53 protein-coding genes and 1 tRNA gene (2 of these 54 running past the window's edge) are annotated in these 57671 nt (G+C 38.3%); 28 read left to right on the top strand and 26 right to left on the bottom strand.

The features are described from left to right. The 4 genes from GJU39_RS04025 to GJU39_RS04010 form a co-directional block, all read left to right on the top strand. Nucleotides 1–134 carry the final stretch of a KdsC family phosphatase gene (locus GJU39_RS04025; RefSeq protein ID WP_154279408.1) on the top strand. The gene continues 394 nt to the left of window position 1, outside the view, so the window shows 134 of its 528 coding nt (coding positions 395–528); its start codon lies off the left edge, out of view; the stop codon is at nt 132–134. A gap of 225 nt (nt 135–359) precedes the next feature. After that, nucleotides 360–746, top strand: coding sequence for a hypothetical protein (locus tag GJU39_RS04020; protein ID WP_154279407.1), 387 nt, complete (start codon nt 360–362; stop codon nt 744–746). A gap of 68 nt (nt 747–814) precedes the next feature. Beyond that, on the top strand, nt 815–1387 hold the full coding sequence (locus tag GJU39_RS04015; protein ID WP_154279406.1) for a Maf family protein: 573 nt from the start codon (nt 815–817) through the stop codon (nt 1385–1387). 72 nt (nt 1388–1459) lie between these two features. After that, a complete protein-coding gene (locus GJU39_RS04010; protein WP_154279405.1) occupies nt 1460–2134 on the top strand; it encodes a carboxypeptidase-like regulatory domain-containing protein in 675 nt (224 codons plus the stop codon). Here the strand turns inward: GJU39_RS04010 and GJU39_RS04005 are convergent. From GJU39_RS04005 to GJU39_RS03980, 6 genes are all read right to left on the bottom strand, one after another. Further along, nucleotides 2131–3054 (bottom strand): Ppx/GppA phosphatase family protein, encoded by a 924-nt coding sequence (locus GJU39_RS04005; RefSeq protein ID WP_154279404.1) that lies wholly within the window; start codon nt 3052–3054, stop codon nt 2131–2133. The two genes, GJU39_RS04010 and GJU39_RS04005, sit on opposite strands and share 4 nt — an antisense overlap. Nucleotides 3055–3251: 197 nt before the next feature. After that, entirely contained in the window at nt 3252–3782 is a 531-nt protein-coding gene (locus GJU39_RS04000; protein ID WP_154279403.1) for a hypothetical protein, read from the bottom strand. After that, the gene (locus tag GJU39_RS03995; protein ID WP_154279402.1) at nt 3779–6076 is read right to left on the bottom strand and encodes a patatin-like phospholipase family protein; all 2298 of its coding nucleotides are present in this window, start codon (nt 6074–6076) and stop codon (nt 3779–3781) included. Before GJU39_RS03995 ends, GJU39_RS04000 begins: the two co-directional genes overlap by 4 nt. Before the next feature lie 49 nt (nt 6077–6125). Further along, complete coding sequence (locus tag GJU39_RS03990; protein ID WP_154279401.1) at nt 6126–6599, bottom strand: TspO/MBR family protein; 474 nt, start codon at nt 6597–6599, stop codon at nt 6126–6128. A gap of 44 nt (nt 6600–6643) precedes the next feature. Continuing rightward, nucleotides 6644–7993 carry a M28 family metallopeptidase gene (locus GJU39_RS03985; RefSeq protein WP_154279400.1) on the bottom strand — a complete coding sequence of 450 codons (1350 nt, stop codon included), beginning with the start codon at nt 7991–7993 and terminating at the stop codon, nt 6644–6646. Nucleotides 7994–8248: 255 nt separating this feature from the next. Next, a complete protein-coding gene (locus GJU39_RS03980) occupies nt 8249–8776 on the bottom strand; it encodes an OmpA family protein (protein ID WP_154279399.1) in 528 nt (175 codons plus the stop codon). 224 nt (nt 8777–9000) lie between these two features. Between GJU39_RS03980 and GJU39_RS03975 the strand changes: the two genes are divergently transcribed. After that, a complete protein-coding gene (locus tag GJU39_RS03975) occupies nt 9001–9192 on the top strand; it encodes a Sec-independent protein translocase subunit TatA/TatB (RefSeq protein ID WP_154279398.1) in 192 nt (63 codons plus the stop codon). Nucleotides 9193–9530: 338 nt separating this feature from the next. Then, nucleotides 9531–11660 carry an ATP-binding protein gene (locus tag GJU39_RS03970; RefSeq protein WP_154279397.1) on the top strand — a complete coding sequence of 710 codons (2130 nt, stop codon included), beginning with the start codon at nt 9531–9533 and terminating at the stop codon, nt 11658–11660. Nucleotides 11661–11681: 21 nt separating this feature from the next. Here the strand turns inward: GJU39_RS03970 and GJU39_RS03965 are convergent, their stop codons facing one another. Beyond that, the gene (locus GJU39_RS03965) at nt 11682–13343 is read right to left on the bottom strand and encodes an ArnT family glycosyltransferase (protein WP_154279396.1); all 1662 of its coding nucleotides are present in this window, start codon (nt 13341–13343) and stop codon (nt 11682–11684) included. 648 nt (nt 13344–13991) lie between these two features. Between GJU39_RS03965 and GJU39_RS03960 the strand changes: the two genes are divergently transcribed. After that, nucleotides 13992–14063, top strand: a tRNA-Arg gene (locus GJU39_RS03960). 126 nt (nt 14064–14189) lie between these two features. On the opposite strand, the gene GJU39_RS03955 is transcribed toward GJU39_RS03960, so the two are convergent. The 5 genes from GJU39_RS03955 to GJU39_RS03935 form a co-directional block, all read right to left on the bottom strand. Further along, complete coding sequence (locus tag GJU39_RS03955; protein ID WP_154279395.1) at nt 14190–15587, bottom strand: SusD/RagB family nutrient-binding outer membrane lipoprotein; 1398 nt, start codon at nt 15585–15587, stop codon at nt 14190–14192. 22 nt (nt 15588–15609) lie between these two features. Then, nucleotides 15610–18621, bottom strand: coding sequence for a SusC/RagA family TonB-linked outer membrane protein (locus GJU39_RS03950; RefSeq protein WP_154279394.1), 3012 nt, complete (start codon nt 18619–18621; stop codon nt 15610–15612). A gap of 279 nt (nt 18622–18900) precedes the next feature. After that, nucleotides 18901–19584 (bottom strand): fibrobacter succinogenes major paralogous domain-containing protein, encoded by a 684-nt coding sequence (locus GJU39_RS03945; protein WP_154279393.1) that lies wholly within the window; start codon nt 19582–19584, stop codon nt 18901–18903. Between the two features lie 20 nt (nt 19585–19604). Next, nucleotides 19605–20213, bottom strand: coding sequence for a hypothetical protein (locus GJU39_RS03940; RefSeq protein WP_154279392.1), 609 nt, complete (start codon nt 20211–20213; stop codon nt 19605–19607). Then, nucleotides 20200–21336: a hypothetical protein gene (locus GJU39_RS03935; protein WP_154279391.1), complete on the bottom strand. Its 1137-nt coding sequence runs from the start codon at nt 21334–21336 to the stop codon at nt 20200–20202. Before GJU39_RS03935 ends, GJU39_RS03940 begins: the two co-directional genes overlap by 14 nt. Before the next feature lie 371 nt (nt 21337–21707). Here GJU39_RS03935 and mgtE point away from each other — a divergent pair, with 371 nt between their 5' ends. Together mgtE and GJU39_RS03925 are read left to right on the top strand one after the other, a co-directional pair. Then, entirely contained in the window at nt 21708–23084 is a 1377-nt protein-coding gene (mgtE, locus tag GJU39_RS03930) for a magnesium transporter (protein ID WP_154279390.1), read from the top strand. A 9-nt stretch (nt 23085–23093) separates the two neighbouring features. Next, nucleotides 23094–23708, top strand: a complete 615-nt coding sequence (locus GJU39_RS03925; RefSeq protein WP_154279389.1) for an HAD hydrolase-like protein — start codon at nt 23094–23096, stop codon at nt 23706–23708. Between the two features lie 693 nt (nt 23709–24401). Here GJU39_RS03925 and ychF read toward each other — a convergent pair. After that, entirely contained in the window at nt 24402–25502 is a 1101-nt protein-coding gene (gene ychF / locus GJU39_RS03920) for a redox-regulated ATPase YchF (RefSeq protein ID WP_154279388.1), read from the bottom strand. Between the two features lie 285 nt (nt 25503–25787). Here ychF and GJU39_RS03915 point away from each other — a divergent pair, with 285 nt between their 5' ends. After that, nucleotides 25788–26249, top strand: a complete 462-nt coding sequence (locus GJU39_RS03915; RefSeq protein ID WP_154279387.1) for a DUF5362 family protein — start codon at nt 25788–25790, stop codon at nt 26247–26249. Between the two features lie 80 nt (nt 26250–26329). Here the strand turns inward: GJU39_RS03915 and GJU39_RS03910 are convergent, their stop codons facing one another. Further along, nucleotides 26330–26653 (bottom strand): DUF3276 family protein, encoded by a 324-nt coding sequence (locus GJU39_RS03910; protein WP_154279386.1) that lies wholly within the window; start codon nt 26651–26653, stop codon nt 26330–26332. Nucleotides 26654–26731: 78 nt separating this feature from the next. Next, nucleotides 26732–28522, bottom strand: coding sequence for an ABC transporter ATP-binding protein (locus GJU39_RS03905; RefSeq protein ID WP_154279385.1), 1791 nt, complete (start codon nt 28520–28522; stop codon nt 26732–26734). Nucleotides 28523–28815: 293 nt separating this feature from the next. Between GJU39_RS03905 and GJU39_RS03900 the strand changes: the two genes are divergently transcribed. The 8 genes from GJU39_RS03900 to GJU39_RS23395 all read left to right on the top strand — a co-directional run bounded on the left by GJU39_RS03900 (nt 28816) and on the right by GJU39_RS23395 (nt 34767). Further along, the gene (locus GJU39_RS03900; protein WP_154279384.1) at nt 28816–29904 is read left to right on the top strand and encodes a Glu/Leu/Phe/Val family dehydrogenase; all 1089 of its coding nucleotides are present in this window, start codon (nt 28816–28818) and stop codon (nt 29902–29904) included. A gap of 46 nt (nt 29905–29950) precedes the next feature. Next, on the top strand, nt 29951–30901 hold the full coding sequence (gene nusB / locus GJU39_RS03895) for a transcription antitermination factor NusB (RefSeq protein WP_154279383.1): 951 nt from the start codon (nt 29951–29953) through the stop codon (nt 30899–30901). Between the two features lie 2 nt (nt 30902–30903). Further along, a complete protein-coding gene (locus tag GJU39_RS03890) occupies nt 30904–31338 on the top strand; it encodes a DUF1573 domain-containing protein (RefSeq protein ID WP_154279382.1) in 435 nt (144 codons plus the stop codon). 54 nt (nt 31339–31392) lie between these two features. Then, entirely contained in the window at nt 31393–31713 is a 321-nt protein-coding gene (gene yajC, locus GJU39_RS03885) for a preprotein translocase subunit YajC (protein WP_154279381.1), read from the top strand. Nucleotides 31714–31936: 223 nt separating this feature from the next. Continuing rightward, complete coding sequence (locus GJU39_RS03880; protein WP_245227684.1) at nt 31937–32884, top strand: CdaR family protein; 948 nt, start codon at nt 31937–31939, stop codon at nt 32882–32884. Further along, on the top strand, nt 32884–33492 hold the full coding sequence (gene coaE, locus GJU39_RS03875) for a dephospho-CoA kinase (protein ID WP_154279380.1): 609 nt from the start codon (nt 32884–32886) through the stop codon (nt 33490–33492). Before GJU39_RS03880 ends, coaE begins: the two co-directional genes overlap by 1 nt. A gap of 85 nt (nt 33493–33577) precedes the next feature. Beyond that, on the top strand, nt 33578–34519 hold the full coding sequence (locus tag GJU39_RS03870; RefSeq protein ID WP_154279379.1) for an exonuclease: 942 nt from the start codon (nt 33578–33580) through the stop codon (nt 34517–34519). 104 nt (nt 34520–34623) lie between these two features. Next, nucleotides 34624–34767 (top strand): DUF5522 domain-containing protein, encoded by a 144-nt coding sequence (locus GJU39_RS23395; protein ID WP_167515635.1) that lies wholly within the window; start codon nt 34624–34626, stop codon nt 34765–34767. Between the two features lie 90 nt (nt 34768–34857). Here the strand turns inward: GJU39_RS23395 and GJU39_RS03865 are convergent, their stop codons facing one another. The 4 genes from GJU39_RS03865 to GJU39_RS03850 form a co-directional block, all read right to left on the bottom strand. Beyond that, complete coding sequence (locus GJU39_RS03865) at nt 34858–35412, bottom strand: Uma2 family endonuclease (RefSeq protein ID WP_154279378.1); 555 nt, start codon at nt 35410–35412, stop codon at nt 34858–34860. Between the two features lie 63 nt (nt 35413–35475). After that, nucleotides 35476–36195, bottom strand: coding sequence for a ZIP family metal transporter (locus GJU39_RS03860; RefSeq protein ID WP_154279377.1), 720 nt, complete (start codon nt 36193–36195; stop codon nt 35476–35478). A gap of 3 nt (nt 36196–36198) precedes the next feature. Then, a complete protein-coding gene (locus GJU39_RS03855; RefSeq protein WP_154279376.1) occupies nt 36199–36762 on the bottom strand; it encodes a phosphatase PAP2 family protein in 564 nt (187 codons plus the stop codon). After that, the gene (locus GJU39_RS03850) at nt 36759–37490 is read right to left on the bottom strand and encodes a class I SAM-dependent methyltransferase (protein ID WP_154279375.1); all 732 of its coding nucleotides are present in this window, start codon (nt 37488–37490) and stop codon (nt 36759–36761) included. Before GJU39_RS03850 ends, GJU39_RS03855 begins: the two co-directional genes overlap by 4 nt. A gap of 390 nt (nt 37491–37880) precedes the next feature. Here GJU39_RS03850 and glmM point away from each other — a divergent pair, with 390 nt between their 5' ends. The 7 genes from glmM (at nt 37881) to GJU39_RS03815 (ending at nt 44961) form a co-directional block, all read left to right on the top strand. Beyond that, nucleotides 37881–39266 carry a phosphoglucosamine mutase gene (glmM, locus tag GJU39_RS03845; RefSeq protein ID WP_342448174.1) on the top strand — a complete coding sequence of 462 codons (1386 nt, stop codon included), beginning with the start codon at nt 37881–37883 and terminating at the stop codon, nt 39264–39266. Nucleotides 39267–39350: 84 nt separating this feature from the next. After that, nucleotides 39351–40499, top strand: coding sequence for a cysteine desulfurase family protein (locus GJU39_RS03840; protein WP_154279374.1), 1149 nt, complete (start codon nt 39351–39353; stop codon nt 40497–40499). Between the two features lie 416 nt (nt 40500–40915). Further along, nucleotides 40916–41119, top strand: a complete 204-nt coding sequence (locus tag GJU39_RS03835; protein ID WP_154279373.1) for a hypothetical protein — start codon at nt 40916–40918, stop codon at nt 41117–41119. A 136-nt stretch (nt 41120–41255) separates the two neighbouring features. After that, nucleotides 41256–41459, top strand: a complete 204-nt coding sequence (locus GJU39_RS03830) for a hypothetical protein (RefSeq protein ID WP_154279372.1) — start codon at nt 41256–41258, stop codon at nt 41457–41459. Nucleotides 41460–41536: 77 nt separating this feature from the next. Then, nucleotides 41537–42433, top strand: coding sequence for an MBL fold metallo-hydrolase (locus tag GJU39_RS03825; RefSeq protein WP_154279371.1), 897 nt, complete (start codon nt 41537–41539; stop codon nt 42431–42433). A 189-nt stretch (nt 42434–42622) separates the two neighbouring features. After that, nucleotides 42623–43954 carry a cytochrome ubiquinol oxidase subunit I gene (locus tag GJU39_RS03820; RefSeq protein WP_154279370.1) on the top strand — a complete coding sequence of 444 codons (1332 nt, stop codon included), beginning with the start codon at nt 42623–42625 and terminating at the stop codon, nt 43952–43954. A 2-nt stretch (nt 43955–43956) separates the two neighbouring features. Next, a complete protein-coding gene (locus GJU39_RS03815; protein ID WP_154279369.1) occupies nt 43957–44961 on the top strand; it encodes a cytochrome d ubiquinol oxidase subunit II in 1005 nt (334 codons plus the stop codon). 171 nt (nt 44962–45132) lie between these two features. On the opposite strand, the gene GJU39_RS03810 is transcribed toward GJU39_RS03815, so the two are convergent. Both GJU39_RS03810 and accD read right to left on the bottom strand, forming a co-directional pair. Beyond that, complete coding sequence (locus GJU39_RS03810) at nt 45133–46680, bottom strand: M20/M25/M40 family metallo-hydrolase (protein ID WP_154279368.1); 1548 nt, start codon at nt 46678–46680, stop codon at nt 45133–45135. A 696-nt stretch (nt 46681–47376) separates the two neighbouring features. Next, entirely contained in the window at nt 47377–48222 is an 846-nt protein-coding gene (gene accD, locus GJU39_RS03805; protein ID WP_154279367.1) for an acetyl-CoA carboxylase, carboxyltransferase subunit beta, read from the bottom strand. A 311-nt stretch (nt 48223–48533) separates the two neighbouring features. Here accD and fbaA point away from each other — a divergent pair, with 311 nt between their 5' ends. The 3 genes from fbaA (at nt 48534) to GJU39_RS03790 (ending at nt 50659) form a co-directional block, all read left to right on the top strand. After that, entirely contained in the window at nt 48534–49613 is a 1080-nt protein-coding gene (fbaA, locus tag GJU39_RS03800; RefSeq protein WP_154279366.1) for a class II fructose-bisphosphate aldolase, read from the top strand. 141 nt (nt 49614–49754) lie between these two features. Beyond that, nucleotides 49755–50240, top strand: coding sequence for a low affinity iron permease family protein (locus tag GJU39_RS03795; protein ID WP_154279365.1), 486 nt, complete (start codon nt 49755–49757; stop codon nt 50238–50240). Then, a complete protein-coding gene (locus tag GJU39_RS03790) occupies nt 50237–50659 on the top strand; it encodes a GNAT family N-acetyltransferase (protein ID WP_154279364.1) in 423 nt (140 codons plus the stop codon). Before GJU39_RS03795 ends, GJU39_RS03790 begins: the two co-directional genes overlap by 4 nt. Before the next feature lie 75 nt (nt 50660–50734). Here GJU39_RS03790 and GJU39_RS03785 read toward each other — a convergent pair whose 3' ends face one another. The 5 genes from GJU39_RS03785 to GJU39_RS03765 all read right to left on the bottom strand — a co-directional run. Beyond that, complete coding sequence (locus GJU39_RS03785) at nt 50735–51595, bottom strand: hydroxymethylglutaryl-CoA lyase (protein WP_154279363.1); 861 nt, start codon at nt 51593–51595, stop codon at nt 50735–50737. Nucleotides 51596–51731: 136 nt separating this feature from the next. Continuing rightward, on the bottom strand, nt 51732–53060 hold the full coding sequence (locus tag GJU39_RS03780) for an NAD(P)/FAD-dependent oxidoreductase (RefSeq protein ID WP_154279362.1): 1329 nt from the start codon (nt 53058–53060) through the stop codon (nt 51732–51734). Nucleotides 53061–53269: 209 nt separating this feature from the next. Beyond that, nucleotides 53270–56251, bottom strand: coding sequence for a protein translocase subunit SecDF (gene secDF, locus GJU39_RS03775; RefSeq protein WP_154279361.1), 2982 nt, complete (start codon nt 56249–56251; stop codon nt 53270–53272). Nucleotides 56252–56573: 322 nt separating this feature from the next. Beyond that, nucleotides 56574–57107, bottom strand: coding sequence for a dihydrofolate reductase (locus GJU39_RS03770; RefSeq protein WP_154279360.1), 534 nt, complete (start codon nt 57105–57107; stop codon nt 56574–56576). 55 nt (nt 57108–57162) lie between these two features. Beyond that, nucleotides 57163–57671: the 3' portion of a thymidylate synthase gene (locus GJU39_RS03765; protein WP_154279359.1), read on the bottom strand. The gene runs 286 nt beyond the window's last position; 509 of the gene's 795 nt are visible here — the last part of the coding sequence; the start codon falls outside the window, past its right edge; its stop codon occupies nt 57163–57165.

Genomic DNA, 57671 nt, shown 5'->3' with positions numbered 1-57671 from the left:
TAAAAGCCGTTTCTACATTTGTATCTCCATACAATGGCGGTAAAACTGCCGTTCGTGATATTATCGAAAAAGTAATGAAAGTGCAGGGGAGATGGCACGATGAAAATCCAAGCGCCGCCGATTCTGGCAAGTAAATTGTTTCATTGGTTATTCGTTCATTTGGAAATCAATGCATAGCCACCCATCGTCTGCGGCTTACAGACCATTTAATCTTTTTTGGCAAACGGTTATGGTTCATCAAAACCACATCAGCACATAGATCGTTATTTTCATTTGCAACGGCGACGTTACATTTCTTGATTAAACTTTGTTTCTCTGGTATACTCCAACCATTCTAAACATCAAATAAAAACAACAACATGAAAAAACTAATGATGATCTGCGGATTGATGCTAGGGATAGCTGGTTTCGCTCAGGCACAACAAGGAGGCGGAAGAGGTGGAATGATGATGAAACCTGAAGAGCGGGTGAAACAACTGGATGAAAAATTGAAACTATCTGATGAGCAAAAAACAAAGCTAACAACCGTTTTCACCGAGCAAGCCGAATCTATGAAAAAGATGCGTGAAGAAATGCAAGGTGGAGACCGTGAAGCAATGAGAGAAAAGATGCAGAAATTTCGTGCAGATAATGATGTGAAGGTGAATGCAGTTTTAACTGATGATCAAAAAAAGACTTACGAAACCTGGCAGAAAGAGCAGCGTGCTGAAATGCAGAAACGTATGCAAGGAAGCCGAAATAATTAATCTGCTAAAACAGTAAATAAGAAAGCGGCTTTTGGTCGCTTTTCTTATTTTAGCTGAAAATTACTTTTATGGCCATTACTTTCCCGCCAATTATCCTGGCATCAAAATCTCCCCGAAGACAAGAACTTCTAACCCTGATGGGCTTGAACTTTCATGTGGTACTTAAAGATGTGGATGAAAGTTATCCGGAGGGCTTGGAACCGGCCGAAATTGCGGTTTATATTTCTGAGCAAAAGGCTAAGGCATTTAACGCTGCTGATGAAATTGTAATCACTGCTGATACCATCGTGGCGCTCAGTGGTGAAATTCTTGGTAAACCATCCAGCCGCGAGCATGCACAAGAAATGCTGGCAAAATTATCCGGCAGCAAGCATGAGGTTTATACCGGGGTAACCCTGGTTAAAGGCGAAAAGCTTTATTCTTTTTATGACCGGACCGAAGTTTACTGCAGACCTGTTACAAGTGAAGAAATCGATTTTTATATCGATCATTATCAACCTTATGATAAAGCTGGAAGCTACGGAGTGCAAGATTGGTGGGGATTAGTTGTAGTACAGCGAATTGAAGGTTCTTATACCAATGTAATGGGTTTGCCGACAGAAAAATTGTATGCCGAACTCAAAAAACTAACGGGTTTATAAACCAACAATATTTATTTGTTAAATATTATGGAATAATAAATTATTTTTCATCATGTAAGCAAAATCTAAATCATGAAAGATCCACAAACAAAGGTTACCATTGCAAAATCTTGCACTCAAAACTGGGATGAGATGGAAAAAAAGGCTGGCTTCAGTTTCTGTAACTCCTGCAGTAAAAATGTAATTGACTTTACAGGGTATAGCAATGCTGAAATCATCTCGGTATTAACTACATCAGTCTCTACAGTTTGTGGCCGTTTAAGCGAAACGCAATTAAATCAGCTCAATTATTACCTGTTAGTTAAGCCAGTTAATAGAAACTGGATGAAATATTTAGGTGTATTGGCCATTGGTATGAGTGTATTTACACAGAGCACAAATGCATCTGTATTACCTCTGGCTACAGAAATTTCTATTGTAAAAGGTAATGAGAAAAATGCAGACAAACCGCTTGTGGTTAATAAAGTTACCGGTAGAATTTTAGGCCCCAACAAAAAGCCCGTTGCCGGAATTCGTTTAGTTATTTTAAATACGCCATATTATGCAATGACAGACCAAAATGGTCAATATGAGATTATTTTAAAGAATGGGTTAAACATCAAAAATAATAAACTCTCTGTTCAAAGTGCCAGGTATTCTGCTACGATTATCATCAATTATACAAAAGTAAAGCAGAACGACTTCATATTGAAAGACGAGCCGATGATTATGGGCGAAATAATGATTCAAACACCTAAAAAAAGTTAATAGCGCTGTATTTGGTTAGCCAGAATGCCCATTTTTAAATCGTAAGTTGATAAACGGAGCTGGTTGATTTTAAGTCTGCCTAAAACGAAATTGGTAATGAGGGCAGCAATCACAATCAAATCTACCCTTAATGGAATAATGCCTGGCATTTCTACCCTCTGCTGATGTGTGGAATTGATTAATTTAATGGAGAGTGCAATGTATTCATCAAAATTAAATGGATAAGATTTGACCGTGGCTACGTCAATCATTTTATTTTTTTCAGCGCTTACTAATTCTGCGAAGGTTTCAAAGGCTCCTGCTGATCCGATTAATGTTTTTGGCTGATGGAGTTCGCATACGTCAAACAAGTCGGTTAGCGCTTCCTGAATGTGTACCAGGATCTCATTTTTATCCTGATCAGAAATAGGATCTGATTTAAAGAACCTTTGCATTAAACGTGCTGCGCCAATATTATAACTTTTTTTCCAGATGAGCTTTTCCGTATCGCAAAGGATAAATTCTACGCTTCCACCACCAATATCCATAATCAAGGATAGATCTTCGATAGCGCCACTTAACTTTACGCCTTCATAAATAAGCGCAGCTTCTTCTTCTCCGGATAAAATTTCGATTTCAATTTCGGTCAGCTCTTTTACTGCAGCAACAAATTTCTTTCCATTACCTGCACTGCGAACAGCTGAAGTAGCCGTTGCTTTTACCCGTTCTACCTGGAAGCCAACTATTGTTTCTTTGAAATTTTTGAGGCAGCTGATTCCCCTTTCAAATGCTGCCGGGATGATGATATTATCATTTATTCTGCCTTCGCCCAGCTTTACCGGAACATTTGTTTTGTACAATACCTTGAAATCCTGACCGCTTGTTTCTGCAATAAGCAGGTGGAACGTATTGGTACCAAGATCTATCACAGCTATACGCATTTTACTTAACCTTTCGTTTTTGATTTATAACCCTTGCCTGTAAACCCCACCCAAAAGCACAGATCTATGTTCTTTAAACTGGGTTGCAGCGGTATCCTTCTTTATTCGATGTATGATTTTTTCAAGCTGAATGAAAGAAGATTTAGCGGAAGACCAGGATGCTGGTTCCGATTGACACTGCAATTGCTTTCCTAAATTCAGACCAGATTTTTTAAACCATCAAATATACTTTCGAAAAACGTAGAAAGATTTAAGCCTGCACTGTGGTTAAAATATACGAATACCAAAAACGCAATTACAACAAAAATAATCAGCTTTCTAAATGCAAAGGCAATTACAATGAGCGCAATTGGAATGATAAACAACCAAAGGCTGTTGATGGTGTAAGGATTTAAATCATTCTCTTTCTTGTACACATAAATGAGTTTGCTGTGCGTGCCAGAGTCGTTTTGATGTTTGATATATACGAAAGTAGATTTATCTACCGGCAATGGTAATACTGCTATACCATCATTAAATTTAAGTATTTGGGTAAAACCACTTACGCTAAAAGTATAGGTTCCGTTAATGTTTTCATTAGGAACATTCAGCGAATCTGCGGCTATAATAGCTAATTTATTGTTTTTAATTAGATTTTCCTTTACCAGAAAATTGTTAATGCTTGCAGTTTGAGCCGTGCTGAAAAATGTAATTAAGCAGAGCGAGCAAAATAGGATAACGTGTTTCATTCGATAGAACGTTTATTGTAAATTAAATAACCGATATGCAATAATACACCATTTCTTTTAATGGCATCATTATATAAATTATAACTTAAACTAACCGGGCCGAGCGGTGTATGGTAAACCATGCCAGCTGTTGCTGCATAGCGGATTTTGGTAACGGCTTTTGCATAGGTTACATCTTGTAAACCAGTGCGTTCAAATTCTTTGTGCGGCAGAAATAAATAGGCTTCGCCTCTAAAATCGAGGTTCTTTTTAAGATTGTAAATATTTTTCAATCCACCGGCGGCATATGTTGATGCCCGGAATTTATCGAGGAAAAGTGAACGGCTATCCTGAAGAGGATAGAAGGCCGGAGAAACCAGCAGCGTTGAATAATAATTGTTAAATAAGGGCTGATTGGAAATTACACCTTCGATAATGTAGCCAAGCGTATATTTTTTAAGGTGAAGAAAATAATTTTCCTGGGTTATCTTTATACTGCCCCAATGGTGTAGTCTGCTTATAGCATCAGGTTCGATATAGCCTAGCGTATTGCGAAATATGTTGCCGGGGTTGTAGTTTTCTCTACCCGTGGTATAATTAAAGCTAAGGGAAAAATTTTGTCCGTTAGTGGCGTATTGTTTTCTGTTTAGCGAATTTTTTTCGAGGTTTAGAGATCCTCTAAAGCCATTAAAAATGGTTTGATCGAATAAATCACCTACCGCAAATGTATTGTTCGGACTGTAACGGTCATTATTGTTGATGAACGTAGCATGCAGTACAATTTTGGTGTTGTAATTTAAGGGTACACCCATCATTAAGTCGATTTTTCTATCGGATTGTTCGATGTAAATTGGTCGCGGATTTTCGATAAAAATCTGACTTGTATTGTAGTAATTCCAGTGATTGTAGGTGAGTTCTGCCGCTAAAAACAAGGGCAGTTTTGTGGGATAATCTACACGGCCATTGAGCTGAACAGATTCGTAAAAGCGGCCGGAATAAAAACTGGTGCCAAAAGTATAGGCTTTGCGGTTAAGGTAATTATATTCTGCACCCAAAAAAACATTGCTGATGGGGCGGGTAGATATATTACCACCCAGTTCCAGCTTAAAACTCTTCTTGGGCTGGGCAACCACTTCGAAAGTATAGCTATCGGTTGCCGCCTGATAAGAAATTTTTGGATAAACGGTTTCGAAAGTCTGATCAGCAACCAGCTTGTAGTAACCGCGTTTAATGTCTGTTAAATTAAAAGTAGCCTGATCGCTCTTAAATAACCTTTCAATGTATTTTTTCTGCTGGCTATTTACGCCGGAAACCGAAACATTACTGAACTTTAAATCTGGTTTTCTTGAATTAAATTTCGCTCTTTTTTGTTCCAGATCATCATCGCTAACCCGTCTTTTAATCAATTCTTTTATTCGGGGCATGTTTGCTATGGTGGCATCATAACCTTTTTTAATCAGTTCTTTTACGGGGCCAAAGTTGGTTACGCTGTATTCTGCCAGTTCTGGTTGGATGTAAACGCCGTTTTTGCCGATCATTGTGGAGTCTGATTTAGACAAAAACATGTAGACCAGAAAGCGGTTCATGAGCCGGTCGTCGGTGTTTTTCGGGTATTCGTTATAGGTTTTGGAAGATACATTGGCGCCGATCACATAATCTGGCTTAAACTCTTTTTCCATTACATCTGCAGGAAAGTTATTGTACAGGCCTCCATCAAAAACATATTTTCCATCCAGTTTAATGGGGCGGTAAATAATGGGAACCGTCATGGTAGCCCGAACGGCTTCTGCTAAACTACCTTTACTCACGGTAATGCTTTTTTGCGAAAGTACATCGGCAACCATACAGCGGTAGGGCACAAAGAGGTGGTTAAAATCATCTTTAGATACGGCAGATGCCTGAGAAAATAGCTCTAAAAAGGCAAAATTTAAAGGGATATCATTGATCAGATTGGATCGGAAGTTAAAATGAAAACCGGTATCTATAGCCACTTTTGCTGTAAGCATAGAAGCGTTTGGCGCTTTTTTCTGAAAATAATACGTATAATCGCTGGTGTAGCGGCCGTTTACCCAATTTTGAAATTCATCACTTACCGCTATTTTTTCTATTTCTAAGGGCGAATAGCCCGATGCATACATGGCACCAACAATACCGCCCATTGATGTTCCGGTGATATAATCTATCGGGATGTGGTTTTCCTCAAGCGCTTTTAGTGTTCCGATATGCGCTAAGCCTTTTGCACCACCGCCACTAAAAACCAAGCCTACCTTTTGCGCATGCAATTGGGTATAGCACAGAACGAAGAGGAACAGCATAAATCTTTTAAAAGCTACCACTCCCCTAAAATAAGGTTTTCTTTTAAAATTAATTCAATATGAAGATGTTATAAGTTAAAAATGATGCAAAACTTACCCATAAAATGTATGGAATAAAGATTAAACCAGCCCGTTTGTCGATTCTGTAGAACATCACAGCGTTTAAAATGATTACCGTCAGAAGCATTAGAATTTCTGCCAAGGCAAAACCAATTTCATGCTGGTAAAAGAAGATAAAAGACCAACCTAAATTTAAAATCAGCTGAATAAAATAGATGGCAACTGTTCTTGGGAAGTGAACAATTTTATCACGTTTCATCCAAACTAAATAGGCTGCAACTCCAATTAAAATATAAAGGCTCGTCCAAACCGGGCCAAATAACCAGTTCGGCGGATTAAAAGATGGCTTATTTAAAGTAGGATACCAGGTTTTTACAGATTGAGTCGTTGCCAGGCCGCCCAATGCCCCAATGGATAACGTAATGGCAATACTTATTATAAGTGCTAAAGGCTTAAATTTCATGCAGCGAATTTGAGGTTAAACAATGGAAAAACCTAGCTTTTTTACTAGCGGCCAATCCCGGGGACGACGGGTAAACTCTCATTATCTTCGCTCCCTACACTCTGCACGGCAAATAAGTAATTATCCTTGCTGTATGGAATCCTCAACTCTGTGCTGGTCGTGAAAATTTTCTTTTCCCAAACAGGACTGCTGGTTTCACGAATTAGCACATAGTAGCCTTTCGCACTTCCGTTTGCCGGCGCCTTCCAATATAATAGAGAAGAATTGCTCAGGTTTTTTACGTCTATTTTTACATCTGTTGGTACGGCTGGTGCTTTAGCCAGGTTGGCCAAAACGGCTATGTTTACACCGGTGTTTTTTCTAAGGTATTCAAAATCCATAAACTCCTGGAGATCTCCATACCTGATGCCGTTTTCTGTTCTCAAATCCTGATGTTGATGTTCAAAGTTTTCGTTCATTTCCGTAATTCTCACAGCAGTAAAACCATTTTCTACAAATGGCGTATGGTCGCCGCCACGTAAAAACCTGTCGTTTCTATAAATGAGTTTAACTTCCAGCTGATCTACATAACGTTCGCCCACTTCCTTAACATAACGTGCCAGCTGACGGCTTTTACCATCATTTTCAAGTCCGAATTGTCTGATGGTTTTTGCATTTTTATCTAATTCATAAGCAGGCAATCCTTCGCTGAATACGCGTAAACGAGTATTGTCGATAATTTGTGTCTCGCTACTATTGTTACTGCCGATCATGTCATTGTTCAGCATGGCATCCACATTCCAGCCTTCTTTTTTTGCGGTAGCGGCCATAAAACCAGATCCCAATAGCGATTGTTCTTCACCACTAACGGCCACAAAAATGATCGTTGCCGGGAATTTATATTGGCTCATAATCCTTGCTGCTTCTATTACGCCGGCAACGCCGCTACCATCATCATTGGCTCCGGGTGCGTTACTTGTTCTGTTCATCACATCAGTAACCCGGCTATCCAAATGGCCGCTCACTAAATACACCCTTTTGTCATTTGCATCAGTGCCTTTTAATACCGCAACTGCATTTCCCAATAGGGTGGTTTGGTCTACCCGTTTTCCATCGGACTTAAATGTGGTGGTATCTAAGTATGCCGTAAGCCTGCCATCACTTTGTTTGGCAAACTGATTAAATTTACTCACCACCCAACTTCTGGCTGCGCCAATACCCTTTGTTTTGCTTTTAATATCGCTTAATGTATTCCTTGTACCAAATAAAACCATTTTAGAAATGTATGATTTCAGCGAATCCTGATTTACAGATTTAACCATTTTCTCGATCTCGCTGTGGCGGTTAACCGTAGTTTGCGCATGAACCGATGTGATTAAAAAAGAAATTACTAATAAGACGTAAATTTTTTTCATATGAAGCTAATTGATTTGCTAAGATATTTAATGTTTACAAAATTGAAACTGATTGAGGTGAAAACGCTGTAACATTTTGAGCATAAAAAAGCCCCTGAAAATAAATCCCGGAGCTGTAAATGCAAACACGAAAAAATCTTCGATAATGAACAAAAGGGCATAACCAAAAATACAATAAGTCTTTCTGAACACGGTTGGTATTCATCAGACTTATTGTATTCTATATTTGTTCCGGAAAGGAAACTGCTCAATGAATTAGTTTTTAACCCTAATCTCCGTTCTTCTGTTTAAAGTTCTTCCTTCTTCGTTATTATTAGTGCTTATTGGTTCTTTTTCGCCGTGACCAACTATTGTGAAGTTATCACCGTTTAAACCAGCATTTACGAAATAAGATTTTACCGAATTTGCACGGTCTACAGAAAGCGACATATTGTATTCAGGAGTACCTTCTGCAGATGAATGGCCATGTAAAACAAATTTAGTTGTCGGCGATTTTTTCATTTCTGCCACTGCTTTATCTAAAATAGCAAATGAGGATGTTTTAAGCACAAATGAGTTAAATTCAAACTGAATATTATCAAGGTCGAAATTTGGCTTATCTGATGGTGCCGGTTCAGTTTCTTTCTCTGGTACTGGTTCTGGTTTTTTCTCTTCTGCAGGTGGTGCTGGTTTAGCTACCGGAGCAGGCGCCGGTTTAGCCGCCAGTTTTTTGGTTTTGCAAGAATAAAAGGTTAAAGTAGATAATGCGATGAGTGTGGTGAATAAAATGTTTTTAATGTTCATTTTTTTTAAAGGTTTTAAGGGTTAAATTTTGTGCCTGAATCAAAAATACAAAATTACGATTATAGCTATAACGATCTTTTTCAAAGAAGTTATATAAAACCTGGTAAGTAGCTCATTTAAGATTTGTTGAAGGGATGGCTTCATTTGGTTTGTAAATTAAAATGCAATTGAAAAACCTAAAGTAAATTTCTTGCGTATATGCTATTACCAAAAGCACAGAACCTATGAAAGATTTCACAATTGCCGCGTTATTGGGTGGCCCCGAAATGATCATCCTCGGCGTTGCCATATTATTACTATTTGGAGGAAAAAAAATCCCCGAATTAATGAAAGGCTTAGGCAAAGGAATTAAAGAATTTAAGCAGGGGCAGGCAGAAGAGCCAATCCCGGCACCAGTTAACGAGAAGGTTAAATAGACCTTTGCAAAAAGAGGCTAAAATTTTTTAGCCTCTTTTTTTATTTAATAGATTTAAGGTTTGATTTTTAATTAGAAATGATTTAACAAGTCAATCATTATTATTTACGCAAAACACCAGATAAGTTGGCACTATAAAAATGTGCTGAAAATTATTCAAGTTTAAGCGGAATTCTCGTATTAAATCTGGAAATAATAGCCGTAGTGTTTAATTGATAATCAGGAATCTGCATTTAAATTATGGGGGAATAATTTTACAACCAATACCTATCTATATTAGGTGTTTTACTATAGTGCACTTCAAAACATATCTTTGCTTTAACTGTTAATGCAGTTAGAATGATTGAAAATACCTTTGGCATCAACATTGTGCCCGAAAATGATGCCAATAGACTAGATGCGCTTAAGCGTTATAGAATTTCCGATACCCCATCAGAAGATAGCTTTGATGGAATCGCCAAACTTGCTACCCAAATTTTTAACGTTCCTATATCGCTGCTTTCATTAGTAGATGCAGAAGCTGTGTTTTTTAAAGCTAATGTAGGGATGGGGAGAGCTAAAGAAGCAAATAGAGGTAAAAGTTTGTGTGCGCTGGCGGTACTGGATAAAACAGTAACCGTATTTGAAGATGCATTGAAAGAACCTTGTTTAATGACTAATCCTAATGTGGTAGGTGACTTCGGATTGAGGTTCTACGCAGGAGCACCGTTGATAACCAATGATGGTTTCATAATCGGCACACTTTGCATCATCGATCAGCATCCGAGGGTGTTTACAGATTTAGAACGACGTATTCTCGAAGGTTTGGCCAGCACTGCAATGGATCAAATCGAGTTGCGGAGATCTGCCCTTGATACCATTGATGAACTCACCACTGCAAATACTGCTTTAACTACTGCTCAACTTGATCTTAAATCGAGCATTGAGGAGCTTGCCGCTACAAACGAAGAAATAGAAGCAACCAATGAAGAACTAAATGCAGTGCATGAGGATCTGAATAAATCATACGAACTTGCCGTTCAACTGAACAGTGACCTTGCGAAAAGTGAACTTCGGTTTAAAACTTTTATTAAAAAAGCACCTATTGCCATCGGCATTTTAAATGGCAGAACATTATCAGTTGAGGTTGCAAATGATATGTTACTAAACGTTTGGCGTAAAAACAAATCCGTACTCGGAATGCCATTTGCAACTGCGATGCCTGAATTACCGGGAGAACCTATTTTGTCTATCCTGGATGATGTTTTTACAACAGGGAAAGCCTATACTGGAAAAGAAGTAGTGATACAGTTGGATTCTGAAGGTGTATTAAAAGATCATTATATGGATTTTATTTACGAGCCATTTAAAAACGATCAAGGCGAAACCGATTCCATCATTGTAATTGCCAACGATATTACTGACCGCGTAACTGCACGTGACGCCCAACAAATGCTCAATGATCAGTTGGAAATGGCCCTGCGTGCCGGCAGGTTGGGCGCCTACAGTTTGGAAATTGCAACAGGTGATATTATTTGTTCGGCGCAATGGAAAAGTAATTATGGGCTTACAAGTGAAGATCATATTACCCAAACTAAGCTGTTAGAAGTGGTTGTTCCTGAATACCGGGATAATGTAACTAAGCTTTTAGATGATGTGATTGCAAATCAATCTGAATACCATGCCGAATATGTAGTGAAATGGCCAGATGAATCACTGCACTGGATTAACGCTTCAGGCATGCTCCTGTACGATGCTGATGGTAAAGCAACCCATTTAACCGGCGTGAGTGTAGATATCACAACCCGCAAAAACTACGAGCAGCAAAAAGATGATTTTCTCAGTATTGCAAGTCATGAGTTAAAAACACCGATCACCAGTTTAAAGGCCAGCTTGCAATTGCTCCTGAAGTTAAAGGAGAATCCATCGCATGAAATGCTCCCCAAATTGATTGAACAATCAAGTAAAAGCATGGAGAAGATTAACGCTTTGGTTAATGAACTTCTAAACATGAACCGGATAAGTGAAGGTCAGCTTCAATTGGAAAAAACAACTTTCAAAATATCAGAAATGCTTGATGTATGTTGTGACCATGTTCGGGTGGCTGGTAAATATGAATTGGTTATTAAAGGTGATCTGGATTTAGAAGTTTTTGCCGATGAGCATAGAATTGATCAGGTTATGGTAAACCTGGTAAATAACGCAGTAAAATATGCATCAGATTCTTCTGAAATTCAGCTAATCGTAGAAAAGATTGGAGATCAGGCCAAAGTTACGGTAAGGGATTTTGGTAATGGCATCAATGCAGAAGTGCAACCATACTTGTTTGATCGATATTTCAGGGCAAGTTACAACGGCAGAGCTTATTCTGGTTTGGGGCTTGGACTTTATATCTCTTCAGAAATTATAAAAAGACATGGTGGAAAAATGGGGGTAGACAGCAAGTTAGGAGAAGGAAGCAGTTTCTGGTTTACAATCCCATTAAAATAAGCCCATAAATCCTAATTTAATTTATTTTTTTGCTCTTATAGCAAAGCTGATGCTTTCTATCGGATTGAAAAATTTTCTGCGGTCATCAACATATTTTTTTCTGAATGTTTCATTTGCACCTGAAAGGATGTAGATGTTAACGCCTTTGAGATGCGAATTTTCCATCTGCAATTCTTCGGACAATAATACATGCTGCGCCAGTTTGTCTACTGCTACCTTAGCGTCTTTCGAAAGATAAACTATGGTGCCGGTTGGAAGATTTCCCGGAGATTCCAGCATGAAACTATTATTTGCAGAAATTATCTGTGGTGTTGAAAATGTAGCATAATATTTTAAGGCTCCTGCAATTGCATAATTATCAGTAAGTACCACTATTGGTTTACCATGCTGATTTTTGTGCTGAATGGTTGATATTTTATTTGAAAGCGTCTTCCATCCGGTCATATCCGCAAAAAACTGTGGAATGGTGCCACTGGAGCCATCCTCCCAAACCATAGGTCTGGAAAATGACGTATAGGCCACCATCTTTTTGATGTATTCGCGGCAAATGTAAATGGGAAAAATCGGGATAACAAGCGGAAGGCAGATTAAACCGAATAAATAGATCGTACCTACAAAAAAGTATTTAGTCAGCACACGGGATTTAAGCATCATTTCCCAGCAGCATCCTCCCGCAGCAAATAATATAGGGAACATGCCAAGGCCATAATATAGCTTGCCCTTTAATAAAGCAAGTAAAATGACCAGAATTATTAGTGTAACCGGCCAAACCAAATTAAACCTGTTTCCAGTCTTCTTCATGATCAGGAATAGAAAACCAGCAGTCCACACGGCAACGCCTGCACCATGAAAGAAAAACAATTGAAACAGATAATCTGCGATATCCAACGAAAATGCCTTGTTGCCCACCAGTTTTAAATAGCTGAAAATTGGAAAACCGTAAAACCATTGCCATAATACATTCGGAACAATTATGAGGATCAAGAGCAAGCCAGGGCCTATTAATTTCTTCCAACCCAATTTTAACTGTCGATTATAAATGATCAACCATGCTAGAACGATAGCTGCGAGGTACATTACAATAGTATATTTATTCAGCATCCCAAAGCCTAAAGTGAAGGCTGCCAGATAGATAAAACCTGGTTTTTGAGTTTGCTGGAATCTCAATGCCGAGAAAGCCAGAAGAGCCCAGAAAAATTCGTCAAATACTACTGGCTGAAGTAAATAGGAGGTGGCTAAAAAGGCGGGTGAGCAGATAATTGCAGAGCAGGCGATTGTAATTCCGAGTTTTTTCGCACCCAGGTAATGGGCCATCAAGCCGGTGAGTGTTACCGTTGTTGCGGCAAAAATACAGGGGATAATCCTCCATGCTGTAATGGAAGTGCCAAATAATGCGGAAGCAATTTTTGCCATCCAGGTTACGAAGGGAGAAATATCCAGAAAACCCCAGGCAAATCGTTCACTTAGTGATATATAGTATAATTCATCTGCATGAAGCCCATATTTTGAGATACCAGTTAAATGAATGCAAAATTTTAAAATTCCAAAAAAAACAAGAAGTAGCCAGGTTTCTTTACCTGTTTTTAATGTTGGCGATGAGGTGTTAGTAAACACTTTCTGCACTGGCTGATAGGTTCTTTCTTTGCTGGCTGGGTGAAAAGTGCTTCTGCTAACTATATCCATTGTCTGCAAACGCCATTTTTTTGAAGGTAGCCAATGTTAATAAGGTAAAAGGGGGTGCTATCATTCATAAATTTATAGGTGCTTCAGTTTGAATAACCCCAATATTTGCTGACAATTAATGATGTTCATATGTTCAATAACATCCATTCCTACCAGATGGATTTAAAAATAAGTTATTTCCAATTAATTTTAGGTTTTTTGGCCTAATAAACGGATTTAATACATCCTGAATATTTAAGACTCCGAAACCAGTGGAATCTCAAACCAGAATTCAGATCCTTTTTTAATTTCGCTATCGATACCGATTTTGCCCGGGTGGCGTGTAATAATTTGAGCTGAAATGATAATAGGCCTGTGAAAACCGGGGAACAATTGTCTCGTTGGAATAGCAAAAAGGCTACCAATTTATGTTAGGGTAAGTAAAGATATTGAAATAACTTGGTTAAGACGAAAATGGGCAAGTAGAAGGCGTAAACAGTTGGTGATAAATAAGTAAAAAATGAGTGGCGTACAGCTTAGTGTATGGTGTGAGATGGGAAGAAGGAATTTCCTGATCTGGTTCAACATTACACTAGCGAAAATTATATTCTACTATTTTTATTTTCATACGCCGAAATTGGCTGGCAAGTTATATATTTGCCGCTCAAAGTTCCCATAGTTCAATGGATAGAATTGTGGTTTCCGGTACCACCGATGGGGGTTCGAATCCCTCTGGGAACACTAAAAGATTTATTCTTACTGATAATTAAAAAAGAAAGGAAGCCATTGAGCTTCCTTTCTTTTTTAGACTTAAAACTGAGGTAAATTATTTCGATCAATAATTTACCTACAGGATTATCAATTAAGTTAGTTAACATCCCACCATAATCGATCTACAATCTTTGCTTTTTGCTGCGGTTGCGGATTCGCTGTAATTTCTGAGTTTGGATATAAAACCCTTCTTGGAATTTCGGAAAGGGCATTTTTTACTTTCGTTAAAGCAGGAAATCCGGTTCTGCGCCAATCAGTATAATTTTCAGAATTAAGAAAGTTAGAGATTGATTTTTCCTCCATAATTAAACGTAATGCGTTCGAAGTATTCAATGTACCTCTTGCCGTAAGGTAGCTATTTGCATCAGCTGCGCTTACGCCAACTTTTTCCATATGGCGTAGCACGCCTTCCGTATAAAACGGTTGTGCTGCACCCGCACCAGAAATAATCAATGTAGCTTCGGCCTTTAAAAACGCCGCCTCAGTATAATTTACCAGGTAGTTATTGGCATTAGCGCCTGCGTAAAATTCAGCAGGAATGGAGTAAGATTCCAAACTGCCAATTTCATCGAGTCCGATTTGTCTTCCTGTGTATAAGCCGGTTTGAACCGCTGGCTTAATCATTTTACTTAATCTTGGATCGTTCCGCGTTTTAAAATTATCTACAAAAGTATTCGCAAGTACGAAGGTAGTACCGGGTAAAAAATTTTGTTGCCATGGGTTTTCAGCACCTGCAGTACCGGTAAAAGCCACTTTAAAATCATCACTGTTGTTTTGCATCCCGTTGTTTAGCGCAGTTAACGCAAGTTGCGCCTGTGCTGCGGCCGTTGTACCAGGTGCTTTGGTAAGGTGCATATAATAACGGGCCTTTAACGTGTAAGCCAGTTTTTTCCATTTTTCCATGTTCCCAAAATAAACGAGGTCATCTGCACCAGGTGTTGCACCAGTATTTTGGTCTATATTTGCAATACTTTCATCCAGTAAGCGCTGAATTTGTACGTAGATTTGTTGCTGACTATCATAAACAGGGGTAGGTACAGTTGTTCCTTTAAAAGCCTGACTATACGGAAGGTCTCCCCAGGCATCGGTTGCATAACCTAACGTGTATGCACTCAAAATTTTAGATATCGCGGCATAATTAGAATTGCCATTTGTAGTTGCCTTCGTGGTCAGTATATTAAGATTGTTCAATGTTCGCACGTAAACATTGTTCCAGTCACCGTCCATATCTACACTAAACATTTGGTAAGTACCGAAGTTGGGTGCAACCTGGTTTAAGGCCATTACCTGCAAATACTGTTGAAGAACTACACTCAGGTTGGCATCGCCCGATGCATTGATGTTTTGCGAGATCAGCATCTGGATCGGCGGCAGCATCAGCGACTCCTTTACATCTATTGGCCTGTTGGGGTCGTAATTAACGTCTATATATTTTTTGCAGCCAGCAAAAGCTGTCATCAATGCAAAACTTAGAATTAAATATATCTTTTTCATGTTGATTATTTCTATGTGGTGCCTATAATGTTAACTTCAAAGCAAAATCTACTGATCTTGATGTTGGGGTGGAGAAGGAATAAATACCCTGTGAGCCATTTGAAGAACCAAAAGAACTTACTTCAGGGTCTCCGCCAGTGAAGTGCGGGGCATAGATCCATAAATTTCTGCCGGTAACTTGTAGTCCCAGGGTTTTGAAAGGTGTTTTCTGCAGCCAGGTTGGTTTCAGGTTATATCCGAAGCTAACATTTCTTAATTTTACATAAGTACCATCCTGTATCACCGATTCCAGTACACTATTAATGCGTTGATAATAAGCCTGGCCCGATACCGATACCGTATTTGGTAATCCGGTAGTGGCATTAATGCCCTCTACAACACGAGGTTCACGGTTTTCGGTAACCTTAGGTGTGCCATAGAAGTAACCATAACCGTCAACATTGTTTTGAATGTCGCCACCTTTTTTCATGTCGAAAGAGAAACTTAGTGTGAATTGTTTATACCTGAAATTATTGATGATTCCACCCATCCAGTCTGGATTAATGTCGCCAATAATTCCCTGATCGTCTGCAGAGAAAGGGAGTCCATCATCGCCGGTTAATATTTTACCTTCACTATTTCTGGCATAACGCGTTCCATAAATTACGCCGTAAGGTTGGTTTACAAGGATAAAAGTGAATCCGTTACCAACCTGATTCAGGTTATTGTAGATGGACGTAACTTTATTTCTGATTCTGCTATAGTTTAAGGTGAGGTCCCAGCTAAAATCTTCCGTTTTGATTGGTCTTGCAGTCAGTAATACTTCAATACCTCTGTTTTGCATACCAGCTGTATTCACACTGGTCGAATTGAAACCGGTTGAAGGTGCCAATGCTACATTCGGGATAATCCCATTCTTGGTCTTTTTGTCGAAATAGGTCACTTCTAAGCTCAAACGGTTTTTGAAAAAGCCAGTTTCCAACCCCACTTCAAATTCATTGATCCGCTCATTCTTCAAGTTTGGATCGCTTAGCGTACCGCTAATCAAAAAGCCAGATTGCCCCTGATATGGAAAGGCAATATTTCTTACATTTTGTGATTCATAAGGGGTGAGCAGGTTATACGGGGCAATACTGGCATTTCCAACCGTACTATACGATAACCTTAACTTTCCGAAACTCATGATATCAGAAAGCCTTTTAGAAAAGAAATTAGAAAAAATAAAACTTGTTGCAGCAGAACCGTAAGGGTAAAAGCTGTTGTCTGTGGACAATACAGAAGTGCCATCATACCTTCCTGTGAGTGAAAGAATCAGGAACTTTTTATAATCAATGTTCGATTGCAGATAAAATCCTATTTTTCTGCTCAGGAAACTGTTTTCAGAAAATTTAACCGTTGATGCTGAAGCAATATTATTAAATCCTGGAACGGTGATACCAACGCCATTGGCATAAGCATTTTCGTAGTAGGTTGATATCACATTGTTACCTAATAATGCATCAATATTAAAATCACCATAATTCTTGTTCGCAGAGATGATCAGGTCATTATTATATTGCCTGAAATTAGAACTGTTGTTTACGATCCGGCCATTAGGATTAGAAACCGATAGTAAAGATTCGTGGTACTTTCCTAATTCGGTGTAAACATCAGCTCCAAAACGTTCTGTAATGGTTAACCAGCTCAATGGTTTATAATTGGCGTTAAATGTGGGTAAGAATCTGTTTACCACGGAAGTATTGCTGATATTATCTAACACCCAGTAAGGATTATTCCGGGAGAAACGGAATAAACGTTGAGATCCATCTGGATTGGTAGCTGGTTCTAAATTATAAGAAACCGGAGCAGAAAAAATGGTCCATACCGGGCTTTCTAATGCATAACCCTCTGGCAACCTGTTGTTTTTGGTATTGGCGTAGTTGAGTGAAAAGGTAATATCGAGATTTTTTAACACCTGGGTGCTGAATTTTCCGAAAACCGTATTCCGATCGAAAGATGTAGTAGGTACCGTTCCTTCCTGCGCGAGGTTGGTGTAAGATAGGAAATAAGAACTATAAGTTCCACCACCAGTTAAACCGAGGGTATTGGTGTAGGTTTTACCCGTTTTAAAGAAAAGATCAGATTGATCATAAACCTGCGCAGGCTGACCGTTTATTTTCAGGGTATCCATTCTTGCACCCCATGAGGTACTCGTTTTTTCAGTCGTTCCATCAAAATATCTTCCGTTAGATCCCAGCGAATATTTATTTTGAATTTCTGGTAATAGGGGAGTTTCTAACGATAGGGAAGAAGAGAAGCTTAGCGAAGGCTTTTTGTTTTGAGCACCAGCTTTGGTAGTAATGATAATCACGCCTTTAGCACCATCTGATCCATAAAGTGCGGTTGCTGCACCACCCTTTAATACGTTAATGCTCTCAATAATGTTAGGGTCTAAATCTGCAATTCTGTTTGTTCCAGGACCTGAATTTAAGTTGCCTGTTTCATCGTTGTTCACCGGAATACCATCGATTACCATTAGCGCTTCGTTGTTTCCATAGAGTGAATTAGCACCCCTGATTACAATTCTGGATGAACTACCTGGCGTGCCTGAAGAACTGGTAATCTGTACGCCTGAAACTTTTCCTGCCAGGGCATTAACCAGATTTGGTTCTCTGGTTTGGGTTAGCTGATCACCTTTTACCTCTTGAGAACTGTAAGTAAGGTTGCGTTTCTCACGCTTTACACCCAAAGCAGTTACCACCACTTCGCTTAAATTTTGTTGATCGTCTGCGAGTGAGATAATTAATCCGCGTTGCCCGGCATAAGTAAATTCTTTAGTCTGAAACCCTATTCCACTCACGGTAAATACCGCTGGGTTTGGACTACTAATTGCGAAATTACCTTGTGAATCGGTCGATACACCTTTAGATGTACCTTTTATTTTTACCGTAATCCCTGGAAGAGGAGCACCAGATGCATCCGTTATTTTACCGTTTACAAGTGCCGTTTGGGCATTTAATTGGATAAAACAGAGCATGGTTATGGCTAGCATAGCACTCTTGAGTTTAGTTAGCATGTTGTTTGTAAGTTGGTTTGCTCAAATTTAAGCGACTTTCAAACCACATCTATTGATGATTTTATCAGGTATTAACCGTAAATTAACAAGAATGTTACTTAGCTTGATTTTTGTATAGATATTAAGACATAAATCCAATAAGTGTTTAATGATTAATTAAATCTATACGTTTGGTAAAAAGATAGAAGTGGTACAAATGGTCTAAAACTTTAAGTAGTGTGCTTATGATAAGGCATATTCCTTACCTGCCTTTGGTAGATGCACTAGATAAGATTAAAATTATTGACTGGTTTCTTTGATGCATTTAATAGAAAAACCATATTTCATAAATATCGGATTCCGTTCAATGTTAGCAAAAGCCTGAAAAACCCTGGAGCTCCAGTGGTAAAACTCAAAACTTCCCTGAGTGGTCCAGTAATAGCCATTGCTTTTACGCATGTAAGATTTTCCATCTGCATCTTTGTAGCCTCCTGGCAGTGCAGAAAAACCAGTTGCGTTAGTTCCTTCGGTAAAGGAAGGCAGCCAATGTTGAGTTCCTTGTTCTTTTAACAAAGAAGCTGCTGTGGTATCTGAACCAATAAACTGAAGTAACTTACGTATGTCTGCTTCTGTAGGGATTCTCCAGCCTTTTGGTGCGAGTTCACGCTTATCGCCGATACAATACCAATTATAAAGCAAGCCGTAATCAGTATCAAGTGAATCTTTAATCCCGTAGGTGCTGCAGGCCGGGAGATCATTAGCTTTCCAGGCTAATTCATTTTTTAGGAAAGCAATTGTGTCTCCATTATTAAATCTTGTGGTTTTTAAATTTTCTACCATCCAGGTCTGTTTTCCAATCTGAACGCTATGATATACATTGCCATCAATATCTTTAAAGGTATTTTTATTCCCGCAACGCTGAAGAAGTGCAATGGCTAGTATCAGTACCAGAAAAGTTTTCTGTTTCAATAAAAGAATCTTCATATTTTAAAATTCATGTAACCTTATTTCATAAAAAACGTAGTGATCTGACCTTCATTTTCGTAGAGGATGAGATTATCCTGTTCCAGTTTTTTAATCACGAATCCATTCTTTTGAAGCAGTAGCGAACGGGTAGCAGGTTTTACAATGTCGGTTCTTCCGGCTGGTTCAACATCAATGCAGAAGTCTACACCATGTTTTTCTCTTGGCCCTAATGCAAATGGTGAAAGCCAGTAATGGTATTTATTTCCGTTAGAAATGGCAATGGCTACCTTAAGTTTTCCGTTAACCTCTACGATATATCCAAAATCGTTCTTTTGATCGTTATTAATATCCGTTGTAGAAACCGACGGAAAAATTTGCTTGTCATAAAAATCCCAGAACAATTTAGCATATGCTGATTTTTCTATAAGTACAAGGTTTGGGTATTCTTGTTGCATGGGTTTTAAGATTTCTTTCGGATAGGAATAAGCCACATTGTAAACAGGAACACTAGAGATCTTATTTTCTACCGGAACTTTGCAGGCCGTAAAGAATAATAAAAGTGAAAAAGAAATACAGGCTTTTTTTAAATCAAATAAGCGGTAAATGATATACCGCTTATTTAAAAATTGGAGATTACCAGATGCCATTTGAAGCCGTGTACGTTTGTCCGTTTACTTTTGTACTGCAATTTGTTGCGCTTTGGTGTTGAACGTTAGGGTTACCATTGGTCACTGTACCTGCTAATACTTTGGTGTTAGCGGCATCTTGAAGAAAAATTCCCTGTAGTGCCGTATTGGCAATGTCTACTGAATTTACCGTACATCCATTACTGCCTGTCACGCTGAAAAAGCCACGACCGCTACCGCGTGAATACACTTTTGCACAGGTAACATTCGGACCATTGCTATTGGCACAGCGAAAAGTGGCATAGCCTGTAACCGAACCGGTTGTGCTATTATTGGTGCCGGTTACCGTACCAACGGTTCCGTTTTTCGACTGATTTAGTAAAACACCACAAGCCGCATTGTTGCTGGAGGTTACATTTCCGATCGTAAAGCCATCAAGACCATAAGTTTCAATAGAATTATCTCCTCCGGTGATGTTAATTGTTCCGCTAATATTTAGGTTATTGGTAGACCCGGTGCTGTTATCCACCCTGATGCCTAAGCCTAAATCAGTTGCAGGTACCGAAATGTTCATGGTAATATTGCTGATGTTCATACCAGAGCAGCCTTTAAACCAAATGCCATAACGGGGTTTTCCTGTTACTTTTAGGTTTTTTACCTCCACATTTGATTTTCTGTCTGCCCATATCGGAATAATCAGGGCATCGCCACTGTTCGCATTAAAGGTATTGCCGGCAAAGTCAATTCCTGTATTACTTGCCATATTCACGTATTTAAGTGATCCGCCAGAACTGCCTGAAGCTCCCGATACACGAACGGTTACCCATTCTTTAACTGTTCTGCCAGATGTAAGTCCGTTAACTGCAGCCTGAATAGCTGAAATGTAGTTTGTACCGGTGTATTTATTTACACCATTTACTGCTGCCGTAAAATTGCCGCCAGATCCTGTAACTTCACCAGATGCCGTTGCCGCAGTTGCTGCGGCTGTAGCCATTAATTTTTGTTGGTCGCTTAACGAAGCAGTTCTGGACAAATCTGAAATGTCTTGTAAATCGCCTGAAGATTTTTTGCAGCCGGTGAGTGAAAATAAAAGCAAACAAATAGCCAGGCCTTGCCAGGCTGTTTTTGGGAACAGTTGTTTCATGAGAATTTATATTTTGGTTTATTCGAAGGTAGGACCGTTTAATTGATCCACTGTTATGTACAGTGATGTCTGTTTAAAATTACTTTTTATTCCTTTCCAGTTAAGAGAAGAGATCCTTAAGCGAAAGAAGATTCGTTAGAATATTTGATAGGCTTATTGAACACTCGTGCCTGTATTTTATTTATGTTAACAGGTGATTAAATCATCCGGGTGAAGATTAGAATATTAGGGTTTCCAAGCAAACCAGTTCAATATGGAAAGTTTCAGTGCTGGATTTAAAGATCTGCTACTGGCTTTTTAAAAAATAAAAATGCACCTTTGCGAACCGTTAATAAGGGGTTTAGGCATGTAGTAAATTTAATAAGTTGTTTATGGAAGAATTGGTTGTTGAAGAGGTTCGGGAAATACTTGATAGAGAGGATGATAAAGCTTTAAAGCTCTATCTGGATGAGCTGAATATTTCCGATGTTGAAGCCTTAATTGACGAACTTCCACAATGTGCAGCTAAATTCATTGATACCATTTCACTAAACCGTGCGGTAAACGTTTTTAGAATTCTCGATTTTCCTACCCAGGAACGCATTATCAAAAAACTTTCGGGCAATAAACTGAATCAAATCATCAAGGATTTGCCTCCTGATGACCGTACAGCACTTTTCGGAGAAATGAAAGGCGATGTGGTGAAAAAAATGATTTCACTTTTACCTTCAGAAGAACGGAAGGAATCACTCGCACTTTTAGGTTACAACGAATATAGTATTGGCCGTTTAATGACGCCAGATTATATTGCCGTGAAGCCAGAATGGTCGGTTACACGGGTTTTATCACACATCAGGCGATACGGTAAAAACTCCGAAACCATTGATGTGGTTTATGTGATTGATAAAGATGGTGTGCTGCTTGATGATATCAGGATCAGGGAGGTTTTACTTGCCGATCCGGAGGCCATTATAGGAGAACTGACAGATAAACGCTTCATTGCTTTGACGGCGAACGATCCGCAGGAAGACGCGATTAACATCTTCAGGATGAACAACCGGGTGGCCCTCCCTGTAGTGGATGAAAATAATATCCTTCTCGGTATTGTAACGGTGGATGATATCCTTTGGATTGCCAACGAAGAATATACCGAAGATATGCATAAGATAGGAGGTAGTGCAGCATTAGATGAACCTTATCTTGATACTTCTATCTTTAATTTAGTGAGAAAGCGGGTGGGATGGCTTGCCATTTTAATGCTTGGCGAAATGCTTACGGCAACAGCTATGGGCTTTTTTGAAGGACAAATTCATAAAGCAACGGTTTTGGCTTTGTTTATTCCATTGATCATTTCATGTGGAGGAAACAGTGGTTCACAAGCATCCACATTAATTATACAGGCCATGGCCCTTGGAGAAGTAACCATAAAAGATTGGTGGCGGGTAATGCGTAGAGAACTTACCTCTGGCTTTTTATTGGGTTTCTGTTTAGGTGTTATCGGCTTTGCCAGAATCTTTTTCTGGCATTTAGCCTGGCCTAATGCATATGGTGAACATTGGGTATTAATCGCTTTTACCATTAGCGTTTCACTTGTTTTTGTGGTATTATGGGGGTCATTAAGCGGATCGATGTTGCCCATTATATTGAAGCGTTTGGGGGCCGACCCTGCAACTTCATCAGCGCCTTTTGTGGCTACGCTGGTAGATGTTACCGGCCTGATCATATATTTCAGTTTTGCTTTACTATTTTTAAAAGGCGTTTTACTTTAAGTTCAAATTATGCAAAATAAAATCACAACCCTGTTTACTGATATTGGCGGCGTATTACTAACTAACGGCTGGGACAGACATGCCAGGGGAGAAGCGTCCGTTTTATTTAATCTTGATTCTGTTGATTTGGAAGAGCGTCATCACCTTACTTTCGATACTTATGAAGTAGGGAAGTTAACCCTTGATGAATACCTGGAGCGCATTGTTTTTTTTGAAGAACGGACTTTTTCTTACGATGATTTCAAAGCGTTTATGTTCAAGAAATCATTGGCCTATCCAGAAATGATTGAGTTAATCTGTGATTTAAAAAAGAAATATAACCTAAAAGTAGCTGTAATTAGCAACGAGGGGAGAGAACTGAATCAATATCGAATTAATACCTTTAAATTAAACGAGTTTGTAGATTTTTTTGTTTCTTCGAGTTTTGTTCATTTCCGTAAGCCAGACGCAGATATATTCAAGGTTGCTATAGATATTTCACAGAGTGATGTAGCAACGAGTTTGTACATCGACGATAGGATGCTTTTTGTTCAGGTAGCAGAAGGTCTGGGTTTAAAGGGCATTCATCACACCACTTATGAAGATACCAAGGCCCAATTGGCTGCTTACGGTTTGGAAGTTTAAAAGTAGAATCCATCATGGCTAACGTTGATCGTATAAAATCCGAGCCTTCCGTGTTTCCGTGGCAAAAACAAATGAGTTGACAACCTTCTTAGCCATTAGTGATTAAGTTATTAGCCTCCGGATCTAGAAGATCCGTGCCTTCTGAGTTTTCGTGGCAAAACAAATGAGTTGACAACCTTCTTAGCTATTAGTGATTAATTTTTCAGCCTCTTAATCTAGAAAATCCGTGCCTTCCGGGTTTCCGTGGCAAAACAAATGAGTTGACAACCTTCTTAGCCATTCGTGATTAAGTTTTCAGCCTCTGAATCTAGAAAATCCGTGCCTTCCGAGTTTCCGTGGCAAAACAAATGAGTTGACAACCTTCTTAGCTATTAGTGATTAAATTATTAGCCTTTGGATCTAGAAAATCCGAGCCTTCCGTGTTTCCGTGGCAAAACAAATGAGTTGACAACCTTCTTAGCCATTAGTGATTAAGTTATTAGTCTTTGGATCTAGAAGATCCGTGCCTTCTGAGTTTTCGTGGCAAAACAAATGAGTTGATAACTTTCTTAGCCATTAGAGTGATTAAGTTATTTAATTTAACTCTGGTTTAAAAAAAATATATGCCTCCGTTGCTACCATTTCCGTGGCAAAATTTACCCCAAATAAAAAAGCCACTCTCTCGAGTGGCTCCATGTAATTTATCTTTAAGATTTAAACATTAAACCTGAAGTGCATGATGTCTCCATCTTCCACTACATAAGTTTTGCCTTCAACGCCTAATTTACCAGCATCTTTACAGGCATTTTCAGATCCTAACGTTACGAAATCAACATATTTAATCACCTCCGCACGAATAAAACCTTTTTCAAAGTCGGTGTGAATTACACCAGCAGCCTGCGGGGCAGTAAAGCCTTTTGTAATGGTCCATGCCCGCACTTCCTGTACACCTGCGGTGAAATAAGTATATAGGTTCAATAATTTGTATGCCGTACGAATCAATTTATTTACACCAGATTCATCTAAACCTAAATCAGCTAAAAACTCCTGACGCTCTTCATAACTTTCCAGTTCTGCAATTTCCGATTCAATTTTGGCAGAGATCACCAAAACCTCAGCACGTTCATCCGCAACATTAGCTTTTACCAAATCCACATATTTGTTTCCGGTAACTACAGAAGCCTCATCAACATTACAAACGTACATTACTGGTTTTTGAGTTAATAATCCCAAATCCTCAATAAAATCAAAATCATCTTGTGCCAAAGCAGCGGTGCGGATAGATTTACCATTTTCTAAGTGCGTTTTAACAACTAATAAAATCTCATAAGTACGTTTAGCATCTTTGTCGCCGCCCGTTTTAGCCATTTTCTCAACCTTTTGAATCCGTTTGTCTACAGTATCCAAATCTTTAAGTTGCAGCTCGGTATCGATAATTTCTTTATCTCTAATCGGATCAACCGAACCATCAACATGGATTACATTTCCATCATCAAAGCAACGTAAAACGTGAATAATGGCATTTGTAGCGCGAATATTTCCTAAGAATTGGTTCCCTAAACCTTCCCCTTTAGATGCACCTTTAACTAACCCGGCGATGTCTACAATTTCGATGGTATTAGGTTGCACCTTATTTGGCTTAACCAACTCAGCAAGTTTAGTCAATCTTTCATCAGGTACTGTAATTACGCCAATATTTGGCTCAATAGTACAAAAGGGAAAGTTTGCCGCTTGCGCCTTTGCGTTTGATAAACAGTTAAAAAGTGTCGATTTCCCTACGTTTGGTAAACCAACTATACCACATTGTAATGCCATTATATATAGTCTATAGTGTTTTGCAAAAAATAATTGTTTTTAAGCGGGGTCGTTTTTCGTCTTTCCGCTTTCGTCTTTCCGCTTTCGTCTTTCCGCTTTCGTCTTTCCGCTTTCCGCTTTCCGCTTTCCGCTTTCCGCTTTCCGCTTTCCGCTTTCCGCTTTCCGCTTTCCGCTTTCCGCTTAAAAATCGGGCAAAGATAAGCTTTTAAACTGTTTAATTAAAGGCACTAATTTGTTGCTGAAGGATATTTTTTCTAAGTTTATCGAAAATTACAGATTATAAATATGGATGATTTAGAAAACGAAGTACCGCAGGAAGTGAAATTGATTGTAACGGAAGAAATGCGGAGCTATATTTATGATATCACTAAATGGGCTAAGTTTTTGTCGTTTGTGGGTTTTGCACTCGCTGCGCTGTTGGTTTTAGTGTCATTCAGCGTTCCGTCACTTTTAGGAAGTAACCCTGCATTGGCAAAACAATTTGGTGCGTTGGGGCAAGGTGGCTCAATGGCAATAACCATTATTTATTTAGCCCTAGGCTTATTTTATTTCTATCCAAGCCTGTTGCTCCTCAGAATTTCTAATAACGGAAAGCAAGGTGTATTATTTGGGAGCCAGGAAAGTTTAAATACGGCAATGCAAAATGTAAAGTCGCTGTTTAAATTTTGGGGAATTATTACAATTGCTGTAATTGTGGGGTACTTTTTATTAATATTTATGGTTGGTGCCGGAATGGGTATTGCTTAAATAAGCTAATCAAGAAACCTTTTTTAAATTCATAGCAAAAAAAGCCTTTGTATTGCAAAGGCTTTTCTGTTATATTTTATTTAGAACGAAAAATCGTCGGTTGTTTTTGGACTGTGTTCGCCATTTTCGGTGTATTCGTAGCGCTTTTCAACAACATCCTGGTGAGATTTGATGTAATCAACAGTTTCATTTAAGCCTTCTGTAAATTTCTCAAAGTCTTCTTTGTATAAGAAGATCTTGTGCTTCACGAATACTCCGTCTTCTAATCTTTTCTTGCTCTCAGTAACGGTTAAATAATAATCACCTGAGCGAGTAGCCTTCACGTCGAAGAAATAAGTTCTCTTGCCTGCTCTTACTTTCTTTGAAAAAACTTCTTCTCTTTCCTTGTTGTCGAATTCTCCCATGGTTGGTATTGATGTTGGTTTTTGGTTTCGGTAAATATAAAGCAAATATTTAAAGTTCAAAATACAATTTGATACAAATTAAATACTTCGTCCTTCTTCCTCCAAAAGTTGATTGTTATAAAGCTCCGTATAACGCTTATTTAAGCTAAGTAATTCACTGTGTGTGCCTTGTTCGATGATTTTTCCATCATCCAGTACTAAAATTTTATCAGCATTTTTTATAGTAGAAATTCTATGTGCAATTAAAATACTGGTTTTTCCTGCCATCATTTTACCTAGATTTTGCAAAATTTCTTCCTCTGTTTTCGTGTCAACAGCAGAAAGGCAATCATCAAATATTAAAATCTTTGGCGATTTTATTAAGGCTCTGGCAATAGATACCCGCTGTTTTTGTCCGCCAGATAAGGTGATTCCACGTTCTCCAAGCATGGTTTCAAACTTTTCTTCAAAATCAATAATGTTATGGTAAACCGACGCATTTTTAGCTGCATTGTATACTTCTTCATCAGTTACCTGGTCTAAACCAAAGGCAATATTGTTTTTAATGGTATCAGAAAATAGAAAAACTTCCTGTGGAACGAAGCCAATCTGGCTCCGGTAGTTCTTTAAATTCAGCGATTTCAGGTTTTTTCCATCAATAGAAATTGATCCATCCTGCACATCATACATCCGCATGATCAGATTGGCCAGCGTAGATTTCCCGGAACCGGTTTTGCCGATAATGGCTACAAATTCTCCCTCTTTAATTTCAAAGTTTAAGTTTTTTAGTGCCTGAATACCCGTGTCAGGGTAAGTGAAACTAACATTTTCGAATTTCAGGTGGCCGGTTATCTCTTTATCTTCCGGTTCAGTTGATTGAATATCAGAAGGAATATCCAGAAATTCATTAATACGTTTTTGTGATGCTGCCGCCCGCTGGATTAATGAAGTAACCCAGCCCAGCATGGTTACCGGAAAGGTAAGTTGGTTAATGTAAATGATAAATTCTGCAATATTTCCGGCCGTGATACTTCCATTCATCACCTGGATACCACCAATATATATGGTAAGGATAGTGCTTAAGCCAATTAATAGCAACATGGTTGGGTAAAATAAGGCAGAAACTTTTACCAGGCTCATGGAGTCTCTCTTGTAATCATTGCTCTGAATTTCGAACATATTCCTGGTATAATCCTCCCGAACATACGATTTAATAATCCTGATGCCCGAAAAACGCTCTTGTACAAAACTGGATAACTCCGAAAGCCGCTCCTGAATTTTACCACTCTTTTTAAAAATCAGGGTATTTACATAATAAATAATAATTACTAAAAATGGGAGGGGCAATAAACAGTAGATGGCCAGTTTAGAGTTTACATCAAACATCGACCAGACAATCAGTACCGATAAAACAAAAGTATTAATGGTGTACATAATGGCCGGACCTACATACATTCTAACCCGGTTCACATCCTCAGTAGCACGGTTCATTAAATCACCCGTATTATTTCTCCGGTAGAAACCGAGGCTCAGTTCCTGGTAATGTTGGTAGATGTCGTTTTTCATGTCAAATTCGATGTGCCTCGACATTAGAATAATCGTTTGACGCATAAAAAACAGAAACAATCCACGCATTACATAAAGCAAAATAACCAATAAGCCGAAGTAGAGAAGGTTGCTGCTAAATATAGTGTAAATGATTTCTTGTCGCTCAAAACCCTGAAAAAGGTTATAAATCTGTACATTTTCGGTAATTAAATCTACCGCATAACCGATTACCTGTGCGGGTACGACACCGAAGATATTGGAAATAATCACAAAGATGCTTCCCGGAATAATCCACCATTTATATTTAAGAAAGTATTTGTTTAGTCTGCGCAAATGTTTCATGTAATACAAACTTAGATAATTTTGTTATTTCAACCCGAATATTTATTTACTCCTTCGGTTTGTTAAATGTGATAAGTTTTTCAAACTGGTAAGCTTTAAAGGCGGCTAAAGCCAGAAGGATAGGTTAATTATTAATAGACTAACGTAATCGATCGGTGTCAGATAAGCTGTAGATAAATTAAAACTTTGTTAACGAAAGATTAGAATGAAATTAATTTCGTTATAGTTACTTTAAATGCACGTATTAATGATTTTTTTATTTTAATTTTGCAGCAAGTTAGCCGAACGTTCATATGCCAGCAAATTCTCCGTCAGATTCATCCATTTTAGCGCAATTAAGTGCTTACGGGCACAAGAAATTGGTTTTTTGTAATGATCCGGATACTGGTTTAAAAGCAATCATAGCCATTCATGATACGACGCTCGGGCCTGCTTTAGGCGGAACGCGGATGTGGAGTTATGCAACTGAAGGAGAAGCTTTGGAAGATGCCTTGCGTTTATCGCGCGGAATGACCTATAAAGCAGCCATAACCGGTTTAAATTTGGGTGGTGGAAAAGGCGTGATCATTGGCGATTCCAGAAAAGATAAAACAGAAACATTAATGCGGAGCTACGGCAGGTTTATTAAAAACCTGAATGGCGAATTCATTACTGCAGAGGAAATGGGAACCAATACGAAGGATATGGAATATATCCGGATGGAAACCAATCATGTTACCGGTGTACCCGAATCTATAGGTGGTGCCGGAAATCCTGCTCCTTTTACCGCTCAAGGTGTTTATTTAGGGATTAAGGCAAGTGTTAAAGAAGTTTTCGGAACCGATATGCTTGCCGGAAGAACCATTGTGGTGCAGGGGATAGGAAACGTTGGAGAACATTTGGTTGCTTTATTAAGAAAAGAAAATGCTGAGGTATTAATTAGCGACATTAACCAGGAACAACTTACTTATGTTGCCCGCAAATACAAAGCAAAACCAATAGAGGCTGATAAAATTTTCGGTATTGATGCCGATGTTTATGCGCCTTGTGCAATGGGAGCCACAGTGAACAACAAAACCATCGAGCGCATGAAGTTTGCAATTATTGCAGGTTCTGCAAACAATCAGCTTAAAGATGAAGTTTTGGATAGTGAATTACTATTGAAAAAAGGGATTTTATTTGCGCCTGACTACCTGATTAATGCAGGAGGATTAATTGCCTGCTATTCTGAGTTAACGGGCTTTGGTAAAAAACGGACTGTTCAGCTTACAGAAAATATTTACGATGCCACCAGGAGTGTAATCAAGTTAAGTAAATCTGAAAAAATATCAACAAATATTGCTGCAAATCGAATTGCTGAAAAACGAATTGCCGACATTAAAAAAATTAAATCATCATATTAATAATTATTAACAACAGGTTTTATAAACCGCACTCGTTCTTACATTCATGTTAAACAGAAGGCACTTAAGGATCAAAGCTTTGCAAAATATTTTTGCTTGGCACATGGCAGACAAAAAAGACATTAAAGGGGATTTAAAGCTCTTAATGCAAAGCATCGACAGCGTGTATGAAATGTACATCTGGATGTTATCGCTAATGGTAGAAGTGACCGAGTTCACTGCCAACGACGCTGCAGAGCGTGCCAATAAGCACATAAAGACTGCAGACGATTTAAATCCAAATTTGAAATTGCTACACAATAAGTTTAGCGTTTTAATGCAGCAAAACCCTGAGTATGTATCAGCGGTAAAGAAATACAAAGTTGATTGGGGCTTCGATCCTGAGATTCGCAAAACGGTATTCAATTCTTTAAAAGTTTCTCAGGAATATGCAGATTACCTGGCAGATTCTAACGAGAGTCTAGAATCATCAAAAGACATCATCAAATACATTTTTAGAAAAATTATCCTCAAAAACCAGGCTATTATTCAGGTTTTCGAAGAGAAGTTTATCAACTGGCAGGTCGATCACGAAGTGATGAAAGGAATGGTTGCTAAAACTTTGAAGAATTTTACTTTTGATGATCCATTCAAAAATAAACTAACTGAAATTAGCGCCGACTGGACCGAAGACAGCAAATTTGTACAGGATTTATTTGTACATACTTTGCAAAATGATGTGAAGTATCAGGAGATGATTGCCGAAAGAACTAAAAACTGGGAATCTGAACGTATTGCTTTAATGGATACGATTTTGATGAAAATGGCCATCTGTGAGCTGCTGAATTTCCCTTCTATTCCAGTTAAAGTAACCATTAACGAATATTTAGAGTTGTCAAAAGATTACAGTACACCGAAAAGTAATTCGTTTATAAACGGTATTTTGGACAAAATTTTAGGCGACCTGAAGAAAAACAATACCATTAAGAAAATTGGTCGCGGATTAATCGAAGAGTAATTATGAAAAAGGTATTCATTCTGGCTATAGCTGCCTTGTCTTTTACAGCATGTCGTAATGCAAATAATTCAACTACAGAAGTTGCAGGTTCAACCAACAAAACTGTTGTTTCTGCAGATGCGCCGGTAGTTGTGTTTGAAAGAGAGATTTTTGATTTCGGAAAAATTAAGCAGGGTGAAAAGGTTAATCACGAGTTTAAGTTCAAAAACACAGGAAAAAGTCCGCTAATTATTTCAAACGCTACCGCAACCTGTGGTTGTACTGTTCCGGAGTTTCCGAAAGAACCAATTTTGCCAGGTAAAGAGGGTGTTATAAAGGTGACTTTTAATAGCCAGGGCAAAGAAGGAATGCAGGATAAGGTGATTACCGTAAATTCTAACGCCAATCCGGCAACATCAAGTGTACACTTAGTAGGCGATGTTCGCTTGGGAAAATAGAATAAACGCCATTTGGCCGATTAAAAGTTAATATACAAATCAAATAAATAAGAAATGACATCAACAGTAATTTTACAGGCAGCAGGCGGAGGCAATATGCTAACTACTATCGTACCAATGGTATTAATTATGGTAGTTTTCTACTTTTTCATGATTCGCCCGCAGGTTAAAAAAGCTAAAGAGCATAAAAAATTAGTAGCCGAATTAAAAAAAGGTGATAAAATCATTACCACAGCTGGTATCCATGGTCGTATAGCAGATATGAATGAAACAACTTTCTTAATTGAAGTTGAAGGTGGCGTTAAAATTCGTTTTGACAAATCAGCTGTTTCTTTAGATGCAACAAAAGCAGTAACTGTACCTGCAAAAGTCTAAAATACTTATATCAGTATGGAAAGCCGTTGTTCACCAGAGCGACGGCTTTCTGTGTTTTAATTTGAATACTATTAGGTGAAGTGCGGCAGGAAAATTAAACATCAGGCTGAGCAATTTCTTTACTTCTTTGCATTATTTCTATTTGAGCACCTGTTTAGTTTTACTACATTTGGCGATAGTGTTATAAACGGTTTCGCATCGATAGTCAATTAGATCATAAAATATGCCTTTTATTAGATTAACCCAAATAGAAAAAAGACGTGTGTTTACACTCTTGGCCTGTTTGTTTCTGGCAATTGCAGCATGGCTTTTTATGGCATTGAACAATAAATATATTTATAACGCAAAAACAGTTTTGGTTTTTAAAAATGCGCCCACCCGCCGGGCATTTTATCCATTACAGTCAGATACAGTAGATTTGCAGGTAGAGGGAACGGGCTGGCAATTAATATTTTCACGTCTGCGGATTAGCCCGACCTCCATATCAGTGAGCCTTAGTCAGCTCAATACAAAAGATTTTATTACGTTTTCAGATCAGTTGTATAATGTAAACAGGCAGCTCGAAAGCACACAGAAAGTTATATCTGTGAAACCCGATACGTTGTACTTTGATTTCACCAAGAGAACAGTGAAAAAGGTTCCTATTAATCTGGTGAGTAAACTGGATTTTATCAGCCAATATGGAATATCCAGTGATATCATCCTGAATCCAAAATATGTAAAGGTAGCCGGACCTGCTGAAGAGTTGAATAAAATTACTTTCTGGCCAACTGATACTTTAAAATTAAGTAAAATTCAAGGCAGTACAACCGTTCGGATAGGTTTACAGCATAGCATTCACAAAAATGTAAGCATCTTCCCCTCATCGGTGGAGGTGAAGCTGCCCGTTGATGAGTTTACCGAAAAGACGATTGAAGTGCCCTTGAAGGTGATCAACAATAAGAATTACAACAGCATTAAGCTGTATCCGAAAAAAGTTAAGGTTACATTTTTAGTTGCGTTAGGTAATTATAGCCAGATAAATGAAAATTTTATCACTGCAACCGTAGATGTAAGCGAATGGAGGGATTTGGCACATAAGCAGTTTACGGTTAAGATTACAGAGTTCCCCGATTACTGTAAACTGATCAACGTTAATCCATCAAAAGTAGATTTTGTAGTAGAAAAATAATGTATAAAGTAGGTATTACAGGTGGAATAGGCAGTGGCAAAACAACTGTGTGCAAAGTTTTTGAAGTTTTAGGTATTCCGGTATTTTATGCTGATACTGTGGCTAAACAAATTATGGTAACAGATCAGTTGCTGGTTGATGGCGTACGATCAGCTTTTGGCGTGGAAAGTTATGCTTCTGATGGTAAACTGAACAATAAACACCTGGCTGGAATCGTTTTTAACAACGAAGCAGAACTTGCTAAATTAAATGCATTGGTTCACCCGGCTGTATTTAGGGCATTCGGGGAGTGGGAAAAGCAAGTTGATCCTACAGTGCCTTATACACTCAAAGAAGCCGCGCTTTTGTTTGAAAGCGGTTCTTATAAAATGTGCGATACATCTATTCTCGTAACTGCACCATTGAATTTGAAGCTAGCGAGAGTGATGCATCGCGATCAGGTTTCTGCAGAGCAGGTGAATGCCAGAATGGATAAGCAAATGACTGATGAAGCTAAAGCCAAAATGGCCAATCATTTTATTACAAATGATGAACAACATTCTATTATTGAGCAGGTTTTAGTATTGCATCAGCAGTTTCTTTTTGCTGCAGGCAATATTCAGTTGTAATTACTAATCTACATTTATCAATTCATAGCCAAACGTTTCGCTCGTTTAGATTTTTCCTAAACCTCAAATCCACGAAATACTCATCATGATTTTAGACGACTTTATCACCATCACACCTACTGGTTTATATTGTGTTTACGGCGATTTCTATTTAGATCCGCAACAGCCGGTAACGGAAGCTGTCGTTTCTCATGCGCATGGAGATCATGCCATTGGAGGAAGTCAGAATGTATATTGTACTGCTGCTACCGAATCTTTTATGAAACACCGTTACCGGAAGTTTGCAGCGGTTGATTTTCATATTAAATCATATCATCAGTCTTTTAAAATAAATGATGTGTCCATCACTTTTTATTCTGCGGGCCATATTTTAGGCTCTGCACAGGTATTAATGGAGTATCAGGGGATAAAATATCTTTACACCGGCGATTATAAAATTGAACCAGATCAAACCTGTGAACCTTTTGAATTTGTAAAGGCTGATATTTTGATCACAGAAAGCACCTTTGCGAATCCGGATACCAAACACCCATCACCGATAGTGGAAATTGAGAAGTTGAATGAAACCAATTCCAATATCATGCTCGGTGCTTATGCATTAGGAAAGAGTCAACGAATTATTCAATTGCTTAATCAACATTGTCCGGATAAAAATGTGATGGTTCACCACAGCATCATGCCTTTTGTAAAAATTTACGAAGATTATGGAATGAGATTAGGGAGTTATAAAATGTACGACCGAAAAGTGATGAAAAATATTCAGGAGCATCAGGTATATATTGTTCCCCCAATGGTTTTTCATAGTTACCATAAGGCTATTAATGTGGTTCGTGCTTTTGCTTCGGGCTGGAAAAATTTGCAGCAGCAGAATGGAATTTCACTATATATTTCTGATCATGCAGATTGGAATGCGATTTTAGAGACCATCGAAAAGGTAGCGCCACAACAGGTTTGGACTTTACACGGAGATGGAACCCAACTGAAAGACTATTATAAAGATCGGATGGAAGTGAAAATACTAAATTAATTGAAAGGATTTCGGGTTTTTCAAAATTAGCAAATGCTGAGCATTAAGTTTATTCAACACTCAATTGTTCACGCATTCAATCATTCACTCATTCAAAATTAAATATGAAAGAAGGCGAAGATTTTTATTTTAACGAAGATGGCCTGATGGTTTTTACAGAAGCTTATCATCTAAAACGTGGTTCCTGTTGCAAAAATAAGTGTAAGCATTGCCCGTGGGGATACGGGAAAAAGAAAGAGAAAAAATAGGGGCTCTATCGCGTTATTTCAATCTAACATGCTGATAGATATCTTTCAGCTTAATGTTAAAACCCAAGCTGAAAAAATTTAAACTTTCATCTACATTTTATATTCTTTTAATTCCCAATTTTCGTTTTCGTTGATGTGAAAAGCTTCAATAAAAATTTCAGTAGAATCGATCATAATATATTCCTTTAATGATGGAATGTCCCGGTAAAGCTTGAATTTATTACCTCTGTCATAATCTTTTGTAGATGGCGAAAGAATTTCAATGATCACAGTTGGTAGAAGAGCCGTATGCTCATCTTCTTCCAGGTGTTTAATGTCGTTGCAATAAATGGAGATATCGGGGTAGGTGAAAAGTGAGTTTTCGGGGATGTTCATTCTCATATCGCTCCCAAAGGGAATGCACTTCGACCCATATAACTTACTGCTAAGAAAACCAAAAGTGTTTGAAAAGATGAAGTTATGATTAAGACCTGCGCCAGACATTGATTTTGTATCTGTTGTACTAATCTCCCGTTGAAGTGGAAATATTTCGCCTTCAAAATATTCATGCTTTTCTTGCGAAGCATTCTCCATTTCAAGGTATTCGTGAACGGTGTAACGTCTCTTTTGGTATGCTACAGCAGGCTCATTTACAATCTCATCCATACAGCAAGATAGCAAAAATTATAGATTTTCTTATCGAAGGTTTTTTTGCTAAATGGCATCATGCTAATGATGACCTGCAAAAAAACCAATCAATGCAACACCTATCCCCAGTAAAACAGCCATCATTTTACGAAGGTTAATTTTATGGTCTGCGCTGGATTCAAATAAAATGGTAGTAGAAATATGAAGGAAAATCCCGATAACTACGCCCATAATTTTGTTGAAATAAGCTTCAACACCACCAATACTGCCATTACTTAGTCCAAGACTAACGTAAAATCCAAGCGGTGCCATAATGGCGAAAACCGCCAGATAAACAATGATGCTTCCTTTCTTGAAATGATTTTGCATCAAAATGCTGCCTAGCGCAAATGCAGCGGGAATGTGGTGCAATGATATGCCGAAAATTAACTCATTGTGCTGTTCTTTCGCTAATGGCATTCCCTCTAAAAATGCATGTAGGCAAAGGCTGATCATAATTCCAAACGGAAATATATGCCCATCTTGGTGTTTATGGATATGACCATGCTCTACTCCTTCAGAAAATTGCTCTAAAAATACCTGCAAGAGAAAGCCTACAAGAATAAAGATCCCAATTTCACTTTTATCCGGTCCGCTGAAGGCATCAGGGATTAAATGTAAAACGGTAATGGCAAATAGATAGGCACCACTGAAAGAAAGAATCAGTTTGAGTAATTTAGATTTATCACTTTTCACCAGGAATATTGTGGTTCCGCCAAGGAAGGCACAAAAGAATAGTACGCAGAATTTCCAGATTTCCATAGCTTAAAAATCAGGTTGTAATTTTTTAAACATTCTTGAACAGATAAACCCAATTAACGTTCCCAGTATTGCGCCTGCGGTAACATCAACCGGATAATGAACACCAACGTATACCTGTGCAAAACTGATAATAAATGCCCAGAAGATACCGATTGGTAGAATAGGTTTCCAACGGCTGTAAAAAATGCCGATAAGAAAAACAGCAATAGCAAAATGATTGGTGGCATGCGCCGATGGAAAGCTTAAGCCACTTCCACAAGGCACACGGTGAATAATATAATTTGTCAGATTAAAATCGTTACATGGACGAACCCTGGCAACCAATGGTTTAATGATTTTTGCAGAAATGGTATCGCCAGCTGCAAACGTAAACAGCAACATCCCAATAATGTAGTAGCCTTGTTTTCTATATTGTTTAATGCAAAAAATAACGATAAAAGCATATAGCGGTGACCAGAAATAGCGGTTCCGCATAAGCGGCATTAACCAATCAAAAAATCCGTTTGAAAGTCCACGGTGAATTTTGAGAAACAATTCCAGGTCAAATTGCTGTATGCTTTCTATCATGCTTTCTTACAAATTAGAATTAACCTGTCTGATGTACATTCATCGAAATCTTCCAGCTCATAATTTCCAAATGATTTATGGATGGTCATTCCTGCTTTTGTCATCATGCGCTCAAAGTCTGCAAAACTAAAGGCTTGTACACGCTCTTCGAAATTATAGATTTTGCCCTTGTCGTCGAAATTAATTTTTTTAATGATTTTTCCCTCAACTACATTTTTGGTAATGTTGAATGTGATTCCGTCCAGAGACTTTACTTCGCAAGAATTAAGGTTCCTGATAATTTTGCCCGTGTTAAAGTAATCAATCACTAAAACACCATCAGCTTTAAGACATTTTCTAAACGTCTTCAATGCATTAACGTGCTCTTTCTCTGTATCAAAATAACCAAAACTGGTAAAAAGATTTAAAGCAACATTATAATAATTAATATAGAAAAGCTTCCGCATATCATGCACGAGAAAATGAAGCTTACTATTTTCAAATTGCCGCGCATATTTAATGCTTTGTTCTGATAGATCAATTCCGGTAACATCAAAGCCTTTTTTATTCAGGTAAATGGAATGTCTGCCTTTTCCACAGGCAATATCAAGCATTTTCGAATCAGTATCCGGATGGAGAAATTCCGTTAGCCTGTCAATGAAGAATTCGGCTTCAGCATCATTTCTCTGTTGATAAAGAATATGATAATATGGCGAATTAAACCAATATTGAAACCATTTGCGTTGCATAAAAAAACTGTTTGTATTTTAAAAAGTTGCAAACTTAGATAAAATTGGATTAAACGCCGAACATTAAATGCAAAGCCGAAGCTGTATTAATATTCTTTGAGCAACCGTTAAAATAACCAAATTTGCGCAAATATAAGATTTTACCGTTGTATCAGTACGAGTATAACGTTTTTATGCAACAATATTGCAATATATTGAGCGCTTAAATAAATACTCATTGTCAACATCTTGATATCACAGCGGACTGGCAAAACCTGATCGTTCACTTCTATTAGATACCTCATATAAATAGATATAAATTAAATGTAAATTAACATCAGTGAGGGGCGGTTAATTGGCTGTCATCTTGTTTTTTTTCTTATTTTTGATGCTTATCATTAAATATAATAAGTGACTTTAATAAAATCAATTTCGGGAATAAGGGGAACAATAGGCGGACAGGCAGGAAATGGCTTAACGCCAATTGACATAGTGAAATTTACTGCTGCCTTTGGAAGTTGGGTTGTTCAGAAAACAGGAATTAAAAGAATTGTTTTAGGTCGCGATGCCCGTATTTCCGGCGAAATGGTTAACCATTTGGTAATTGGCACCTTGCAGGGACTTGGTATCGAAGTAATTGATTTAGGTTTATCCACTACACCCACTGTAGAAATTGCAGTACCAGAGGAAAACGCAGGTGGCGGGATCATTTTAACTGCAAGCCATAATCCTAAACAGTGGAACGCTTTAAAGTTGCTTAATGCAGATGGAGAGTTTATCAGCGATGCTGATGGCAAAGAGGTTTTAGACCTTGCCGAAAATGCGGCATTTGAGTTTGCCGATGTAGATAAATTAGGGAGAGTAATTAACAATGATACTTACCTTCAAAAACATATAGATAAGGTATTAGCCTTGCCCTTAGTAGATGTTGAAGCCATTAAGAACGCAGATTTCAAAATCGTTATTGATTGTGTTAACTCTACCGGAGGTATTTTTATTCCGGCTTTGTTAAAAGCATTGGGAGTTAAAAGGATTACTGAATTATATTGCACACCAGATGGCCATTTTCCGCATAATCCAGAGCCTTTACCAGAAAATCTGGGTGCTATTTCAAAAGAAGTGCAAAAGCAGAATGCAGATCTGGGCATTGTCGTAGATCCTGATGTAGATCGTTTATGCTTTGTAAATGAAGATGGCAGCATGTTTGGAGAAGAGTATACGCTGGTTGCCGTAGCCGATTATGTATTAAAAAACACGCCCGGAAACACGGTTTCCAATTTATCATCTACCCGTGCACTCCGTGATGTTACTGAAAAAGCAGGTGTTGAATATCATGCTTCTGCAGTAGGAGAGGTGAACGTGGTAAATAAAATGAAGGAAAGCAATGCCATCATTGGTGGCGAAGGGAATGGTGGTATCATCTATCCGGAATCTCATTATGGCAGAGATGCACTGGTTGGGATTGCGTTGTTTTTAACGCATTTGGCAAAATTTGGTAAGTCGATTTCGGTATTAAGAGGTAGCTATCCGCAATACTATATTTCAAAAAACAAAATTACGCTTACGCCAGAAATGGATATCGATAATCTGTTAAAGCAAGTGGAAGAAAAGTATCAAAGACAGCCACATAGTACAATAGATGGATTAAAGATTGAATTTGATAAAACATGGGTACATTTGAGACGCTCAAATACGGAGCCTATTATCCGGATTTACAGTGAGGCGGAAAATGAAACCGTAGCAGAAAGCCTCGCAAATAAGATCATTTCCGATATAAAAGAAATATTGCATTTGTAAAACTCAGATTGCTCCAAAAGATAGAATAAAATTAATAATGAGGTTATCATCCCAGGTGAAATCATTTAAATCGTCAGAACACATATGAAAAGGGTTTATTTAGATAATGCAGCTACAACACCGTTAGATAAAGAAGTAATTGCGGAAATGAGCAACGTGATGGAAAACTATTTTGGTAATCCTTCTGCAATTCATGCGCTTGGACGTGAGGTGCGAACTTTGGTTGAAAAAGCCCGTAAGAGTGTTGCTAATCTTTTAGGTGCCTCGCCGTCAGAAATTTTTTTTACATCAGGTGGCACAGAGGCTGATAATACCGCGATTCGTTGCGGCATTTCTGCCTATGGAATTAAACATGCCATTACCTCTAAAATAGAACATCATGCGGTAGAACAAACCTTAAATATAATGCTTAGAAATGGCGAGATAGATAAGCTTAGTTTCGTTAATATTGATGAAAAAGGGAATATTGATTATGCACACTTAGAGGAACTGTTGCAAAACAACGATCGTACTTTCGTTTCATTGATGCATGCCAATAACGAACTGGGTACGCTTACTGATATGATTAAAGTTGGTGATATCTGCGAGAAATACAATGCAATTTATCATGCAGATACAGTTCAAACGATGGGGCATTATGTTCACAATGTCCGCCAGTTGAAAGCCCACTTTATTGTTTGTGCAGCACACAAACTTCATGGTCCTAAAGGTGTCGGGTTCTTATATGTGAACAGTAGTGTGAAAATTCCACCAATGATTTATGGTGGCGCACAGGAACGCAACATGCGTGGGGGAACAGAGAATGTTTATGGAATAGTAGGTTTGGCAAAAGCATTGGAAATTGCTTATGCAGAAATGGAAGAGCACAAAAACTATATTCAGTCTTTAAAAGATTATTTAAAAGATCAACTTATTGCGGAAATTCCTGGGATTGCCTTTAACGGTGAAACCGATGCAGATAAAAGCCTTTACACAGTGCTAAATGTGTCTTTCCCTGAAATGGATATGGCAGATATGTTATTGTTTAACCTGGATATAAATGGTATTTGTGCCTCTGGCGGTAGCGCCTGCTCTTCCGGTTCAAACATCGGCTCGCATGTTCTAAACGGAATAAATGCTGATCCTAATCGCCCTTCCGTTCGTTTTTCTTTTAGCAAATACACGACTAAAGAAGAGTTAGATTATGTAATAGAAAAAGTTAAAATGGTGGTGAAGCAAAATGCATTAGCCTAAAATATCATTAACCAAATAGGATCAGTCTCGGAGAAATCTGAGACTTTTTTTATGAGATTTTTTTTTTGGAAAATCAAGACTAGTTCTTTGATCATTGTCAGTCTATCATACCCCATTGTGCAGTTAACCAAAGCACCTTTTTGTAACCTTAGCATGTTGTTATCTTCACGCTAATAATAACTAAATAGACCAAATTTTATATTCCTTGTAAATCTGAAATTAAAACGTTAAATTTAATTATACAAAGGCAAACCAAAAAGCCAATATATCTTCTTCCTCTACGATACCTTATCAGATCCCATGGTATAAGGTAAAGCAAAATGTAAAATAATTTTTATAGGTTCTTCAGCAGAGAATTAACTGTATTTGAAATTTATCTAACCATGGAAGTGCAAGCTTCCTCTAAACTTGTTGTTATGGAAAACGATCAAACTAATGCTCATCCTGAAACTTCAGGATTGAGCGAGAAACTATCAGAAGATAGAAAACACATTTACAAATTCATTTTATCACCTTTCTCTTTTGAATCTTCACATCACTTCAATAAAGTTCACAAGCGGAAATTCAATTCTTTTGGCTGTATTCATGAATTAAGGAAATTACCGGGCGCAATGTTATAGTGATTTATTTCCTATTAAGCCAATGTCTTTTGCAAAAGGATGGTTAGCGTTATGCATTAAATTCATTCCAAAAACAGCTGCTTAAAAACAATATTATTTTTGATGTGTTTCTATAGTACATCAATTTTAAATCACTATGGAAACCAATAAAGAAAAAGGAAAAGTTGTTGAGAATGAATTACTCGATAAAACTGCAGAAGATGTTAAAGATGATAGAAAGTTAGACGAAAATAAGTCATCAAAAGTAGCTACCAACTTATTTAATAAAGATAAGGATCGTAAGAATAACTCTTTTGGCCCGGGCCACGAGCCAGGTACAACACCAGGTTCAGGAATCTAGTGCTGATCAGCATTATTTCAGGTTAAATTATTAAATTTAAGCCACAGCATATCGTTGTGGCTTTTATTATGAGCAAAATGGAAAGAAGAAAATTTATCAGAGATTCAGCATTGGCAATGGCACTTTTGTCTATTTATAAAAGTGATGTTTTTGCAAACCAAAAATCTTTTGCACATCTCTTTAAACCTTTGAGAAATAATGTAGGTATTTTCACAGCGCAAGGTGGAACAATCGGCTGGTTAAACTCCTCAAGTGGCTTTGCCGTTATTGACTCGCAGTTTCCAACATCGGCGCCACATGTTATTGAAGAATTAAAAAAACTTGGAGAAAAGCCCTTCAAGTATTTAATCAATACGCACCACCATGGTGACCATACTGCCGGAAATATTGCATTTAAGGGGCTCGCTGAAAAGGTAGTAGCCCACCAAAATTCATTGGTTAATCAGAAAAGAGCGGCCGAGAAAGCAAATAATTTAGATCAGGTTTTGTTACCTGATACCACCTTTGGTATCGGTTGGAAAGCTCCAGTTGGAGATGAAAAAATCAGTGCCTATTACTATGGCTCAGGCCATACCAACGGAGATGCCGTTTATCATTTTGAAAATGCAAATATTGTTCACGTAGGTGATTTGGTTTCCAATAGAAAATATCCCTATATCGACCGGGAAAATGGCGCTCATATTGGAAACTGGATTGTTGCTTTGGATAAAATCCATAATCAGTTTGATAATGATACAATGTTTATATTCGGACATAGCCGCGAACCAGAGAAGGTAACCGGGAACAAGGCTGATGTAAAGGCTTTTCGGAATTACTTACAGCATTTGTTAACTTTTGTAAGCGGAGCAATCAAAGCTGGGAAAAGCAAAGAAGATATTTTAAAAGCCACAGCTATTCCTAATGGGGAAGAATGGCAGGGGGATGGGATTCAGAGAAGCCTGAGTGCAGCATACGATGAACTGAAAGGAGTTTAGTTTTTTCTTTCAAAATGAAATTGAAATTTTGTGCTTAAACTTTATGCAAATGTGCTTAGAATATTACCAAATCTATTTTCAATTTAAAAACATTCTATATTCAAAATACTTTTAAAGTAGCAGATTAAAAGGCATATAAGTAATTCGCTATCAGTTATATTTGCGTCATACCAAATCCAAATATCAGATATGGATGATTTTTTAGCTGCACGATCCCAGATGGCCTTATCCTTAGGCTTTCACATTATTTTTTCTTGTATCGGAATGGTGATGCCGTTTTTTATGGCAGTATCACACTATAAATGGTTAAAAACCAACGATGAGGTTTATAAAAACCTGACTAAGGCCTGGAGTAAAGGCGTGGCAATCTTCTTTGCTACAGGCGCAGTATCTGGTACCATGTTGTCTTTTGAGCTGGGTTTACTCTGGCCAAAATTTATGGAGCACGCCGGTCCGATTTTCGGAATGCCTTTTTCACTTGAAGGAACAGCCTTTTTTATCGAAGCTATTGCATTGGGCTTTTTCCTTTACGGATGGAATAAACTGAATAAATGGTTTCATTGGTTTACCGGAATGGTGGTTGGTGTAAGTGGCTTAGCCTCAGGAATATTAGTGGTTGCTGCGAATGCCTGGATGAATAGTCCGGCAGGATTCGATTTTGTTAACGGACAATATCTCAATGTCGATCCAATTCAGGCCATGTTTAATAAGGCATGGTTTTCTCAGGCTTTGCACATGTGTTTGGCAGCCTTTACAGCGACTGGGTTTGCAGTGGCTGGAGTACACGCCTTAATGATTTTAAGAAATCAAAATAAAGTATTTCATTTGAGGGCGTTTAAAATTGCGGCTGTATTTGCCTGTATTGGTGCCCTGCTTCAACCATTAAGTGGCGATATATCTGCAAAGGATGTAGCGAAGCGGCAACCAGCAAAGCTTGCGGCAATGGAGGCGCTTTATAAAACAGAAAAACCTGCTCCCTTGTTAATCGGCGGGATTGTAAATGAAAAAGAACAAACCGTAAAGGGTGCGATTAAGATCCCGGGTGCTTTAAGTTTCCTCGCCCATGGCGATTTTAAAGGGGAAGTAAAAGGTTTGGACCAGATTCCTAAAAATGAGCAACCGCCAGTAGCCATTACTCATTATGCTTTTCAGATTATGGTTGGCATTGGTACACTGCTGGCAATGATCTCGCTGGTGTTTTTCATCAATTTATTTAGAAAAAAATCATTTTTAGAGAAAACCTGGCTGCTCAAATTATTTGTGTTTGCTATCCCGCTGGGTTATGTTGCGCTGGAGGCAGGTTGGGTAGTCACGGAGGTTGGGCGGCAGCCATGGATTATTTATGGAATTATGCGTACGAAAGATGCCGTAACCCCTATGCCTGGTATCGCTTATTCCTTTTATATATTTTCAGCAATTTATATCTCGCTTAGCATCGTTGTAACGTTTCTTTTATACAGGCAAATTAAAATGGTTCCTGTATTGTATAATAATCCAACAACAGAAACCCTAAATCATTAATTATGGAATACGTTGTCGTCACCTTTTTATGTTTGGGTATTCTTCTTTATTTCCTTTTAGGCGGAGCTGATTTTGGGGCCGGAATAATCGAACTGTTTACATCAGCAAAAAATAGAAGTAAAACCCGCAAAACGATGTATCAGGCCATTGGCCCGGTTTGGGAAGCCAACCATATGTGGTTGATCATTGCGATTGTGATCTTGTTTGTTGGCTTCCCACATATTTATACCACAATGTCGGTATATCTTCATATTCCCCTTCTTATCATGCTTATTGGTATTATCGCCCGGGGAACGGCTTTTGTGTTTCGCCATTATGATGCCATTAAGGATGATATGCAATGGCTTTACAATCGTATTTTCAGGTATTCCAGTTTCATAACTCCTTTGTTTTTAGGCATTATTGCCGGAAGCGTAATTTCCGGGCATATTGATACGGAAGCCAAAGATTTCCTATCGGCCTACATCTGGAGCTGGTTAAACTGGTTTTCTGTTTCTGTTGGACTTTTTACCGTGGCGTTGTGCGGCTTTTTAGCAGCGATTTACCTGATTGGCGAAACGGAGGATGCGCAGGATAAACGCCGTTTTATTAAGAAGGCTGAATATATGAATATTGCTGCGGTAGTATTTGGTGCAATGGTATTTATTGCTGCACAACTGGATAAAATTCCATTAATTGATTGGGTATTCAAAAACACAGTAGGCCTAGGGGCAATTATTTTAGCGAGTTTGTCGCTGATACTGCTTTGGTATCTCCTTATCAAAGGAAAAACTAAAATTCTTCGTGTTCTGGCAGGCTTTCAGGTGACCATGATTTTGGTGGCTATCAGCTATGCACATTTTCCAAATTTCATCCGGTTAAAAAATGGCAATTCGATTTCGCTTTTTGAAACCGTTGGACCAGAAAAAACGATTTATAGTTTGGGTTTAGCACTTCTTCTTGGAAGCATCCTGATCTTGCCTTTTTTAGGTTATTTGTTTTATAAGTTTCAGAAGAAAGAGGAGTAGCGGGAAGGTTGCCATTGGTAAGTAGATGGGACGAGAATCATTTTAATCAAGTTAAACCATAAGGATTTAGGTCTGATCACGTTTAAAAATTTAAGGCAGCCGTAAAGTGTATCTAAATAAAAAAAGAGCACCTGTTTCCAAATGCTCCTTTCTAAATCTTATAAAATGTTTTTACATTCCGCCTTTGCGGTTAGATTTAGATTGAACTGGCCAGGTTGCTGGCTTGCCGGTACGTTCGTTAACAGGCAAATCTGTGGCTTTTTCTGTTGATGTTTTTTCGGGATCTTCGCAAGCCATATAGACCATAATTGCAGCTAAGATTACATTGCTGCGAATTTCGTCGAATACTAATTTGTCATAGCTATCGCGGTTAGTATGCCAGGTATAAGTTCCATAATCCCAACTGGTGGAGCTTAATGAATAACCCAAAGCACCTGCTGCAACGAATGATGCAAAATCAGAGCCGCCGGCTCCCGGCATTCCTGGAAAGCTGGTTTTGATTTGATTTTTAATAGTATCAGGTACTGCGTTTAGCCAACTGGTGATATAGTTTTTCGATTTTGCAAACCCTTGTCCGCCGATGTTTACTACTCTACCTGTTCCGTTATCCTGGTTAAATAGCGCCTGTAAATTATTTACAACTTCCGGATGGTCCTCTACAAATGCCCTTGAGCCATTTAAACCTTGTTCTTCACTTCCCCAGTGTCCAACTAAAATGGTACGTTTTGGATTTGGATAGAACTTCTTCAAAATGCGCATGGCTTCCATCATCATAATTGTTCCTGATCCGTTATCGGTTGCCCCACTGGCCCCATCCCAGGAATCGAAGTGAGCAGACAGCATTACATATTCCTTTGGTTTTTGCTTGCCTTTAATCTCAGCAATAGTATTGAACGTTGGTACGGCACCTAATTTTTTAGATTCTGATTCGATCTTTAACATAGGCTTATTACCATTTAAAGCCAGGCGATAAACTAATCCATAATCTTCCACTGATAAATCTAATGTCGGAACTTTAGTAGTATTGGCGCCGAAAATTTTATCTACCCCAAATCCTTGCGACCAGTTATTAATGACCACAGCAACAGCTCCGGCATTTTCTAAAGCTACCGGAAGCGTTTTTGCATTGTAACCGGTTTTTGTCATGCTCGCTGTCCACGCCTTTAATGCCTCAGTTTTTTCTTTTTTAAATTTTTCAAATAAATCTTTCGTTGCAAATTCTTCCCAGTTCTTTTCCGGCCTGCCAGAAAGTTGATTCATAGAGATTAACACGATCTTTCCATTAACATTCGGTAACCATTTTTGGAAAGCGACCGAATCTGTAATTGCAGGAAGGATAATCGCTTCTGCATTAATCGTTTTGCCATTGGTAGATGGACTCCATGCTAATTGAGTACCTTCTAAAGATCTTACTCTTGGGCTTACCAAATCGATGTGGGTAACGCCCCTTTCCCAGCCTGCCCATTCGCCCCACTTTTCATTTTTTGCCGAAATTCCCCAGTCGCTATATTTCTTTACAGCCCAGTCATTTGCTTGTTTCATTTGTGGAGAACCAACTAAACGTGGCCCCACAACATCTAAAAGCTCGTGCGCCAGTTTTTCCAACTGAGAATTTTCATGTACTTCTTTTACAATGTTATCGATTACCTTTTTGTCTTGAGCAAATGTAAAGCCCGAAGCAAATAGGAGTAGGGTTGGTAGGAGTAACTTTTTATTCATAATTAAGATTAGTTTTTTGATCTCGCTAATTTAGCTAATAAGGGGAGGGGAAACGGATGTTAATAGAAATGTTGCAGATTGGATGGTTTAGAGTATTCTATTACAAACTGGCAAAGGGATTTGGCTTTGATTATATATTTGCCCCATTGAATAAATTCAATGGCAATGAAATGCAAGGTGTCTAAAGCGATCGCTGTTACCATCATTGCCGTCCTGTTTCAATGGACAGCGAGATAATGATTTAAAACATGAGTGTATGTAATTGCAATTATGATTGCCATTGCCTAAATTCAATGGCAATGAAATGCAAGGTGTCTAAAGCGATCGCTATTACCATCATTGCCGTCCTGTTTCAACGGATGGAGGAAATGTGTTTAAAGATAGTTAGGTATGGAATCGCAATTATGATGATTGCCATTGCTTAAATTCAATGGCGATGAAATGCAAGGTGTCTAAAGCGGTCGCTATCACCCTCATTCCGTCCTGTTTCAACAGGCGGCCTAAATATTCATTCAAGTTAACCTAAACATTTTAGGTTTTAGAAAGGAAACTGTCATTGCTAAGAATCACAGCCCAATATTATCTAAACCTGATTGCCGCGGTAGCTCCCGATTTTTATCGGGACTAAAAGCAAAAAGCAGGACTGAAATAACCGAAGTATTTCAAGCCCTGCTTTTCTTATTATTTTTTACCAAATTAATTATTCATCATCTTTATAAAAGCACTTAATTTTGCTTTCATTGCTCTTCTATCTACGATAAAATCAAGAAATCCATGCTCCAGAACAAATTCTGATGTCTGGAAACCCTTTGGAAGATCTTTTTTAATGGTTTCTTTGATTACCCTCGGACCAGCAAAGCCGATTAAAGCACCGGGTTCTGCAACGTTAATATCGCCGAGCATGGCATATGATGCAGTAACGCCACCAGTGGTAGGGTCTGTTAATAAAGAAATATATGGGATTTTTGCCTGGCTCAATAAGGCGAGTTTAGCTGAAGTCTTAGCCATTTGCATTAATGAAAATGCAGCTTCCATCATTCGTGCACCTCCTGATTTTGAAATCATGAGGAATGGAATTTTATGTTTAATGGAATGATCGATGGAACGGGCAATTTTCTCACCTACTACCGAACCCATAGATCCGCCAATGAAGGCAAAATCCATACAGGCAATTACGAGTTCCTGCCCATCAATTTTACCTACACCTGCCCGGATTGCGTCTTTTAGACCAGTTTTAGCCTGACTTTCTACAATTCTATCAGTATAAGGTTTGTTGTCGTTGAAGTTTAATGGATCGCCGGATGTTAGGTTTGCAAAAAGCTCTTTAAATTCATTGTTATCAAATAAAACTTCAAAATATTCTTTAGAACCTACCCTCAAATGGTAATTACAGTAGTGACAAACGTATTTGTTTTCCTGCAATTCTGTTTGATGTAGCGGTTTTTTGCAATTTGGACACTTATTCCACACGCCATCCGGTGCCTCTTTCTTCTCTTCCGTTGTGGTGATGATACCTTTATTTTCTCTCTTAAACCAAGCCATATAATTTTTTAAAGAATTGGATTGCAAAGAAACGAAAAATATAATAAAGTAGACCCTTATCATGAGTAAAATAGTCATATACCCGTAGCCGATTCTGAAATTCAGAAATGTTCCGTAATTAATTAAAAACTTGCCTTTGCGGTTTAGAAGCCAGAAATTGCCAGCAAGAGTGTGTAGTTTCTACACTAAGGATAATGCGATTCTTACACTAAACAGCCTCTATTTCATTGTCAAGCAAATAATTCTGTTGTTACAAAAGCTTGGAATGTTATTTTTTTTTATAACTTCGGACTTAATAAAATTAACAAGAGATGAGTTTAAAAGGCTACAAAGGCGTAATTTACGGAGATGCCGTTCAAGAATTATTTGAGCAGGCTAAAAAACATCAGTTTGCTTTACCAGCAGTAAACGTAACCGGTACAAATACGGTTAACGCGGTATTGGAAACTGCTAAGGCAGTAAATTCGCCTGTTATGATTCAATTATCTAATGGTGGTGCGCAATTTTACGCAGGTAAATCTTTAGATAATGAGAAATTGCAGGCATGTATTTTAGGAGCAGTATCTGCAGCTAAACATGTACATTTATTAGCAGAACATTATGGTGTTGCGGTGGTTTTACACACAGACCATGCTGCAAAAAAATTATTGCCCTGGATTGACGGCCTTTTAGATCATGGTGAAAAGTTCTTCGCTGAAACCGGAAAACCTTTGTTTTCGTCTCACATGTTGGATTTATCTGAAGAGTCGATCGAAGAAAACATGGAAATCTCTGCCAAATATCTTGAGCGCATGTCTAAAATGAACATGACGATCGAAATTGAATTAGGTGTTACCGGTGGTGAAGAAGATGGTGTGGATAACAGTGATGTTGATAGCTCTAAACTATATACTCAGCCAAGTGAGGTTGCTTATGCTTATGAGGAATTAAGTAAAGTGTCACCACGTTTTACGGTTGCAGCTGCATTTGGAAATGTTCACGGTGTTTACAAACCAGGTAATGTGAAATTACAACCAGTTATTTTGAAAAATTCTCAGGATTTTGTAAAAGAGAAATTTGCATTAACCGCTGAGAAGCCAATTAACTTCGTATTCCACGGCGGTTCTGGCTCTTCTCAGGAAGAAATCAGAGAGGCAATTTCTTATGGTGCAATTAAAATGAATATCGATACTGATATGCAATGGGCATTCTGGGAAGGTATTTTAGAATATTATAAAAAGAACGAAGCATTCCTTCAGGGCCAGATTGGTAACCCTGATGGTGATGATAAACCGAACAAAAAATATTATGATCCACGTGTTTGGTTACGCAAAGGTGAAGAAACATTTGTGAAGCGTTTAACTGCTGCATTTGAAGATTTAAATTGCATCAACGCAAACGATAAATTATAATCTGAGTTGATTTTTATGATTTAATAGTGAGTTTATCATTTAAAAATCATTCATTCATAATTCAATAAATAGCGCCGTAGGTTGGAAAACTTATGGCGCTTTTGTTTGTTTTTATGATTACATTTAAGCAAACGAAATGTGATGATAAAATCTAAAACAGGCATTAAAAAAAATAATCTTTTTGAGAAATTTGCTAATGCGGCAACAAAATTTACGGGCAGTTCATTTGCTTTTATTGCTGCTACGACAATCGTTTTACTATGGGCAGTAACCGGGCCGGTATTTCATTATTCAGAAACCTGGCAATTAGTTATCAATACAGGAACAACAATTATTACCTTTCTGATGGTTTTTCTGATTCAAAAGGCACAGAATAAGGACGGGAAAGCCATTCAATTGAAATTGAACGAACTTATTGCCGCTCAGCAAGGTGCCAGTAACCGCATGGTTGATATTGAAGATTTGAGTGAGCAGGAGTTGGATCAACTTCATAAATTTTATGTTACGATTGCCACACTTGCCAAAAAAGAGGCCGATATTCACTGCTCTCATTCTATTGATGTAGCGAAAGAGCTGAATGAAACGAAATTAAAGACGAATAAACATTTTAAACACGATAAATCATGAGCTTACAGGTTCAAAAAGTTATCCATCCAGAGGAGTTAGATAAAGTATTTGCGATACGTAAAATTGTTTTTGTTGACGAGCAGAATTGTCCGCCTGAATTGGAATGGGAAAATGAAGATGTTTCCACCCATTTCCTGGCCACTAATAATGGACAACCGTGTGGGGCGTGCCGCTGGCGTAAAACTGATGCTGGGTATAAACTGGAGAGATTTGCGGTATTAAAAGATTTCAGGGGACAAGGTGTCGGCAGGGCTTTAATTGCAGAGGCGCTGTCTGATTTACCTGAAGATGCTCATTATATTTATTTAAACTCCCAGTTAGATGCGATGAGTTTATATGCGAAATTTGGTTTCGTTGCAGAAGGTGAGCAGTTTGATGAGGCCGGTATACAGCATCTTAAAATGGTGAAGAAGGTTTAGCTTTATTCGCCACGGAAACATGGAATACACAGGATATTTTCCGTGAAATCTGCATTTCCGTGTAGAAATAATAGGCTACCCAAATATTTTCCCGGATAAAACCAAGGCTTCATTCCATTTATCCATATTTAAATTCAAGCTTTCACCCTTTAAATCTAAAAAGCTAATTACCTCTTCTGTAGCAATGTTTCCGGTAAGATCGTCTGCTGCCATAGGGCAACCGCCAAAACCTTTTAATGCTGAATCTATCCGTTTTACGCCAGAGTGATAGGCTGCTTCAATTTTTTCAGTGCGATCGGCGGGGGTGGAGTGGAGGTGGATACCGATTTCTGTATTTTTAAAATTCGAGATCAGTCTAGGTAAGATATTGTTGATATTCTCAGGAGTAGATACGCCAACGGTATCTGCCAAAGAGAGAATTTGAACGCCTTGATTTACCAACACATCAGCCCAATGCGCTACAATTTCATAATTCCACTCGTCTCCATACGGATTTCCAAAACCCATCGATAAATAAACTACCGCCGTTTTATTATTTTGATCACACCGGGAAAGCATTTCTTCAACGGTGTGGAGAGATTGCGTAATACTGGAGTTGGTATTACGTTGCTGAAAGGTTTCAGAGATTGAAAAGGGAAAACCAAGGTAAGTGATCTCCGGATGCTTAATAGCTTCTTCTACACCCCTTAGATTTGCAACAATTGCCAAAAGCTTCGTTTTAGTAGCGCTCAAATCCAAATTAGCCAAAACTTCGGCTGTATCAGCCAATTGTGGAATGGATTTCGGCGAAACAAAACTTCCAAAATCAAGCGTATCAAAGCCAACCTGAAGAAGCAAATTCAGGTATTCAGCTTTAAATGCCGTCGGTACAAAATCATGCAATCCCTGCATGGCATCACGCGGACACTCCACTAATTTAAATTTGTTTTGGCTCATTGAACTATTGGTTATTCGCCACTAAGGTCGCAAAGTTTTTGCTATGAAAAAAGTTACTAAAACAAACTGCACTCGTTTTAATTTCCCCTAACGACTAACGACTAACGACTAACGACTAACGACTAACGACTAACGACTAACGACTAACTTCCTTCACACTTTCCACTTCCTTTCGGTAATCTACACTTCTATCTTTTGCGAACGTTCTGATGATTAATCTTGTTCCGCGGTCATAACTAAAATAGCTCCAAAGCCAGTTTACAAAAACTATAATCTTGTTTCTGAAACCGACCAGGCTCATCAGGTGAACGAACATCCAGGTAAACCAGGCGAATACGCCCTGAAAGCGTATTTTGCCGATATCTACAACTGCTTTGTTCCTGCCAACTGTTGCCATTGAGCCTTTGTCGAAATACTTAAAAGGTTCTAAAGGCTTATTTTCGATGATGTTAACCAGGTTTTTGGCTAAATGATGTCCTTGCTGAATGGCAACCGGAGCAACTCCGGGATGGCCATTTGGAGTTGCTTCATCAATAATTGAGGCAACATCCCCAATCGCATAAACGTTGTTATACCCAACAATGAGGTTTTGCTGGTCTGTTTTTAACCGGCCTCCACGAACAACTTCTGCCCGATCTAAGCCAGCCACTAATTCGCCTTTTACACCAGCGCTCCAAATTACAGTTGATGCCATAATAGGATCTTTATCCTGCAGGGTAAGCGTTAATCCATCGTAACCCAATACCCGGGTTTCATTCATCACCCGTACACCCATCTCAATCAGGAATTCTTTAGACTTAACCTGTGCCTGGGGCGACATTGGGCCTAACAGTTCGGGAGAATTTTCAACCAGATAGATGTTTATTTTATTTAAATCCATTTCTGGATAATCATTCGGAATGACATGCTTTTTAAGTTCTGCAATGGCTCCGGATGTTTCTACACCTGTTGGTCCGCCACCAACTACTACGAAGTTTAACAATGCATGTTTTTTAATTACATCCGTTTCGATGAGGGATTTTTCGAAATTCTGTAAAATCAGGCTTCTTAAATCCAATGCTTCGGGAATCGATTTCATTGGCATTGAGTTTTGTTCAATCTCTTTATTGCCAAAAAAATTACTCGTAGAACCAGTAGCAAGAACTAAATAATCGTAACTAATGTCACCGATATCAGTTTTCAAACAATTTTTTTCAGCATCGATATTTTTAACTTTCGTTACCCTAAACGTGAGATTCTTTTGTCCTTTAAAAATTTTGCGAAGGGGAAAGGCAATAGATTCAGCTTCTAAACCTCCGGTTGCTACCTGATAGAGGAGGGGTTGAAAAGTATGGTAATTGTGTTTATCTAACATGACAACCTGGAAAGGTTTTTTTTTCAGTCGCTTGGCCAGTTCAATTCCGCCAAATCCGCCGCCAACAATCACTATTCTAGGGTGTTCACTTTTAGGAAGCTGTAAATCCATTCTCTATTGGTTTATTGTTTTACTAATCTAACAAAAAGATACTTAAAAGGTTTACAACCGGCAATTCCCCTTCTTCAATTAGCGCTTTGGATTTTATAACATCCGGGTTAGCAAGTACGGCGAACCTCTGGTTTAAAGGTTTAAATTTGGTGCAAAAAAAAACGCCCCGATAAAATCGAGGCGTTCAATATATTTATAATTTTAAGGTCTTATTTTTTCTCTGCAGAGCTACCTAAATCAATTACGATAGGCGTAGAGATACATAATGATGAATACGTACCAATTATACGACCGATTAACAAGGCGAAGATAAATCCGCGGATGCTATCGCCACCGAAAATGAAAATAACCAATAACACGAAGAACACCGTTAATGACGTTAAAATTGTACGACTTAATGTGCTGTTCAATGCGAAGTTGATTAAGTTATTACGTTCTTCTCCATGTAAATCTTCTTTACCAGATTCTTTCAATTTCTCACGGATCCGATCGAATACCACAACAGTTTCTGTCATGGTATAACCCATAACGGTTAAGATTGCTGCAATAAAATCCTGACCAATTTCTAAAGAGAATGGCATTATTCCATCTAAAATCGTGTAGAAAGACAATACCATTAAAACATCATGCGCCAATGCAATTACCGCACCTAAACCATACTGCCATTTTTTGAATCGAACAACAATGTAGATAAACATGAAGATACATGAAATCAATACCGCATAAAATGCACCGTTTACAATATCACTGGCAATAATCGGAGTAACTTTTTGCGAGCTTACCACTTCATATTTGGAACCAGCTAAACCTTTATTCAAGGCATCTTCAACAAATTTATCCGTTTTGACATCCTGATCTTCGATGTGGTAAGTAGTAGTGATTTTTACCTGATTATCTTCACCAGCAGTTTTAACCTCTGGTGTTTCATCTCCAAAAACAGACGTTAATTTTGATTTTAAATCTTCAGTATTTACTGCATTATCGAAGTGAACCAAATAAGTTCTGCCACCTTTAAAATCGACACCTAGATTTAAACCACCATTTTTGAAGTACATCCCAATACCTGCAACAATGATTACTGTAGAGATAATGTAATAGATTTTACGACGACCTACAAAATTGAATGCTAAATTTTTAAATGCATTACGGGTGAAGTTATTATCGAAACTGATTTCGATTTTGCGATCTAACATCGCCTCAAATACTACTCTTGAAATGGCAACTGCTGCAAATAATGATGAAAGAATACCAATACATAAGGTAGTTGCAAAGCCCTGAACCGGACCGCTACCAAATACGTAAAGAATAGCACCTAATATGAATAATGTAACGTTCGAATCGATAATAGAAGGCATTGCATGCTTGAAACCTTCTTTAATTGCTAACGAAACTGTTTTACCGTGGGCAAGTTCTTCACGTACACGTTCGAAAATCAAGATATTCGCATCTACCGATAAACCAATCGTTAGTACGATACCGGCAATACCAGGTAAAGTTAAAACAGCACCTAAAGATACCAGGATACCGATGATGAAGAATAAGTTAATTAACAACGCGAAGTTGGCAACCCAGCCAGCACGGTGGTAATATAAAGCCATGAAGATTAAGATCACTATAAACGCAATCACGAAAGATATTAAACCATCGTGAATAGCTTGTGCACCTAAAGTAGGACCAACTACATAGCTACCTGCAATACGTGCCGGCGCTGGTAATTTACCTGCTTTTAAGATGTTTGATAAATCTTTAGTATCTGCCTGGGTAAAGTTTCCAGTAATGGAAGAAACACCACCGGCAATTTCATTCTGAACCGTAGGTGCAGAATAAACCTGGTTATCGAGTACAATCGCGATAGATTTTTTGTTGTTTGCATCAGCAGCAGCTTCAGCAGTAATTTTTTTCCATTTCGCAGCACCTTCGCTGGTCATGTACATGGTTACTTCTGGTTTGCCTTTTTGATCGAAATCATCTTTTGAATCGCTAATCGCATCACCACCTAAATCAGGCTTTCCATCAGCACTTACTGCTTTAATAGCGTAAAGTTCGAAAACTTTAGAACCTTCTCTCGGTTTAACGCTCCACATAAATTTCATCGTAGATGGAATTGCGGCAGCAACCTCAGGCATTCTCAGGTATGAATTAACTTTAGCAGTATCTTTTTGTAAAGACATACCTACTACAGCACCTGGCATTAATTGTTGTTGCCCGTTTTCTCCCGGATAAACCGGAAGGCTAAGCACAGCATATAATGGGTTAGATTTCGCTAACTCCGCTTTTACAGCAGTAGAATCTTTTTTACCTAAACCAGCAAGTTTACCACCTTTAGCAGTGGTATCTTTCGCAGCAGCTTTTTCTAAACCAGCTAATTTACCACCAGCAGCGGCAGCAGTAGTATCTTTAGTAGTTGCAGGGGCATCAGCTTTTAAAGTAGAAGCCAATGTTTTATTAATGTTTTCAAGCAAAGGCATAACTTCCTGAACCTGATAAACCTGCCAGAACTGCAGTTCAGCAGAACCTTGTAAAAGTTTAGCAATACGCTCTTTATCCTGTACCCCTGGCATTTCAATTAAGATCCGGTTACTACCTTCTTGTTTTTGCATGTTCGGACTTACTACACCGAAACCATCAATACGAGAACGTAACACAGTAAATGAACGATCAATTGCGCTGGTTGCCTCTTTTTCTAAGAAAGATTCAACTTCGCTATTGCTTGCGCTAGGTTTTAACTGAGATGCATTGTCTTGATTAGAGAAATAATCTGCAAGTTTAACACCAGGACTTAATTTTTCAAACTCATCAACAAAAATTTTGATGTAATCTTTACCACCGGCATTTAATTGGATCTGTGCATTTTGAACCGCTTTATTGAAGTTAGCATCAGTAGGGTTGCCCGCTAAAGATTTAACCAATTCTGCTAACGATATTTCCATCGTTACGTTCATCCCACCTTTTAAGTCTAAACCTAAATTAATCTCTTTAGCTTTCACTTCCCCATAAGTAAACCCAACAACCGGATAAACTTTCTCGGTACTCATTGAATCTAAATAAGCTTTTTCTTTAGCTAGATCACCCTTCGCATAGTCTTTGGCGGCTTTTTCTACATTGGATGCTACCAAAGTAAATGAGAGCGCATACGCACAAACGATAGCTAAAACTATCGCTATAAACTTAATAAAACCTTTTCCTTGCATTGTTTGTTTAAAATAATTTGTCTTTCGCTGTTTTTTAACAAGTCGGCAAATCTAATTAAATTTTTAAATTATAGAACCCCTTAACTGATAATTTATTAAGATTAATTTCGATTAGCGCATAATACCAATGCAATCGTTACGTTTCATCCATTTTAATGTTCAAATTATACCAGTTGATTCATTTGGAAAGCAAGAGCAGCAGCATTTGGTTTGGGTTCGCTCCCGCTAAACGCTGTAGCCCGGTAGAAAAAACCGGGGCTGCCGCTTATATCGGGTTTAAGTGGCACGGAAGATATTTCTATTTTCGGCTAAGTGTATAGAACTATCTGAAATTCTTCCGTTTTAAAACCTCAAAAGTATAATCGTACTTATTTTTTTCGTCGGCTTGATGATGCTCGGAACTCAATACTTCCCATTCGCTTCTTTCAAATTCTGGGAAAAAGGTATCTGCATCAAAAGAATGATGGATCGTAGTTAGATAAAGCGTTTCCGTTTTCGGCAAAGCCTGGCGATAAATTTCTGCACCTCCAACTATAAAAACTGGCTTTTCTTCTGTTTTGGTTATCTCCAAAGCCTCATCCAAGCTGGTCACTACTTCAGCACCATCAATTTTCAAAGCCGCATCTCTGGTAATTACAATATTTCTACGGTTAGGTAAGGGTTTGCCGACAGAATCAAATGTTTTTCGGCCCATCACTACCGTATGTCCTGATGTGGTTTGTTTAAAGAATTTTAAATCTGCAGGCATGTGCCACAACAGCTGGTTGTCTTTACCAATCGCTAGGTTTTCGCCTACGGCAACGGCTATTGCTAACCCCCAACCCCCTAAAGAGGGCTTTTCATTTCCATTGTTCATGTTATATTTTCGCTATTTCCAATTCGCCTTTCGCTCCCCCTTCAGGGGCTAGGGGTTAAACCGCTACCACTCCTTTAATATGCGGATGCGCTTCGTAGTTTTCTAAAGTAAAATCTTCAAACTTAAAGTCGAATATGCTTTTTACATCAGGATTAATTTTCATCGTTGGCAAAGGTTTCGGTTCTCTGCTCAGCTGAAGGTTCGCCTGCTCAATATGGTTATTATATAAATGTGCATCACCTAAAGTATGTACAAAGTCCCCTGCTTCTAATCCGCAAACCTGAGCCACCATCATGGTTAATAGCGCATACGATGCAATATTAAAAGGTACCCCCAGAAAGATATCAGCACTGCGTTGATACAACTGGCAACTCAATTTTCCATCGGCCACATAAAACTGGAAAAAAGCATGGCAAGGCGGTAAGGCCATATTTTCAATCTCAGCCACATTCCATGCTGAAACAATGATTCTACGCGAATCTGGATTGTTTTTAATGGTATTGATGATATTTGTAATCTGATCGATATGTTTTCCATCCGGAGTTGGCCAGCTTCTCCATTGCG

The organism is Pedobacter petrophilus, assembly GCF_009674725.1.
Taxonomy (GTDB): Bacteria; Bacteroidota; Bacteroidia; order Sphingobacteriales; family Sphingobacteriaceae; genus Pedobacter; species Pedobacter petrophilus.
This window is presented reverse-complemented; position numbering and strand designations above follow the sequence as displayed.

What these genes read in the sequence shown, in the direction of transcription:
- GJU39_RS03865 (WP_154279378.1), bottom strand. Translation starts at nt 35,412, where the DNA reads ATGGATGAGATTGTAAATGAGCCTGCTGTAGCATACCAAAAGAGACGT.
- GJU39_RS03995 (WP_154279402.1), bottom strand. Translation starts at nt 6,076, where the DNA reads ATGCTGTTCCTCTTCGTTCTGTGCTATACCCAATTGCATGCGCAAAAG.
- GJU39_RS03770 (WP_154279360.1), bottom strand. Translation starts at nt 57,107, where the DNA reads ATGAACAATGGAAATGAAAAGCCCTCTTTAGGGGGTTGGGGGTTAGCA.
- GJU39_RS03820 (WP_154279370.1), top strand. Translation starts at nt 42,623, where the DNA reads ATGGATGATTTTTTAGCTGCACGATCCCAGATGGCCTTATCCTTAGGC.
- GJU39_RS03970 (WP_154279397.1), top strand. Translation starts at nt 9,531, where the DNA reads ATGATTGAAAATACCTTTGGCATCAACATTGTGCCCGAAAATGATGCC.
- GJU39_RS04000 (WP_154279403.1), bottom strand. Translation starts at nt 3,782, where the DNA reads ATGAAACACGTTATCCTATTTTGCTCGCTCTGCTTAATTACATTTTTC.
- GJU39_RS04010 (WP_154279405.1), top strand. Translation starts at nt 1,460, where the DNA reads ATGAAAGATCCACAAACAAAGGTTACCATTGCAAAATCTTGCACTCAA.
- GJU39_RS03890 (WP_154279382.1), top strand. Translation starts at nt 30,904, where the DNA reads ATGAAAAAGGTATTCATTCTGGCTATAGCTGCCTTGTCTTTTACAGCA.
- ychF (WP_154279388.1), bottom strand. Translation starts at nt 25,502, where the DNA reads ATGGCATTACAATGTGGTATAGTTGGTTTACCAAACGTAGGGAAATCG.
- GJU39_RS03900 (WP_154279384.1), top strand. Translation starts at nt 28,816, where the DNA reads ATGCCAGCAAATTCTCCGTCAGATTCATCCATTTTAGCGCAATTAAGT.
- GJU39_RS03915 (WP_154279387.1), top strand. Translation starts at nt 25,788, where the DNA reads ATGGATGATTTAGAAAACGAAGTACCGCAGGAAGTGAAATTGATTGTA.
- GJU39_RS03975 (WP_154279398.1), top strand. Translation starts at nt 9,001, where the DNA reads ATGAAAGATTTCACAATTGCCGCGTTATTGGGTGGCCCCGAAATGATC.
- GJU39_RS03980 (WP_154279399.1), bottom strand. Translation starts at nt 8,776, where the DNA reads ATGAACATTAAAAACATTTTATTCACCACACTCATCGCATTATCTACT.
- GJU39_RS03955 (WP_154279395.1), bottom strand. Translation starts at nt 15,587, where the DNA reads ATGAAAAAGATATATTTAATTCTAAGTTTTGCATTGATGACAGCTTTT.
- GJU39_RS03945 (WP_154279393.1), bottom strand. Translation starts at nt 19,584, where the DNA reads ATGAAGATTCTTTTATTGAAACAGAAAACTTTTCTGGTACTGATACTA.
- coaE (WP_154279380.1), top strand. Translation starts at nt 32,884, where the DNA reads ATGTATAAAGTAGGTATTACAGGTGGAATAGGCAGTGGCAAAACAACT.
- GJU39_RS23395 (WP_167515635.1), top strand. Translation starts at nt 34,624, where the DNA reads ATGAAAGAAGGCGAAGATTTTTATTTTAACGAAGATGGCCTGATGGTT.
- accD (WP_154279367.1), bottom strand. Translation starts at nt 48,222, where the DNA reads ATGGCTTGGTTTAAGAGAGAAAATAAAGGTATCATCACCACAACGGAA.
- GJU39_RS03965 (WP_154279396.1), bottom strand. Translation starts at nt 13,343, where the DNA reads ATGGATATAGTTAGCAGAAGCACTTTTCACCCAGCCAGCAAAGAAAGA.
- GJU39_RS03795 (WP_154279365.1), top strand. Translation starts at nt 49,755, where the DNA reads ATGATAAAATCTAAAACAGGCATTAAAAAAAATAATCTTTTTGAGAAA.
- GJU39_RS03780 (WP_154279362.1), bottom strand. Translation starts at nt 53,060, where the DNA reads ATGGATTTACAGCTTCCTAAAAGTGAACACCCTAGAATAGTGATTGTT.
- GJU39_RS03880 (WP_245227684.1), top strand. Translation starts at nt 31,937, where the DNA reads ATGCCTTTTATTAGATTAACCCAAATAGAAAAAAGACGTGTGTTTACA.
- GJU39_RS03860 (WP_154279377.1), bottom strand. Translation starts at nt 36,195, where the DNA reads ATGGAAATCTGGAAATTCTGCGTACTATTCTTTTGTGCCTTCCTTGGC.
- GJU39_RS03810 (WP_154279368.1), bottom strand. Translation starts at nt 46,680, where the DNA reads ATGAATAAAAAGTTACTCCTACCAACCCTACTCCTATTTGCTTCGGGC.
- GJU39_RS03905 (WP_154279385.1), bottom strand. Translation starts at nt 28,522, where the DNA reads ATGAAACATTTGCGCAGACTAAACAAATACTTTCTTAAATATAAATGG.
- GJU39_RS03985 (WP_154279400.1), bottom strand. Translation starts at nt 7,993, where the DNA reads ATGAAAAAAATTTACGTCTTATTAGTAATTTCTTTTTTAATCACATCG.
- nusB (WP_154279383.1), top strand. Translation starts at nt 29,951, where the DNA reads ATGTTAAACAGAAGGCACTTAAGGATCAAAGCTTTGCAAAATATTTTT.
- GJU39_RS04020 (WP_154279407.1), top strand. Translation starts at nt 360, where the DNA reads ATGAAAAAACTAATGATGATCTGCGGATTGATGCTAGGGATAGCTGGT.
- secDF (WP_154279361.1), bottom strand. Translation starts at nt 56,251, where the DNA reads ATGCAAGGAAAAGGTTTTATTAAGTTTATAGCGATAGTTTTAGCTATC.
- GJU39_RS03850 (WP_154279375.1), bottom strand. Translation starts at nt 37,490, where the DNA reads ATGCAACGCAAATGGTTTCAATATTGGTTTAATTCGCCATATTATCAT.
- GJU39_RS03940 (WP_154279392.1), bottom strand. Translation starts at nt 20,213, where the DNA reads ATGGCATCTGGTAATCTCCAATTTTTAAATAAGCGGTATATCATTTAC.
- GJU39_RS03830 (WP_154279372.1), top strand. Translation starts at nt 41,256, where the DNA reads ATGGAAACCAATAAAGAAAAAGGAAAAGTTGTTGAGAATGAATTACTC.
- GJU39_RS03855 (WP_154279376.1), bottom strand. Translation starts at nt 36,762, where the DNA reads ATGATAGAAAGCATACAGCAATTTGACCTGGAATTGTTTCTCAAAATT.
- GJU39_RS03790 (WP_154279364.1), top strand. Translation starts at nt 50,237, where the DNA reads ATGAGCTTACAGGTTCAAAAAGTTATCCATCCAGAGGAGTTAGATAAA.
- GJU39_RS03835 (WP_154279373.1), top strand. Translation starts at nt 40,916, where the DNA reads ATGGAAAACGATCAAACTAATGCTCATCCTGAAACTTCAGGATTGAGC.
- GJU39_RS03910 (WP_154279386.1), bottom strand. Translation starts at nt 26,653, where the DNA reads ATGGGAGAATTCGACAACAAGGAAAGAGAAGAAGTTTTTTCAAAGAAA.
- GJU39_RS03785 (WP_154279363.1), bottom strand. Translation starts at nt 51,595, where the DNA reads ATGAGCCAAAACAAATTTAAATTAGTGGAGTGTCCGCGTGATGCCATG.
- GJU39_RS03990 (WP_154279401.1), bottom strand. Translation starts at nt 6,599, where the DNA reads ATGAAATTTAAGCCTTTAGCACTTATAATAAGTATTGCCATTACGTTA.
- GJU39_RS04015 (WP_154279406.1), top strand. Translation starts at nt 815, where the DNA reads ATGGCCATTACTTTCCCGCCAATTATCCTGGCATCAAAATCTCCCCGA.
- GJU39_RS03925 (WP_154279389.1), top strand. Translation starts at nt 23,094, where the DNA reads ATGCAAAATAAAATCACAACCCTGTTTACTGATATTGGCGGCGTATTA.
- GJU39_RS03950 (WP_154279394.1), bottom strand. Translation starts at nt 18,621, where the DNA reads ATGCTAACTAAACTCAAGAGTGCTATGCTAGCCATAACCATGCTCTGT.
- GJU39_RS03870 (WP_154279379.1), top strand. Translation starts at nt 33,578, where the DNA reads ATGATTTTAGACGACTTTATCACCATCACACCTACTGGTTTATATTGT.
- GJU39_RS03815 (WP_154279369.1), top strand. Translation starts at nt 43,957, where the DNA reads ATGGAATACGTTGTCGTCACCTTTTTATGTTTGGGTATTCTTCTTTAT.
- GJU39_RS04005 (WP_154279404.1), bottom strand. Translation starts at nt 3,054, where the DNA reads ATGCGTATAGCTGTGATAGATCTTGGTACCAATACGTTCCACCTGCTT.
- mgtE (WP_154279390.1), top strand. Translation starts at nt 21,708, where the DNA reads ATGGAAGAATTGGTTGTTGAAGAGGTTCGGGAAATACTTGATAGAGAG.
- yajC (WP_154279381.1), top strand. Translation starts at nt 31,393, where the DNA reads ATGACATCAACAGTAATTTTACAGGCAGCAGGCGGAGGCAATATGCTA.
- GJU39_RS03935 (WP_154279391.1), bottom strand. Translation starts at nt 21,336, where the DNA reads ATGAAACAACTGTTCCCAAAAACAGCCTGGCAAGGCCTGGCTATTTGT.
- fbaA (WP_154279366.1), top strand. Translation starts at nt 48,534, where the DNA reads ATGAGTTTAAAAGGCTACAAAGGCGTAATTTACGGAGATGCCGTTCAA.
- GJU39_RS03840 (WP_154279374.1), top strand. Translation starts at nt 39,351, where the DNA reads ATGAAAAGGGTTTATTTAGATAATGCAGCTACAACACCGTTAGATAAA.
- GJU39_RS03825 (WP_154279371.1), top strand. Translation starts at nt 41,537, where the DNA reads ATGGAAAGAAGAAAATTTATCAGAGATTCAGCATTGGCAATGGCACTT.